This is a genomic window from Streptomyces sp. NPDC014764, assembly GCF_043082785.1.
Lineage (GTDB): Bacteria > Actinomycetota > Actinomycetes > Streptomycetales > Streptomycetaceae > Streptomyces > Streptomyces althioticus.
The window spans coordinates 622,860-678,908 of the sequence record NZ_JBIBXY010000003.1; the positions used below are offsets into that span (position 1 = coordinate 622,860).

The following is a 56,049-nucleotide window of genomic DNA, read 5'->3' on the forward strand; positions in this document are numbered from 1 at the left end:
ACGCGGGCGGCGGCCCGGGCGCCGGCGCGGTAGGCGGCGATGGCCCCGGCCCGCGCCGCCCGCACGTCGCCCGCGCTGTCGAGGGCGCGGGGCGCCACCACGGGTGAGAGGTCGGCGGGTCCGCCGGTCCCGCCGCCGCCCGGGAGCCGTCCGGCGCGCGCCTCGATGGCCGCGCGGCGCGCCGCGTCCGGGTCGGGGTCGGCGGTGAACCCGGGCGGCCAGGCCGGTCCGCGCCCGCCGCCGGCTCCGGCGCCCGGGCCGAGCGCTTCGAGCGCCGCGCCGGGCTCCGGCCGGTCGTCGTCGGCGGGCGGCACGGGGTCGTAGCCGCACAGCGCCTCCTCGGCCGCGCCGACCGCGAGCCCGGTGAGCATCACGCGGCCGTCGTCGCAGACCAGCACCGTGCGCGCGGTGATGTTGCGGTGCACCCAGCCGTGGGAGTGCAGCACCCGCAGGGCGGTGAGCACGTCGGAGGCGACCTCGGCCGCCCGGTACGGGGACAGCGGCTTCTCGGCGAGCAGCGCGGCCAGCGGGCGGGCGGCGACGTACTCGCTGACGATCCACAGCGAACCGCCCTCCGCGAACACGTCGAAGACCTGGTCCAGGCGCGGATGGTCGGGCAGGGCCGCCGCGGCCTGCGCGGCCTCGACCGCGCGGCGCACGACCGGGTCGGCGGGGCGGCGCACCGCGCCCTGGCCGCCGCCGGGGACGCCCCTGCCGCGCCGCGCGCCGTCCCGGGCGGTGAAGCCCTCCGGCAGCCCTTCGGCGTCCAGCACCTCGGCCTCGACGACCTCCGGCAGCGGCACCTGCCGGACCAGGACCTCCTGGCCGCTGTACGTGTCGAAGGCGCGGCTCTCGGTCAGCTCGTACTCGTCGGAGGGGGGAAGGGGCAGGCGGTAGCGGTCGGCGAGAACCCGTCCCGCATAGTCGTCCACGTTGCCTCCCCCGGCACTACGGTCGGTCAGTTCCGTTCTCCGGACGGCCCGTTCCCGCTCCGTACGGTCCGCAACCACTCACGATACGTGCCGGAGGCGACCCGCAGAGAGGGGATGCCACATCTGGCGTCCCGATCGGCGGGCCGGGCGGATCAGGACTTCGGGCGGAACGTCTCCGTCAGCGTCCGCCACGTGTTCGTGCGCTGCTCGCCGTCCCACGCGTCGGCCCTGGCCGTGTACATCAGCCCGTACCCCAGGCCGTCGTTGACGACGGTGCCCCGGTCCACGGACCGGTAGGTGACACCGCCGTCGACGTAGGTGAACTCCCAGTCGGCCGTCTTCCAGCCGCGGTACTCCACCGACGCGATCCGTATGCGCTCGTACTGGGGACGCACCATGAAGCGTTCCTGGTTCTTCCAGTCGGCGACCGGGTCGTCCTTGGGCGTGGTGGTCCAGCCGATGAGCAGCTTCTGGCCGTTCGGCCCCGTGAAGCGGTCGCCGGCCGCGTCCGACGACTTGAACTTCCACCCGGCGGGCAGACCGATCGAGTACCCCTGCTTCCCCCGGTGCGTCGTGGCCGCCTCCGCCCTGCCCGCTCCGCCGTTCCCGGCGTCCGAGGAGCTGCCCGGCGCGGCGCCGCCGCCCGTCCCGGTGGAATCCGGGGAGGCCGCCGCGCTTCCGCCCGTGCCGGTGGACGCGGTGGCGGAGCCGTCGGCGCGGGGGCCGTCCTCGTCGTCCTTCCTGGTCTCGGCACTGGGGGTGCTCTCCGCCGCGGTCCGGTCGCCGCCGGCGCCCCGGGCGCCGCTGCCGCTGTCGTCGTCACCGCCGAGGGTGAGGGCGAGCACGGTGCCGACCACGGCGAGCACCACGACCAGCGCGATGACGACGAGCGTGCGGCGCGGCACCACGTCGGTGATCGACGCGCGCGGCGCGGGCCGCGCGGGCAGGTCCGGCGGTGTCATCACGGGCCAGCCCGAACTGCGGCCGCCCGTGGCCGCGTTGGCGTCGGGCGTCCTCCCCGGCGTCCCGGCGGCGGGGCTCGCGGCGGTCGCGGTCCGCGCCGCGGCCGGCTTCGCGTCGGGAGTACGGGCCGCCGAGGCGGGCGCGGAGCCGGACGCGGAGGTGCCGGACCTGGTGCGGGCGGCGCCGGCCGCGCCGGCCGCCACGGCGGCCTTCCGCACGGAGCGCAGCGCGCCGCGCAGCTTCTCCGCGGCCTCCTCGGCCCGCTTGGCTCCGCCGTCCCGCGTGCCGGGCTGCTCGGGCAGCGGCACGACGCGGGTGGTGTCGGCCTGCCGTCCGTCGGCGTCCTTGGTGGCGGGGGCGCTGATGACGGCGGTCAGCATGGCGCGCGCGGCGCGGTCGTCGAGCCGCTGGGCGGGGTCCTTGTTGAGCAGCCCGTGGATGACGTCCCGCAGGGGGCCCGCGTTCTTGGGCTCCTCCAGCGGCTCGGTCATCACAGCGGTGAGCGTCGCGATCGCGGAGCCCTTGTCGTACGGCGGGGTGCCCTCGACCGCCGCGTACAGCAGGCCGCCGAGCGACCACAGGTCGGCCGCGGGACCGGGCTTGTGCCCGCGGGCGCGCTCCGGGGAGATGTAGGAGGGGGCGCCGACGAGCATGCCGGTCGAGGTGATGGAGGGGTCGCCCTCGACCTGGGCGATGCCGAAGTCGGTGAGGACGACGCGGCCGTCGTCGGCGATCAGCACGTTGGACGGCTTCACGTCGCGGTGCAGGATGCCTTCCCGGTGCGCGGAGCGCAGCACGTCGAGCACGGCGAGCCCGACCTCGGCGGCGCGGCGCGGCTCCAGCAGGCCGTCCTCCCGGATGACCTCGGCGAGCGACTTGCCCTCGACGAGCTCCATGACGATCCAGGGACGGTCGTCCTCCTGGACCACGTCGAAGACGGTCACGGCGCTGGTGTTGCGGATCCGCGCGATCGCCTTGGCCTCGCGCAGGGTCCGGGTGATCAGCCGCCGCTTCTCCTCCTCGTCGATGTTCGACGGGAAGCGGAGCTCCTTGACGGCGACCGTACGGCCGAGGGTCTCGTCCTCGGCCCGCCACACCGTCCCCATGCCGCCGCGGCCGAGCACGTCTCCCAGCCGGTACCGCCCGGCGAGGAGACGTGCGCTCTTGTCCTGACGGGATGTCCCCGCCCGCTCCGCCTCCGACATGCGTCCCCTCATGCAACCCGCCCTGACAGAGCCTTCATTGTCCCTCACCCGACAAGTGCCCTACGCCCAGGGTGCCCCTGTCCGCCCACCGGACACGGAGGGCGGAGAGGTGGGGGAACGAAGCGTTCCCCCACTCTGCCGGACGGGTCCCGACAAAGACGGGATCCGAAGCGTGCCGATTCGGTCACGACCGGGCCGTCCTGACGCGCCGTCGCCCAGGTCGGCGGGGGTGCGGGGCACGATGGCCACGCTCACCACCGGCCCCGAACCAGCCGCACAAATGGCCGAGTCACGCCGCTGGGCACGCCGCGGGAAAGTCCCCGCGAGCCGTGAGCCGGGTCCGCTGCCCGCCTAGAGGGGCACGATGTCCGGCGCCCCCAGACGGGCCGCGTCCGCGGTCAGGTCGTCCGGCTGGCGCTGCGACTCCCGCTCGGCCTCCACCCGCTTCTCGTAGTGCTGCACCTCGCGGTCGATCTGACCGCTGTCCCAGCCCAGCACGGACGCCATCAGCTCGGCGGCCTCCCGCGCGCTGCGTGTGCCCCGGTCGAACGTCTCGATGGATATGCGGGTGCGCCGGGTGAGCACGTCCTCCAGATGGCGCGCGCCCTCGTGCGAGGCGGCGTAGACGACCTCGGCGCGCAGATAGTCGTCGGCGGCCTGCAGGGGCTCGCCCAGGGACGGGTCGGAGGCGACGAGGTCCAGCACCTCCTCGGCGAGCGACCCGTACCGCTGGAGCAGGTGCTCCACCCGGACCGGGTGCAGGCCGGTGCGGGCGGCCGTGCGGGCCCGGCCGTTCCACAGGGCGTGGTAGCCCTCCGCGCCCACCAGCGGGGTCTCCTCGGTGACGCAGTCCGCCACGCGCAGGTCGAGCCCGTGCACCGCGGCGTCCACGGCGTCCTTGGCCATCACCCGGTACGTCGTGTACTTGCCGCCCGCGACCACGACCAGGCCGGGGACCGGGTGGGCGACCGTGTGCTCGCGGGAGAGCTTGCTCGTGGCGTCCGACTCGCCGGCGAGCAGCGGGCGCAGCCCCGCGTACACCCCTTCGACGTCGTCGCGGGTGAGCGGCACCGCGAGGACGGAGTTGACGTGCTTCAGCAGGTAGTCGATGTCGGCGCTGGACGCGGCCGGGTGCGCCTTGTCGAGGTCCCAGTCGGTGTCGGTGGTGCCGACGATCCAGTGCCGGCCCCAGGGGATGACGAACAGGACGGACTTCTCGGTGCGCAGGATCAGCCCGGTGGTGGAGTGGATGCGGTCCTTGGGCACGACCAGGTGGATGCCCTTGGAGGCGCGCACGTGGAACTGGCCGCGCTCGCCGACCATCGCCTGGGTGTCGTCGGTCCACACCCCGGTGGCGTTGACCACCTGCTTGGCGCGGATCTCGTACTCGCCGCCGCCCTCCACGTCCTGCACGCGGGCGCCGACGACCCGCTCGCCCTCGCGCAGGAACCCGGTGACGCGGGCGCCGTTCGCCGTCCGGGCGCCGTACGCCGCCGCCGTGCGCACCAGGGTGAGCACGAAGCGGGCGTCGTCCATCTGGGCGTCGTAGTACTGCAGGGCGCCGACCAGCGCGTCCTTCTTCAAGCAGGGCGCGACCCGCAGGGCGTGACGGCGGCTCAGATGGCGGTGCACGGGGAGGCCCCGTCCGTGGCCGTGGGTCATCGCCATGGTGTCGTAGAGGGCGACGCCCGCGCCGGCGTAGAGCCGCTCCCAGCCCTTGTGCTGCAGCGGGTAGAGGAACGGCACCGGACGCACCAGGTGCGGGGCGAGCTTCTCCAGGAGCAGGCCGCGCTCCTTCAGCGCCTCGCGGACGAGGGTGAAGTCCAGCATCTCGAGATAGCGCAGGCCGCCGTGGATCAGCTTGCTGGAGCGGCTGGAGGTGCCCGACGCCCAGTCACGCGCCTCGACCAGTCCCGTGGACAGGCCGCGCGTCACCGCGTCGAGCGCCGTGCCCGCGCCGACCACGCCGCCGCCCACCACCAGTACGTCCAGCTCGCGCTCCGCCATGGACGCCAGTGATTCGGCGCGCTGCGCCGGCCCCAGTGTCGCTGTCCTCACCGCTGCCTCCCGCTCATCGGTCGCATCGGCCACACCCGTCGGGCGAAGCCCGGTCTCCCACCCTCATGCCCAAATTCTGACCGGGTCGCCCGACTTCAGCCACACGCCGCCTCGGGCTGTGGACAACCGCGGGTCACAGGCTGTGGACAACCCCGCCGGACGACGCACCCGGCCGGTCGCCGCACGACGCACGGCACCGGCCGCGGGTCGACCCACCGGCCCAGTCCCCGCACGACTCACCGAAAACCAGCCGATCAATCCCGCATATCGGTCATATTTACTCCTAGTCTGACATTGCGCTCGCCTGTCCAGTCCTCAGCGCTTGCGCACCTGTCGCACTCCGGCTATTGGGAAGGACGGTCCACGCCATGCCCGCAGATCTCGCCGTCATCGGACTCGGCCCGTTCGGACTGCCCCTGGCCCAGGCCGCCGTGGCCGCCGGCATCCCCACCGTCGGGTACCGGACCGGCCCCGAGCCCGGCTCCCTCAGCCCCGCCGAGCAGCGGCGCATGCTCGCGCAGGGCTTCCGGGTCACCACCAGCGCGGCCGAGCTCGGCCGGGTGCGGACCGCCGTGATCTGCGCCCCGACCGCGCCCGCCGCCGACGGCGGCCTCGACCTCGGCCAGGTCGAGGCGGCCGCCCGCACCCTCGCCGCGCAGCTCCGCCCGCACACCACCGTGATCCTGGAGTCCCCCGTGCCGCCCGGCACCACGGAGGGCCCGCTGCTGCGACTGCTGGAGTCCGGCTCCGGCCTGCGGGCGGGCCGCGACTTCCACCTCGCCCACTGCCCCAGCCGCGTCGACCCCGGCAACCGGGACCACACCCCCGCCAACACCCCGAAGGTCATCGGCGGCCTCACCCCCGCCTGCACCGAGTCGGCGGCGGCCTTCTACGGGCGCATCACCGACAAGGTGGTCCGCGCCCGCGGCCCCCGCGAGGCCGAGACGGTGCAGCTCCTGGAGACGAACTTCCGGCACGTCAACATCGCCCTGGTCAACGAGATGGCCGCCCTCTGCCACGACCTGGGGATCGACCTCTGGGACGTGCTGCGCTGCGCGGAGACCAAGCCCTTCGGCTTCCTCGCCTTCCGCCCCGGGCCCGGCGTCGGCGGCCACACCGTCCCCCAGGACCTCACCGCGCACGCCGGCCGCACCCTGCGCATGGCCGAACTGGCCCAGGAGGTCAACGGCCGCATGCCCCGCTACGTCGTGCAGCGCGCCGCCGCCCTGCTCAACGAGCACGGCAAGTCGGCGCGCGGCGCGCGCGTACTGCTCCTCGGGGTCACCTACAAGGCCGACCTCGCCGACCTCCAGGGCAGCCCCGCGCAGGAGATCGCGGTACGCCTGATGGAACTGGGCGCCTCGGTCAGCTACCACGACCCGCACGTCCCGTCCTGGAACGTCCTGGACCGCCCCGTCCCCCGCGCCGACTCCCTCTACGAGGCCGCCGCCGACGCCGACCTCACGATCCTCCTCCAGCAGCACCGCACGTACGACCTCCAGGGCCTCTCGGTCAAGGCCCAGCTCCTCCTGGACACCCGCGGCGCGACCCCCACCGGGGCGGCGCACCGGTTGTGAGAGGGGGGCGCGCGGCGGACCACCGTGTCACGGGGCTGCTGGTGGGCGGGACGGCGCGCGGGTACGGTACAAACAGGTGGAGCCCACCGCAGCGGCTACTGCGGCAGGCTCCTGGATGATTCACGGGTGTCCGCCCCTAGTCTTCGTGGGGGCGGCCGCTCACCATCCGAAAAGCCGCAAGATCCACCTCCTCCGGCACTTCACCGTCCACAGACGGATCCGGTCCCAGCGGGTAGGCCTGCGGTGGCGTCCCATGGGCGCCGTCGAGGACACCAGCGGTCTCGACCAGGCGCATCGGCGCGAACAGGGTCCCGGCGCAACCGCGCGCCCCCGACCACCACGCGCGCCCGCCGTACACGCGAAAGGAGCCGGTCACCCGTTCAGGTGACCGGCCCCTTCGTGTGCCGTACGAGAGCCTCGCTGTGGTCAGCGGCGGTGCTGCGAGTCCGCCACCGTCACCTCGACGCGCTGGAACTCCTTCAGCTCGCTGTAGCCCGTGGTGGCCATGGCGCGGCGGAGGGCGCCGAAGAGGTTCATGGAACCGTCGGGGGTGTGGGACGGGCCGGTGAGGATCTCCTCCAGCGTGCCCACCGTGCCGAGGTCGACCTTCTTGCCGCGCGGCAGCTCCTCGTTGACGGCCTCCATGCCCCAGTGGTGGCCGCGGCCCGGCGCGTCGGTGGCGCGGGCCAGCGGGGAGCCCATCATCACGGAGTCCGCGCCGCAGGCGATCGCCTTGGGCAGGTCGCCGGACCAGCCCACGCCGCCGTCGGCGATGACGTGCACGTACCGCCCGCCGGACTCGTCCATGTAGTCGCGGCGGGCCGCGGCCACGTCGGCGACGGCGGTGGCCATCGGCACCTGGATGCCCAGCACGTTGCGCGTGGTGTGCGCGGCGCCGCCGCCGAAGCCGACGAGGACGCCCGCCGCGCCGGTGCGCATCAGGTGCAGGGCGGCCGTGTAGGTGGCGCAGCCGCCGACGATCACCGGGACGTCGAGCTCGTAGATGAACTGCTTCAGGTTGAGCGGTTCGTGCGAGCCGGAGACGTGCTCCGCGGAGACCGTGGTGCCGCGGATGACGAAGATGTCCACGCCCGCGTCGACGACGGCCTTGGAGAACTGGACGGTGCGCTGCGGGGAGAGCGCGGCGGCGGTGACCACGCCCGAGTCACGCACCTCCTTGATGCGCTGCCCGATCAGCTCCTCCTTGATCGGAGCGGCGTAGATCTCCTGGAGGCGGCGGGTGGCGGCCTCGTCGGGCAGGCCGACGATCTCGTCGAGCAGCGGCTGCGGATCCTCGTGGCGGGTCCACAGGCCCTCGAGGTTCAGCACGCCGAGGCCGCCGAGCTCGCCGATGCGGATCGCGGTGGCCGGCGAGACGACCGAGTCCATGGGAGCGGCCAGGAACGGCAGCTCGAAGCGGTAGGCGTCGATCTGCCAGGCGATCGAGACCTCCTTCGGGTCCCGCGTACGGCGGCTGGGGACGACCGCGATGTCGTCGAAGGCGTACGCCCGGCGGCCGCGCTTGCCGCGCCCGATCTCGATCTCAGTCACGTCTGTGGCCTTTCCCTGTTGCGTTGCAGCGCCTTCCAGTATCCCCGACGGCCGCGGCGCCCACCGCCCCGGACGTACGGCGAGGGCGGCCCCGGTGGTCCGGTGCCGCCCTCGGGAAGCCCGCCGCTACTGGCGGCTGTAGTTCGGCGCCTCGACCGTCATCTGGATGTCGTGCGGGTGGCTCTCCTTGAGGCCCGCCGAGGTGATCCGGACGAAGCGGCCGTTGGCCTGGAGCTCGGGGACGGTGCGGCCGCCGACGTAGAACATCGACTGGCGCAGACCGCCGACGAGCTGGTGGACGACGGACGACAGCGGGCCGCGGTAGGGCACCTGGCCCTCGATGCCCTCGGGCACCAGCTGCTCGTCGGAGGCGACGCCCTCCTGGAAGTAGCGGTCCTTGGAGAAGGACTTGCGGTCGCCACGGGTCTGCATGGCGCCGAGCGACCCCATGCCGCGGTACGACTTGAACTGCTTGCCGTTGATGAACAGCAGCTCGCCCGGCGACTCCTCGCAGCCCGCGAGCAGCGAGCCGAGCATCACCGTGTCGGCGCCCGCGACGAGCGCCTTGGCGATGTCGCCGGAGTACTGCAGACCGCCGTCGCCGATGACCGGCACGCCGGCCTCCTTGGCGGCCAGCGCGGCCTCGTAGATCGCGGTGACCTGCGGGACGCCGACGCCGGCGACGACGCGCGTGGTGCAGATGGAGCCGGGGCCGACACCGACCTTGATGCCGTCGCAGCCCGCGTCGACGAGCGCCTTGGCTCCGTCCCGGGTGGCGATGTTGCCGCCGATCACGTCGACGCCGGAGGAGTTCGACTTGATCTTGGCGACCATGTCGCCGACCAGCCGGGAGTGACCGTGCGCGGTGTCGACGACGATGAAGTCGACGCCCGCCTCGATCAGCGCCTGGGCGCGCTCGAACGCGTCACCGGCGACACCGACCGCGGCGCCGACCAGCAGACGGCCTTCGCCGTCCTTGGCGGCGTTGGGGTACTTCTCGGCCTTGACGAAGTCCTTGACCGTGATGAGGCCCTTGAGGATTCCGGCGTCGTCGACCAGCGGAAGCTTCTCGATCTTGTGGCGGCGCAGCAGCTCCACCGCGTCCGGGCCGGAGATGCCGACCTTGCCGGTCACCAGCGGCATCGGCGTCATGATCTCGCGCACCTGACGGGACCGGTCGGTCTCGAAGGCCATGTCACGGTTGGTGACGATGCCCAGCAGCTTCTTGTTGCCGTCGGTCACCGGGACGCCGCTGATGCGGAACTTCGCGCACAGCGCGTCGGCCTCGGCGAGCGTGGCGTCCGGGTGGATGGTGATGGGGTCGGTGACCATGCCCGACTCGGACCGCTTCACCAGGTCGACCTGGTTGGCCTGGTCCTCGATGGACAGGTTGCGGTGCAGCACGCCGACGCCGCCCTGGCGGGCCATCGCGATGGCCATGCGGGACTCGGTCACCTTGTCCATGGCGGCGGACAGCAGCGGGATGTTGACCCGCACGTTCTTCGAGACGTACGAGGCGGTGTCGATCTGGTCGGGCGCCATGTCCGACGCGCCCGGCAGCAGCAGCACGTCGTCGTAGGTCAGCCCGAGTGTCGCGAATTTTCCGGGCACTCCGTCGACGTTGGCAGTCATGACACCTTCCCCAAATGGCCTTGATCGGTGCGGATGTCCATGCTAACGGGAAGCGTGGGTGTCTCATTCCACGGTTCCGCACGGTCCCCGGTTTCGTATGTTCCTACGGGAACGACAGATCGTCCGTTCATATGCAACTGATGCGCCGACGCGCACACGAAGAGGCGGTGCGGGGACGGGCGTTACTGCTCCGCCAGGGCCCGCAGCCGGCTCAGCGCGCGGTGCTGCGCCACCCGGACCGCGCCGGGTGACATTCCCAACATCTGACCGGTCTCCTCCGCGGTGAGTCCCACGGCGATACGCAGGAGGATCAGCTCGCGCTGGTTCTCCGGCAGGCTGGCCAGCAGTTTCTTGGCCCACTCGGCGTCGCTGCTGAGCAGGGCGCGCTCCTCCGGGCCGAGCGAGTCGTCGGGCCGCTCCGGCATCTCGTCGGACGGCACGGCGGTCGAACCGGGGTGCCGCATGGCGGCGCGCTGGAGGTCGGCGACCTTGTGGGAGGCGATGGCGAAGATGAACGCCTCGAAGGGCCGGCCGGTGTCCTTGTAGCGGGGCAGGGCGAGCAGCACCGCCACGCAGACTTCCTGGGCGAGATCCTCGACGAAGTGCCGGGCGTCGCCCGGCAGGCGGGAGAGACGGGTGCGGCAGTAGCGCAGGGCGAGAGGGTGGACGTGGGCGAGCAGGTCGTGCGTGGCCTGCTCGTCTCCGTCGACCGCGCGGTGGACGAGCGCACCGATCGCCCCCTGGGCCGTGCCCGCCTCGTCGTCGCGCATCGGTCCATGGTGCCCTGCGGACACGGGGTCCGTGGCACCGTGTCCTTGGTTGTGCACCGAAGCGTTATGAGCAGGTGCGCCGGAAGTCATCCCTTGCGCCCTCCCCTTCCGCTCGACCGACTCGTCCCCGAGGAACTCCACACCTCAAGGATGCGGCATCCGCCGCGAAACGAGCAGTGGGTCCCTCCCGGCCGCGGCGAACACCACGCTCAGCGTGTGTGCCGGCCCACGTGAGCAGCCCTGGGCGGGCCCGCCGGTACGGGGTCCGCGCCCGGGATGCGCCGGTGCCGGCACGGCTCGCGTCCGTGCGGAACGTCACGAGGGCCGCAGCCGTCCGGGAGGGACACGGATGTCCGTGCCGAACCCGTACGCACGGCCGGCGCCCCGCACGGTCCGCGCGGCGCCTCGGCCACGACGGGGGCCGGGTCCCGCTCGGTGGCGGGCTCCAGGCGCCGCGCCCACCGGGACGACAGCTCGCCGGATCCGGGCCCGGACGGACATCCGGACCCCGCGCCGGTACGGCGCCCCGCACCCCGGCCGGCCCGGTCCTGAGGACGGGACGGCCTACCGCACCAGACCCCACCGGAACCCGAGCGCCACCGCGTGGGCCCGGTCCGAGGCGCCGAGCTTCTTGAAGAGACGGCGCGCGTGTGTCTTCACCGTGTCCTCGGAGAGGAACAGCTCACGGCCGATCTCCGCGTTGGAGCGGCCGTGGCTCATCCCCTCCAGCACCTGGATCTCACGCGCGGTGAGCGTGGGCGCCGCGCCCATCTCTGCCGAGCGCAGCCGGCGCGGGGCGAGCCGCCAGGTCGGGTCGGCGAGCGCCTGCGTGACCGTGGCGCGCAGCTCCGCGCGGGAGGCGTCCTTGTGCAGATAGCCGCGGGCCCCGGCGGCCACCGCGAGGGCGACACCGTCGAGGTCCTCGGCGACCGTGAGCATGATGATGCGTGCTCCGGGGTCGGCGGAGAGCAGCCGCCGTACTGTCTCGACGCCGCCCAGACCGGGCATGCGCACATCCATCAGGATCAGGTCCGAGCGGTCGGCACCCCAGCGGCGGAGGACTTCCTCGCCGTTGGCCGCCGTCGTCACGCGCTCGACGCCGGGCACGGTCGCGACCGCGCGGCGGAGCGCCTCTCGGGCAAGCGGGGAGTCGTCGCAGACGAGGACGGAAGTCATGGCCGCCCTCCGCAGCTGATGCGCGTCACCTTGAGCCTCCAGGCTGGTACGAAATCGTCACCTTGCGGTCGACCGTCTCGGACGCCCGCCCGAGCGCTTGTTCCTTCAACCGCCTCGCACTCTCAACGACGGTCACTCGAAAGAGTTACGGGGCCGTCTCCCATCTTCGGCACTCTACGTGAGGAGGCGCTCACGGTGGAGACATGCGCGACGTACCCCCGAACTTTCACCACAACCCGTGCCCCATTTAGCCCCTTTTCTTCCCCTTTGATGGTGTCCGGAGCTAGATTCGCAATGAGTCATATTTTCATCTCCTTTGATCGTAGTTGTACGGTCGTGGACACCGGATCCGCCCAGTAACGGCTACAAGGGGTCACGCAATGGCAGATTTCTCCCGCCTTCCCGGACCGAACGCGGACCTGTGGGACTGGCAGCTCCTGGCTGCCTGCCGCGGGGTGGACAGCTCGCTCTTCTTCCACCCGGAGGGCGAACGGGGTGCCGCACGCAGCGCACGCGAGAACTCGGCCAAGGAGGTCTGCATGAGGTGCCCGGTACGCGCCGAGTGCGCCGCGCACGCGCTCGCGGTGCGCGAGCCGTACGGCGTGTGGGGCGGCCTGACCGAGGACGAGCGCGAAGAACTGATGGGGCGGGCCCGCAACCGGCTGGTGTCGGCGTCGGGCGCCGGCGGACACGCCACCGCCTCGAACACCTGAAGGAACGTTTCTTCGGCTAAGGAACAACAGGCGCGTTCGCGTGCCCTTGCTCTGCCGGCCGCTCGCGGCGGCGCGATGCCGTCAGGCGGCTGCTCGCCGGCGGCCCGATGCCGTCAGGCGGCCGAGACGGCTTCCCTCACCTGGCGGCGGTCGTCGCCAGCTTCTCCAGCGTCGCGGTGACCGCGGGGACCTGGGCGAGGTCCGGCAGGGTGAGCGCGACGATCTCCCGCCGCACAGCGGGCTCCAGGTTCACGGTGCGCACGCCGCGCGGCCGCAGCGACTCCAGCGCGAGCTGCGGCAGGACCGCGACCCCGAGTCCCGCGCCGACCAGGCCGGCGACCGCCGGGTAGTCGTCGGTCGCGAAGTCGATGCGCGGGGTGAAACCCGCCGTCTCGCACACCTCGACGAGCTGTCCCCGGCAGCGCGGGCAGCCCGCGATCCACGGCTCCTCCGCGAGCTCCCCGATGGCGACCGACCCCGCGCGGGCCAGCCGGTGCCGTTCCGGCACGAGCCCGACCAGCCGGTCCGACAGCAGCGGCCGCACCACCAGGTCCTCCCACTCCTCCGCACCGGCCGCGCCCTCGTAGCGGAAGGCGAGGGCCACGTCGCAGTCGCCCTCGCGCAGCATCCGCACGGAGCGTGGCGGTTCGGCCTCCTCAAGGGAGACCCGGGTGCCGGGGTGGGCGCTGCGCAGCGCGGCGAGAGCGGTCGGCACGAGCGTGGAGCTGCCGCTGGGGAACGACACCAGCCGCACGCGTCCGGCGCGCAGGCCTGCGATGGCCGCGACCTCCTCCTCGGCGGCGGTGAGCCCGGCGAGGATGCCCGCCGCGTGCCGCACCAGCGCCTCGCCGGCCTGGGTCAGCCGCATCTCGCGGCCCGTGCGGATGAGAAGCGGCGTGCCGACGGACCCCTCCAGGGCCTTCATCTGCTGGCTGACGGCGGGCTGGGTGCACCCCAGCTCGCGGGCGGCGGCGGAGAAGGAACCGGTGGAGGCCACGGCGCGCAGCACGCGGAGGTGGCGGGCTTCGATCACACCGCCAGGATACGCGTAACGATAAGCCCGCCTTTGATCAAGCGGGAATTAATACGTCGACGCTTTGATGTGTATGCCTTACCGTGCACCGCATGAAGCTTCTGTCTGTGAACCTGGGTCGTCCGAAGCCCGTCCCCTACACGGGCCAGCGCGACGGCCTGACCGGTATCGACAAGCGTCCGGTGGACGGACCGGTGCTGGTGTCGGCGCCCGGCCCGAAGGGGATCGGCGGAAGCGGTCTGGCCGGGGACGCGGTGTGCGAGACGCGGCACCACGGCGGGGACGACCAGGCGGTGTACGCGGTGGCCCGCGAGGACCTCGACGAGTGGGAGCGCGCGCTGGGGCGCACGCTGCCCGACGGTTCTTTCGGCGAGAACCTCACCACCGAGGGCGTCGACGTGTCCGGCGCGCTGATCGGCGAGCGCTGGGCCGTGGGACCGGAGGTGGTCCTGGAAGTCACGTCGGGGCGCATTCCGTGCCGGACCTTCCAGGGCCATCTGGGTGAGCAGGGCTGGGTGAAGCGGTTCACGGAGCGGGGGGCGCCGGGAGCTTACCTGCGGGTGATCACGCCCGGGGAGGTGCGCGCGGGCGACACCGTGCGGATCGTGCACCGGCCGGACCACGAGGTGACGGTGGCCCTGCAGTTCCGCGCGGTGACGACGGAGCGCGAGCTGCTCCCCCGGCTGCTGGCGGCGGGGGACGCGCTGCACCCGGAGGCACTGAAGCAGGCGCGGGAGCATGTGGAGAAGTCCGGGGTGACGGTGGAGGTCTGACCGTACGTCGGGGCGTGTCCTGGAGGACCCGTGCCCGCCGGACCGCAGAGCGGACGCCTCCGCTCCGGGTCACTACTCTTGGGCCATGACAACGGCTCTGATTACGGGATCGACGGCGGGAATCGGTGCCGCGTTCGCGCGGCGGCTGGCGGCCGACGGCCACGACCTGGTGCTCGTGGCCCGGGACACGGCCCGTCTGCGGGAGCAGGCGACCGAGCTGCACGACCGCCACGGCATCGAGGCGGAGGTGCTGACCGCCGACCTGGCCGAGGACAAGGGGATCGAGGCGGTGGAGCGCCGGCTCGCCGACCGCCGCAACCCCGTCGACCTGTTGGTCAACAACGCCGGGTTCGGGCACAAGGGCCGCTACCTCGAGGTCCCCATGTCCGACGAGCTGACGATGCTCAAGGTCCACTGCGAGGCCGTGCTGCGGCTGACGTCGTCGGCGGTGGAGGCGATGCGGGAGCGCGGGCGCGGCGGGGTCGTGAACGTCGCCTCGACCGCGGCGTTCGTGCCGCGCGGGACGTACGGGGCGTCGAAGGCGTGGGTCGTGCAGTTCACGCAGGGCGCGGCGCAGGACCTGGCCGGTCACGGCGTACGCCTGATGGCACTGTGCCCCGGCTTCGTGCGCACCGAGTTCCACCAGCGGGCCGGCATGGGCACGGACAACATCCCGCGGTGGATGTGGCTGGACGCGGACAAGGTCGCCGCGACGGCGCTGGCGGACCTGGCCCGGGGCAAGTCGCTCTCCGTCCCGGACCCGCGGTACAAGGTGCTGATGGGCGCGTCGAAGCTGGTCCCGCGCGGGCTGCTGGGCGGGATCTCGTCGAAGACGGGCCGCAAGTACGGGCCTCGCTGACGCGGACGGGGTGGCCGTATGGCCTCTCCTCCCGGCGGGCCGCTTGCCCCGACCCGGGCACTCCGCCCGGCGCGCGGTCACGGCAGGACGCGGGCTGCTCACCGGAGGCGGATGGAGGGGACCGGACACCCGGACCGAGACCCCCGGCGCCGGGTGGGAGCTGCCCGGCATGTGCTCGCCCGGTGAGGAACTCACCAGCCTTCTGAAGCATCCGCTGCCGACAGGCTCGCCCGCCGCCCCGGCCTTGCACCGCCGTGGGGGCGTCGCGCCTGGTGGGCGGCTGTCCCAGGTGCCGGACGCCGGAAGCGCGGAGGACGGCGGGCGTGGGCTCCTCCTCGTCGCCGCTGTGGCCGAGGGAAGGGGAACGACTCCGGCACCCGGCGCGCCCGGCAAGACGGTGTGGGCCATGGCGCCTGCCGCACCGACCGGTCTGCCGCCGCGGAACAGCCGGGAGGCGACCGCGTTCAGGCGGCGCAGGATCCACTGCCGGTCGGGGGGGCCTGATCTCCACTGTGCTCCTGGACACCGCGAGCCCGCCCAACGCGCGGGCGACGGCGGCAGTCTGACGTGCGTTCACGGGCCGGCAGATGCCGGTCGCCCGGGTGACCGGCACCTGCCGGCGCCCTCGGGGAACGACTCCAGGGGCCGTTCGGCGCCCCGCCGCCGAGCCAGGCGCCCCGGAGGAACGCTTCGGCCGTGGCACCGAGGTTCAGCTCCTCCAGTTGGGTCGTCCTTCCCCCTCTGCGCAGCCGGCCCTCGGCGAGTGACACGGTCCGCGCGGGCGGGTTCCACACCCGCTCCCCGTGCAGCACCCGGTTCATCGGCCACTCCTCTGGCTCGCTGCCCTGTCCTCCCCGGTACGGCAGGCCCGCCCTCACACACCGCTCCCACCGTTCCGGCCGGCGGCCCGGCTCGCCCGCCGGCCGGAACGGTGGGACTCTGGTGGAAGTGTCGGCGGACGCCCAGGCGTCGTTGACCGCCCTTCCGAACGGAACCCGGAAGGGTGTCGTCCATACGAGGCTGACCAGGAGGTTCCGTGCACGACAAGCCGCTCAGCAAGTTCACCGGCCGGCTGGTGCGTCGTCGGCCGGGTGTCTCACGTCCCGCACCGGAACGGGTCGGGCCGGACACGTACGGTCTGGACGAGGACAAGACCCTTCGTTTCGCCGCGGACCGGCTCGGCCCCGAGGAGGAACAGCGGCTGGCGGAGGAGGTGGCGGAGATCCTTCCCCTCGGATGGTCCCTCTCTCCGCGAGCCAAGGAACGGCTGTACACGGTGAGCAGTCATCTCGGCGGTGAGCCGCAGCTGCTTGACTGGCTGGACCGTCACCCCGGCCTTCCCCGCCTGACCGCGCGGCTGACCGCCATGACCGGCAACCTCGACCGGTACAGCGACGACCCGTCGGTGGTGGAGGCCGTGCGTGCGGCGCGGGCCGGGGGAGCGCTTCCCGCGGAGCTGGAGGAACTGCTGCCGCCGCAGACGGACGAGGAGACGCTCAGCGACCTCGCCTACCGCATCGACAGCCTTCTCTTCGAGCGGCGGACCGGGGACGCGGCACGGCTGGCCCTGACCGCCGCGGACTGGCTGCGGACCGCGGCCCGGCAGGCGCCGTCCAGGTCCCCGATGCTGGACGAGATGGCGGAGTTCATGGCGCACCTCCACGAGGACGTCCGCCAGGCCGGCGCGGCGGTCTGACCACCGCGCCGGGCTCGCTACTGCTCCCGGTGTTCCCTCAGGAGGCGCTGGATCTCGACCAGCGTGTCCTTGTCGGGGCCCCGGCCACCGGCAGTCAGGGCGTCCAGGCGTTCGGCGGTGCTGAGGTCGTAGGCGCGTTCCTCCTCCTGGCCCGGCACAGCGGCGTACGACTCCTTGTCGGTGAAACCGATGACGACGTCGACGGCCTTGGCGATGATCCACGTCAGGAGGAAGGAGAACGCCGCGACGGCGAGGATGGCGACCACCTGACGCCACAGCAGGGAGAGGCCTCCGCCGTAGAAGAGGCCCTCCTTGCCGCTGACGTTCGCCGTGGCGAACAGACCGACCATGATCAGGCCGATCAGGCCGCCCGCGCCGTGCACGCCCACGACATCGAGCGTGTCGTCCACGTTCAGGCGGTATTTCAGGGTGACGGCGTACGCGCAGAACGCGCCCGCGACGAGGCCGGTGACCAGCGCGCCGGTGGGGTCGATCTCGCCGCAGGCCGGGGTGATGGCCACCATGCCGGCCACCGCGGCCGAGCCGACGCCCATCATCGTGACCTTGCTGGTGCGCCAGTACTCCACGAGCGGCCAGGTGACCATGGCGCCTGCGGCTCCGAGCTGGGTGTTGATGAAGGCCGTGGCGGCGGTGCCGGTGTCACGGACGGCCGAGCCGGCGTTGAAGGCCAGCCAGCCGAACCACAGCAGGGCGACACCGATCATGACCAGGGGGATGTTGTTGGGCCTGGGCTCCTTGCGCCGGAAGTCGGCCGGGCCCCGGACGACGAGGGCCACGGCGAGTCCGGCGATCCCCGAGTTGAGTTCCACCGGCAGCCCTCCGGCGAAGTCCAGCGCGCCCAGGTGGTTCGTGACCCATCCGTTCTCCACGTCGAAGACCCAGTGCGCGACCGGCACGTAGACGATCAGGAGCCACAGGGCGGAGAAGACCAGCCACCCCCGCATCGTGGCCCGTCCGGCGATGGAGCCGCTGATCAGCGCTACCGTCACGATGGCGAAGCCCATCTGGAACGTGGTGTAGACGTAGGTCGGGATCGATCCGGTCAGGGTGTTCGGCTCGATGCCCCGCAGGAAGGCGTGGTCCAGGTTGCCGATGAGGCCGGCACCGCCGACGTCCGGCCCGAAGGCGAGCGAGTACCCGATCATGTACCAGAGGATGCTCACGAAGCAGAGCGAGGCGAAGCTCATCTTGAGCATGACCAGGATGTGCTTCGTACGGACCATGCCGCCGTAGAAGAAGGCCAGAGCGGGGGTCATCAGCAGCACCATCGCTGCCGCGGCCAGCATCCAGGCGGTGTCGCCGGAGTCGTAGGCGGGGGGCATGGGGGCGGGTGCGGTGATCACGGCTGCACGGTCTCCTGGTCGGGTCGGGTGCGCTACTGCTTGCGCAGGTCGGGGGCCGGGTGGCCGGTGAGGAGCCGTCGCACCGCGTCCCACGCCTCGCGGACGGCGGCGGTGAAGCGGGGCTGGTCACAGCCGAGGATCCGCACCCAGGCCCCGCAGTCGTCGGGCAGGACGCTCGCCCCGTGCAGCACGTCCCGGCTCGTCAGTGCACGGTGCAGGGTGTCGGCGATCTCGGCCGCCGGGCGCCGGCCGCTCACCACGAACAGCGAGGCGACGTGGTCGTGCCCGGCGAAGACGGCCGGTCCCGTGACCCCGCCGTGCCGTTCCGGCTGCAGCCGGAGGGTGTCCACGGCGAGCAGGGTCCCGTCCGGCCGCCGGATCTCCAGGTCGGTGGTGAGCAGCGTGTAGAGGTGCCGTTCACCCCGGGCGAGGCGCCCCGCCGTGATCGTCTCGCCGTACACGACCGTGGCGCCCTCGTGGACGGTCAGGACCGTGCCCTGGTGGAAGCGGGCCCCGGCGAACGGGATCAGCGGGTCGGGCACGTACTCGACGTAGGCCCCGTCGTCCGCCGTCAGGTGCACGCGCTGGGTCGCGTAGTCGTGCTCCATCCGGTAGACCTTGGTGGCCGCCTGGGTCGTGAACAGCGCCTCGGTACCCGGGCCGCACCGCAGGTCTACGCGGTAGCGGTCCGCCTGGGCGATGCCGCCGCCGGTGGCCATCACGTAGGTGCACGCCATACCGGGCATCTCCGGATCGACGTACAGCGGGCGCATGATCTCCAGCGGTGACTTCTGGTACCGCTCGACCAGTTCCGTCCGGTCCCCTCGGAGGGCGAAGCCCAGGTCCAGGATGCCGACCTTGGCCGGTGAGCCCGGGCCGAGCGTCTCCGGCACCGTGGAGAACGCCGTCAGCTCCGGCGGCAGCCGGACGGCCTCGTAGTGCTCCGGCGCCAGCCGGTCGCGGACGGCCGGCACGTCAGACCATCACCTTCCGGCGGGACTCCAAGAACGCGGCGACCTCGTCCACGCCCTTGCCGGTCAGACAGTCGGTCAGCGCCACCGGTCCGTCGCCACGGACCAGGTGGGCGTCGGACTCCATCACGCCGAGATCGGTCCGCACGTACCGGGCGATGTCGATCTTGTTGATGACCAGCAGGTCGGACGTGGTGATGCCAGGGCCCCGCTTGCGGGGCATCTTCTCCCCCTCGGCGGTGTCGAGGACGAAGATGAAGACGTCCACCAGGGCGGGGCTGAAGGTGAGGGTCAGGTTGTCGCCGCCGCTCTCGTAGAAGAGGACGTCGACATCCGGGTGCTTCTCCAGCATCTCGGCGCCCGCCGCCAGGTTCATCGTCGGATCGTCGCGCACGGCGGTGTGCGGACAGGCGCCCGTCTCCACGCCGACCACGCGGTCTCCCGGCAGCACCCCGTCGAGGGTGCGGCGGATGTGCTGCGCGTCCTCCTGGGTGTAGATGTCGTTGGTGATCACCGCGGGGCGGTGCCCCTGCTCGATCAGGACCGGGACGAGCGCCTCGATCAGGGCGGTCTTGCCCGATCCGACCGGGCCGCCCACTCCTACGCGCAGAACGTTGTCTTGCATGCTCTCTCAACTCTTCCTCTAGGGTGCGGGTCGCCACCGCCGGACACGGACGCCGGTCAGCTGGCGAACAGGCGGGCCTCGGCCCGCTCGTGGCGCGCGGACATCACGTCCGCGGTGAAGGTCGTCGACCCGAGGTCGTCCAGCCCTCGGGCCAGGGCACGACAGGTGGTCTCCGCGACGACCGGAGCCGTTCGCCGCAGCAGGACCTGGGCCAGACGGTGGTCGGTCAGCCGCAGCCTCAGCGCGGCACCGGCGAAGCTCGCACAGAACGCGAACAGGTCGGCGGCCACCGCCTGCCGTACCGGCACCCCGGCCGTCGCGTACACGACTCCGGCCGCGACGGCCTGCATGCCCGGTGCCCGACGGGCCGTCACCTCCCGGTGATAGCGGGCGACACCGTCGGTGCCGAAGACCTCGGTGGCGAGGTCCAGCAGCTGCCGCCCGGTCCGGGCGGCAGCCTGTCGCATCTCGCGGCTGAGCTTCGTGGCGTGCAGGCGCCGGTCCACGGCGGCCACCGCCTCCCAGTCCCCCGCGGCGGCTGCTCGATGGGCCAGGGCCAGGGCGGTGGCATCGGACGGTCCGACACCGTGCCTGAGGAGGTCGTGGAGCAGCCGGGGCAGCGAGTCCCGGTCGACGGCCCCTTCCTGCGCGAATCCCTCCAGGCCGTGGGACAGGGTGTAGAAGCCGCTGGGGAAGGCCGAATCGGTCAGCTGGAGGCTGACCAGGAGGTGGTCCAGGTCCGCAGCCGGCGCCCCGGTGCTCCGCGTCTGCCCGCCCGACTGGCCGGTCGCGGCGTCCGTGTCGCGGTACATCTGCTCACACCAGGAAGAACAGCTGGTTGAGGGGGAGCTTCCGGGCGGGGTCGATGGTCACGACCTCACCGTCCACCGTGACCTTGTACGTCTCCGGGTCGACCTCGATCCGCGGCACGGCGTCGTTGCGGACCATGTTGTGCTTGCCGATGGTGCGGGTCTTGCGCACCGGAAGCACCGTCCGCTCCAGGCCGAGCTTCCCGGGCACACCGGCCGCGATGCCGGCCTGCGACATGAAGGTGACGTGCGTCGCCTGCATGGCGCGTCCGTAGTGGCCGAACGACGGCCGGTAGTAGACGGGTTGCGGCGTGGGCAGCGAGGCGTTGGGGTCGCCCATCTGGGCCCAGGAGATGATGCCGCCCTTGATGACCATTTTCGGCTTGGCGCCGAAGGAGTGCATCGGCCACAGGACGATGTCGGCGAGCTTGCCCGGCTCGATCGTGCCCACGTAGTCCGAGACACCGCTGGCGATGGCGGGGTTGACGGTGACCTTGGCCAGGTAGCGCAGGACGCGCTGGTTGTCGTTGCGCTCGGAGTCCTCGGGCAGCGGCCCGAACGCCTCCTTGCACACGTGCGCGATCTGGAAGGCGCGCGTGACGGACTCGCCGATGCGGCCCATGGCCTGGGAGTCGGACGAGATCATGCTGATGATGCCGCGGTCGTGCAGGACCGTCTCGGCCGCGATGGTCTCCGCCCGCACCCGGCTGTCCGCGAAGGCCACGTCCTCGGGGATGTCGTGACTGAGGTGGTGGCACACCATCACCATGTCCAGCAGCTCGTCCACGGAGTTCTTGGTGTACGGCAGCGTGGGGTTGGTGGAGGACGGCAGGATGTTGGGCTCGCCGGTGACCCGCAGGATGTCGGGGGCGTGGCCGCCGCCCGCGCCCTCGCTGTGGAAGGTGTGGATCGTACGGCCGTCGATCGCGGAACGGGTGTCCTCGAAGAAGCCGCCCTCGTTGAGCGTGTCGGTGTGGATCGCGACCTGGACGTCGTGCCGGTCGGCGACGGCAAGGGAGTTGTCGATGACGGCGGGCGTGGATCCCCAGTCCTCGTGGACCTTGAGGGCGGCGGCTCCGGCCTCGAGCTGCTCGTCCAGGGCCCCGGGCAGGCTGCAGTTGCCCTTGCCCATGATGCCGAGGTTGACCGGCAGGTCCTCGGCGGCCTGAAGCATGCGGGCGAGGTTGAAGGGTCCGGGGGTGCAGGTCGTGCCGTTGGTGCCGTCGGTCGGCCCGGTGCCGCCGCCGAACAGGGTGGTGATGCCGTTACTGAGGGCCTGTTCGCACTGCTGGGGGGTGATGAGGTGGACGTGGGAGTCCATGGCCCCGGCGGTCGCGATGAGGTGCTCGCCGGCGATCACCTCCGTACCGGCGCCGATGACGAGACGGGGATCGACGGCGTCCTGGGTCTGCGGGTTGCCGGCCTTGCCGATGCCCGCGATGAAACCGTCCTTGACGCCGATGTCGCACTTGACCACGCCGACCACCGGGTCCATGACCACGACGTTGGTGATGACCAGGTCGAGGGCGCCCTGGGCGGCCGTGGCCTGCGGGTCGGAGGCCATGCCGTCACGCATGGTCTTGCCGCCGCCGTAGACCACCTCGTCGCCGTAGGAGCCCTCGCGGAAGTCCTTCTCGACCTCCACGACGAGGTTGGTGTCGGCCAGCCGGAACCGGTCACCCACCGTGGGGCCGAACAGGTCTGCGTACTGCTTGCGGGAGAGGGTCGGCATGTCAGTGGGATCCCTTCTTCGTCTTCTTCCCGGCACCGGACGTGCCCGGTTCCGCCTTGCCTGCCTTACCTGCTTTGCCCGCCTTGCCCCCGGGCCCGTCCCCCGGCTCCTCCCGGCCCGCTCCCCGGAAACCACGACGCATCGCCTGGCTGACGGCCTCTACCCGGGCGGGGTGCGACCTGACGCTGCCGTTGAGGAGGCCGCTGAAGCCGTGGAGGCGCCCGGTGCCGGCGTAGGTGCACAGCTCCACCTCGTGGGTGCCGCCGGGCTCGAAGCGGACGGCGGTGCCGGCCGCGATGTTGAGATGCATGCCGAGCGTGGCGTCACGGTCGAACTCCAGGGCCGAGTTCGCTTCGAAGAAGTGGTAGTCCGAACCGACCTGGACCGCCCGGTCGCCCGTGTTGCGGACGGTGACCTTGGCGGTCCGCCGGCCTGCGTTGATCTCGATCGGGCCGTCGCCGTACTGGTAGCGCGGAGGAAGGGTCATCGAAGGCTCCTGTGGGAGGGGAGGAGGTGCGGTACGGCACCCCGGAGTGCGGGGGCATCCGCACGGTGGTGCGTGTGCGGGAGGCCGTCCGGGGCGCGGTGGCCTTGCGGCGAAGTCACCTCGCCGTCCGGCCGCTGCGGGTCGTGGGCGTGGGTGTGCGTGCCGTGGGGACCGTGCGGGCCGTCGGGGTGGGCGGGACCGTGGTCGTGGTCATGGCCGCCAGGACCGTGGCTGTGCACGAGTCCGTGGCCGTGGGCGGACGAGAGCCCTCGGGACATGCCGTCGTCACCGAGCGCATCGTGCCGGTCCCACGCCGCGCGCACCCGGGCGTCGAGGACGCCCGCAACGGCAGGCGCGGGGAGCAGCGGGCCGCCCTGTTCGCAGTGTGCGAGGTCGGGGATCTCCGGTGTCACCCATGCGGCGGGGAGCAGCACGACATGCCTCTCACCGAGGGCGCGGCAGCGTCGCACGCCCTCGGCCGGGTCCGGGTCGCCGCCGATCAGGGCGACCTCGACCGTGCGGTGCCGGCCGTACTGTCGTACGAGACGCGCGATCCGGAAGAGGTCGGCGTCGGCGAACGGGTCGCCCGACGGGGCGGTGACCAGCAGGGCCTTGCCCCCGGCCACCCGAGCGGCCGCAGCGCGGAGCCAGCCGACCAGGTGGTCCGCGGTGCCGAAGGGCTCGGCCAGGACGGTCCCGGCACGGTCCGCGGGTGAGAGGGCCAGCAGGGTGCGGGCGGCGTCGGCGACCAGGTCCGGGTCCCTGCCCAGGGTCATCGGCACCACGCAGACGGGTTCCCCCCGGGCGCGCGCCGAGCTGACGCGCCGGAACAGTTCGCGTCCGCCGGGCACACAGGGCACCCGGGGATCCAGCAGGCCGCGCAGGGCACGTCCGCCGTCGCTCTCGTGGCCGCCCACCGCAACCACCTCACCCGGGAACATGGCTCAGCCGCCCACCGGGTCGTGGCAGGAGACGAGCTTGTTGCCGTCGTCGAACGTCGCCTCCACCTGGAGCAGGGGCAGCATCTCCCGCACGCCCGGCATGGTGCTGTCCTCGTCGACCACGGTGCGGCCCAGCTCCATGCAGTCGGCCACGGTCCTGCCGTCCCGGGCCGCCTCCAGGATGGCCTCGGTGATGAGCGCCACCGACTCGCTGTAGTTGAGCTTCAGTCCGCGCTCGCGGCGTTTGCGGGCCAGGTCGGCCACGACGTACACGAGCAGCTTGTCGATCTCTCGGGGGGCCAGGTTCATGGGGGAAATGCCTTCCTCGGTGTCGTGGGTGCGGGCCCGGCTGTCGGCGGACGGTCGGCCTCAGGAGTCGTCGGCCAGGAGGGTGATGCGCGGCAGGAGGGGCACGGCCGCCAGCAGCGCCCAGGTGGTGATGTTGAACGGCCAGGTGAAGGTGTGGCTGCCGAAGGTCTCGAACAGGACGGACAATGAGGCCGTCAGGGCTGTGCTGGCGGCGGCCGCCAGTACCGTGAAGCCGTAGTTCCACGCGGTGGGGCGCAGCAGGAGCACACCGAACGCCAGGCTCGTCAGGACGGCGTTGTAGCCGTAGATCCCCTCACCGATCAACGCGGCCGGCGCGCCGAGCGCCCATGCCGTGAGGAGCCCGACGACGCTGCCCACCACGGCGAACAGGCCGACCTTCCATCCGGCCAGGAAGAGGCCGGCGAGCATGATCAGTCCGACGTACCAGGTCCCCGCGAAGAAGATCTGGGAAACATTGGCGAAGAAGCCCTGCCACAGGTCGGTCCAGTCGACGACAGGGCTCCTCGGGGTCGCCGGGGTGACAGCCGTCTCCGGGGTGCCGTGCCAGACGCGTTCGAACGAGGGGGCTCCCAGGACCATCACGAGGGCGACAAGGCAGAAGGGCCCGGTGAACGCCCTGAGCCCGACGGGGTTGAGCAGGTGGTTGAGTGTCGCCGTGACCAGCGTGCACATGACGGCAGCAGCCACGGCCATGACGTACGTCGACGGGTGGTTGCCGAGGTAGACCACCATCGCGATGGCACCGAGCACACCGCAGTAGGTCATCAGTCCCTGGCTCAGGGTGTCGCGCGGTACGGCCAGGAGGAGCGCGGTGAGGGTCGACACCACCGCGCCGATGGTGGCGAACAGCCCCATCTCCCAACTCTCCACCCACAGGGCGGCCAGGATGACCAGCGAGGTCAAGAGGCTGGCCTGGAAGTCGACCTGGCCCACGCCTCGCAGCGCGCCGAGAGCGGTCTCGCCGAGTGAGGGCCGCGAGGGCGCGGCGACGGCCGCGGTCTGCTGGGAAGCCACACGTGCTCCTTCGCCGGGACGGAGTGACCGAGAGTGACGAGTCCAGCGCCACAGCGTCATCCCGGAATACTAATGTGACGATATGCACCTTATTTGCGATACACATCTCCACCGGCATCCGGATCACACGCCCGGCGCACAGCTGCCCGTAGTCCTGGTCGTGGCGGCGGGCGGGGCGGTGGGTGCGCTCCTGCGCTACGGCGCTGCCCGGCTGTGGCGCAACGGCAGCGACGCCCACGCCGTCTGGCGGGCCGGAGAGGCCGCCTTCCCCTGGACGACCCTGCTGGTCAACGCCGTCGGCTGCTTCCTCATGGGAGTGCTGACGGTCGCGCTGAAGGAGCGGTTCACCCGCGCCCCCCGGCTGCTGAACCCCTTCCTGGGGACGGGCGTACTCGGTGGCTTCACCACCTTCTCCTCCTACACGGACGACACCCGGAGGCTGCTGGAGAACGACCAGGCGAGCACCGCGCTCGGTTACCTCGTCCTGACCGTGGCGGCGGCGCTGGCCGGTGTGGTGCTCGGCGTGGCCCTGGCACGCGCCGTCCTGAGGCGTCCGGGACGCACGGCGAACGCACCGGGGAGGGCCGCCTGATGAGTGAGTGGCTCCTGGTGCTCGCCGGCGGCGCACTCGGTGCTCCGACCCGCTTCCTGATCGGTGAGGGGGCGCGCAGGGACCTGCCGTCCGCGTTCCACTGGGGCACCTTCCTCGCCAACATGACGGCGTCCCTGATCCTGGGCTTCCTGGTCGAGGCCGGCACCGAAGGCACGCTCGGCGCCACCGGGCAGGCGCTGCTCTCGGTGGGGTTCTGCGGCGCCCTGTCCACCTGGTCCACCTTCTCCAGCGAGCTGCTGTCCATGACCAATGCCCGCCGGGCCGCCCAGGCCGCCGGCTACCTCCTCGTGACGGTCGCCCTCGGACTCGCCCTGTCGTTCACGGGCGCGGCCGTCGCCCGGGCCCTGTGGTGACCGGCGGCACCGCCCGGGAGCCACTCCGCCGGCGCGTCCCGCTGCTCCGGCCGCCCGCCCTCGACCGATGGCGTGCCGCCCGGTCGGCCCTGACCTTCGGGCTCTGCTTCGGCGTCGTCACCGCGGTCGCCGGCGCCCACAACGGGGTCCTCGCGGCACTGGGCTGCTACGTCGACGCCTACGGCGCCCGCGACCCCTACCCCCGGCGGGGCCCGGTCCTGGCCCTGCTCTGCGCGGGTCTCGTCCTGGCGTTCGCGGCGGGGTCACTGGCAGCAGGAGACGTGTGGGCGATGACCGCGGTGCTCACCGTCATCGCGGCCGCGGCCACGCTGGTCGTGCGGACCCTCCACCTGAGCGGGCCGGGCAGCTACTTCGTCGTCCTGGTGTCCGCCCTGGCCGTCTTTCTTCCCCCGCGAGACCTCCTGGAGACGGCCACCGGGGCAGGCTACGTGGCGATCGGGGCGTCCGCCTCGTGGCTCTCCGCCATGTCGGGCAGGCTGGTACGGCCGTACGGCCCCGAGGAGCGCTCGGTCGTCGCCGCCTTCCGGTCGGTCGCGGCGTTCGCGGACGCGACCCGCCGGGCCGCGGACACGCACCCGCCGGGCGACACCACCTCCACGGGGCGCAGCGCCTGCACCGCTGTGCACGCGACCTGGTCGGCGCTCCACGACGCTCGCGGCCGGAGCGTGACGCCGGCGCCCCGGCGCAGGGAGCTGCACACCCTGATGATCCGGCTGGAAGCCGTGCTCGACGCGGTGCAGAGCACCGCGGAACGGGGCGCCGGACCGGTTCCGGCCGCGTGGGGTCCCCGGCTCCGGGAGGCGGCCGCGACGGTGCAGGCGGGCGGGCACCCCGACCTACGGCCCGCCCAGGACGCCGCGCAGGCGCTCTGGCCGCTGCCGCTGCCGCCGCACCGGAGCCTGGGTGCCGAACTGCGCCACGCGCTGTCCTCCGCCTCCCCCGCCCCGACGATCGCCCTGCGGGTCGGGCTCGCCGTGGGGGTGGGCACCGTCCTGGGCTGGGCGCTCCCCCTCATGCACCCCGCGTGGGTGGCGGTGGGAGCGGCCGCGGCGCTCCAGGGCGGGCCCGGGCAGCAGCCCGCGCAGCGCGTCGGCTCCCGGCTCGTCGGGACGGTGACCGGAGTGGCGATCACCGTGCTGGTCGCCCAGGTCTATCAGCCCGGCGTGTGGGCAACCGTGGTCCTGGCCACCACCGTGCACGGGATCTCGCGTGGCCTGCCGCCCAGTTCTCTCCTCGCACGCACCCTGCTGAACACCCCGGTCGCGCTGCTGCTCGTCAACGTGGCCCTGACCGGAGGACCGGGCCTGGAATCGCTCGCCGCCTACCGGCTGCTCGACCTCACCCTCGGCATGTGTCTCGGCATGGCGGCCGCGTGGCTGGTGCGCGGTGTACCGCTGCGCCGGGTGTGCGCCGCCGTGGCGGCGGCCGTAACGGCGACGGGCCACGCGCTGGGGGAACGCCTGGCCACGGGCCGGGCCGGCGTCGCGTCCGGAGGCGCCGCCTGGCGGCACATGACGGACCTGTGGACCATGCACGCCTCGGTGCCGGCCGAGGAGTTCCGCTCCACCGGCACCGCCGACGTGCTGTGGCCCACCGTGCTCGCCGTACGCCGCCTGCTCGCCCGGAATCTGCTCGGGGGGCCCACGGTGCCGGCGCCGGACGACGGAGCGCGGGTCTCCGGTCACCTTTCCTCCCTGGCCGGCGCCGCGGGTGCCGGCCTGCCAGGCTCCCCCGCCTGCCGTGCCGAACTTCCCTCTCCGGGCCGGACACCGCGGCCCGCCCATGACCCGGAGCTCCACCCGAGGCTGGCGGCGCTTCGGTCCGCCCTGGACCACCCCGCCTCCCCGCCAGGGGCCGGGCCGCCGGACGGGGAACTCTGAGCCCGGCCCCGGCCGCCCGCCCGCACCTGGCCGGGAACACACCTCCCGCGTCCGCACCGGGTCGCGTCCGGAGCGGTGTCACCGGTCCGGACGCCGACGGGCCGGACCGTCCCGTGCGTCCCGCCGGGTTCAGAACACTCCCGCGAGCGGCTCCTGCTGCCGCCTGCCGCGGCGTGCCACCGCCGACAGAAGCGTGAGCACGCTTCCCACCAGGGCCCATGCCGACAGCACCAGCAGCGGGCCGAGCACGGCGTTCCCCTCGAAGTAGGCGATGGACCGTGCCGACCAGGTCCCCGCCCCCGGCGGCAGCGCCGGGCCGATCGCCTCCCAGAACGGCGGAAGCATCGGCGGGGGGAGGGCGCCGCCCGCGCTCGGGTTGCCCGCGACCACCACGAGCAGGATCGCCAGCCCGATGCCGATGACGTCGAGGAACCCCTGGAGGGCGAGGGTAGCGGCGCCGACCGCGAAGGTGATCAGGGCACCCAGCCCCCAGAGGGCGAGGACGCTCCCGGGAAGCGCACCCAGGACCGGACCGATGATCACCGCGCCTCCCAGACCTCCGACGAGCGAGACCAGGGCCATGCAGCCGAGCCGGATCACCGCGCCGTGCAGGCCGGCGGGGCGGGCGCCGGCGATGATCGCGATCATCGCAGCGCACAGGTAGCCTCCGACGCACCAGCCCACGCTCGCGTAGAAGGACGACAGTCCGTCGAAGTCCCGTCGCGAGGCCGGGGCCGCGTCGACGGTGCGCACCGTGCGCCCCTCCGCCCGTTCCAGGCCGGTCACGAGGCGCTGCAGGTCCGTGGCGAGGACGGCGCCGCCACCGGAGGCGACCAGCAGCGTGTCCTCACCGTCCGGCCCCGTGATCAGTGCGCCGTCGATCTTCCGGTCCATGATCTGGTCGCGGGCGCTCACCTCGTCGGCCACCGCGCGGGGGTCCAGCGGGGAGCCGGGCAGTCGCTCCAGCCGGGCCGTCTGCTGTGCGGCAGCGGTCGGCGGCGCGACGACACCGAACGGGACGTCACGCATCTCGGGGCGGTGCAGCGCCCCCACGTAGGAGGCGATGAACAGCAACTGGAGGACGGCGACGCCGGACACGACCAGGACGGTCCACGGCGTGACCGCCCTCTTGACTGCTCCTCGGAGTGACTCAGGGGCCGGGCGCGTGCCCTTGGTCGGCGTCATTCCTCAACGGTCGGCGGCATTCGCGGCACCCGCAGGCGGAACGGGGCCGAACGGATGGCGCGCCGCGTGAGGCCCCGAGGTGCCGGGCGCGGCCGGGGAGCGGCACGGCGAAGGCCCGGTCCCCCGGCGCACGCCGGGGGACCGGGCCTTTCCGCTACGAGCGGGGCGTCACTCAGTGGGCGTGGCCGTGGCCACCGGCGGCGGCCGGCTCTTCCTCTTCCTTCTTCTCGACGACCAGGGTCTCGGTCGTCAGGAGGAGGGAGGCGATGGAGGCGGCGTTCTCCAGGGCGGAGCGGGTCACCTTGACCGGGTCGATGACGCCGGCCTTTACCAGGTCGCCGTACTCGCCGGTGGCGGCGTTGTAACCGCTGCCCTTCTCCAGCTCGGCGACCTTGGAGACGATGACGTAGCCCTCGAGGCCGGCGTTCTCGGCGATCCAGCGCAGCGGCTCGACGGCGGCCTTGCGGACCACGGAGACACCGGTGGCCTCGTCGCCGGTCTTGCCGAGGTTGCCCTCGAGGACCTTGACGGCGTGGACCAGCGCGGAGCCACCACCTGAGACGATGCCCTCCTCGACCGCGGCGCGGGTCGCGGAGATGGCGTCCTCCAGACGGTGCTTCTTCTCCTTCAGCTCCACCTCGGTGGCGGCGCCGACCTTGATCACGCACACGCCGCCGGCCAGCTTCGCGAGGCGCTCCTGGAGCTTCTCGCGGTCCCAGTCGGAGTCCGTGGCCTCGATCTCGGCCTTGATCTGGCCGACGCGGCCGTGCACGTCGTCCTTCTTGCCGGCACCGTCGACGATGGTGGTGTCGTCCTTGGTGACGGTGACGCGGCGGGCGGAGCCAAGCACGTCCAGGCCGACCTGGTCGAGCTTGAGGCCGACCTCCTCGGAGACGACCGTGGCGCCGGTGAGGACGGCCATGTCCTGCAGCATCGCCTTGCGGCGGTCACCGAAGCCGGGCGCCTTGACGGCGACCGCGTTGAAGGTGCCGCGGATCTTGTTGACCACCAGGGTCGACAGGGCCTCGCCCTCGACGTCCTCGGCGATGATCAGCAGCGGCTTGGAGGCGTTGGCCTGGATGATCTTCTCCAGCAGCGGCAGGAGGTCCGCGATGGCGGAGATCTTGCCCTGCGTGATCAGGATCTGCGGCTCGTCGAGGACGGCCTCCATGCGCTCCTGGTCCGTCACGAAGTACGGCGACAGGTAGCCCTTGTCGAAGGCCATGCCCTCGGTGAAGTCCAGCTCCAGACCGAAGGTGTTGGACTCCTCGACGGTGATGACACCGTCCTTGCCGACCTTGTCCATCGCCTCGGCGATGAGCTCGCCGACCTGCTGGTCCTGGGCGGACAGCGCGGCGACCGCGGCGATGTCGGACTTCTCGTCGATCGGGCGCGCGGTCGCGAGGAGGTCCTCGGACACGGCGGCGACGGCGGCGTCGATGCCCTTCTTCAGGGCGGCCGGGGAGGCACCGGCGGCGACGTTCTTCAGGCCCTCGCGGACCAGCGCCTGGGCCAGCACGGTGGCGGTGGTGGTGCCGTCACCCGCGATGTCGTTGGTCTTGGTCGCCACCTCCTTCACCAGCTGCGCGCCGAGGTTCTCGTACGGGTCCTCGATCTCCACCTCGCGGGCGATCGTGACACCGTCGTTGGTGATGGTGGGGGCGCCGAACTTCTTGTCGATGACGACGTTGCGGCCCTTGGGGCCGATCGTCACCTTGACCGTGTCGGCAAGCTTGTTGACGCCGCGCTCGAGGGCGCGACGGGCGTCCTCGTCGAACTTCAGGATCTTCGCCATGGCAGCGGGAGCCCTCTCGGAAATCTAGATGAAATCACTGCGCCCCTGGGCCGCCCGGCTCCTTGTCGGATGCTGGGGCCAGGGGCGCAGTGTTCGAGCAGAAGTACTTGCTACGAGGTCGGGTTCTCCGGGGCAGGCCCCGGGGTCCCCTTACTTCTCGACGATCGCGAGGACGTCGCGGGCCGAGAGGACGAGGTACTCCTCGCCGTTGTACTTGACCTCGGTGCCGCCGTACTTGCTGTACAGAACGACGTCGCCGACCTTCACGTCGAGCTCGACGCGCTTGCCGTCCTCGAAGCGGCCCGGACCGATGGCGAGGACGACGCCCTCCTGGGGCTTCTCCTTCGCGGTGTCCGGAATGACCAGGCCCGAAGCCGTGGTCTGCTCGGCGTCGAGCGGCTGGACCACGATGCGGTCCTCGAGCGGCTTGATGGCAACCTTGGAGCTGGCGGTCGTCACGATCCGACCTCCCCCTTCGGAGATCTCACGGGGTTAACTGTCTGAGGTGGCGACCAGGTCGATCCGTCGTCGCGGGTGCCGGACCTGCCCGTCGCTTTTTGGCACTCTCCAGGGGGGAGTGCCAGACCCGAGACTATGACCGTGATTAGCACTCGGTCAAGCGGAGTGCCAATTGCCGTGCGGCGCGTCGGGCGGCGGGGGTGCTTTCAGGCGCGGGTCGCGTGGTGCCGGTGCAGGTGTGACCGCCCCCAAGGGCTGCGCCCCCGGGCCCCCGTCGGCCCTTCGGGCCTCGCGCTCAAGCGCCGGACGGGCCGGGAAGGCGGTCCTCCAGCCTGCCCACCCTCAGGTCCCGCTCGTCCAGTTCCGCGAGGAGCCTCGTCGTGCGTTCCGCCAGGGTCAGGGGCGGGGCCTCTCCCGACGGTACGGAGATGATGTCGCCGGGACGCAGGTGGCGGGGGCCGTGGGTGTAGGTGAGGTGGCCGTCGGGCTCCAGGGTCACGCGCCACAGGACCACCGCGGCGATGCCGCACTCGGCGGCGGCGCGCAGGGTGGCGGTGTCGTGCCGGCCGTAGGGCGGGCGGAAGAGGCGGGGGCGGATCCCGAAGCGGGCGGCGAGTTTGCGCTGCTGGCCGCAGATCTGGGCGCGCTGGGCGGCGAGTGGCAGGCCGGGCAGGGCCGGGTGGTCGAGGGTGTGGTTCTGGAGGTTCGCGCCGACCGCGCGGAGGCGGGCGAAGTGGCCGTAGCCGGGGCCCATCACGCTGTCGGTGAGGAACATGCTGACCGGAAGCCTGCGCTCCCGTACGAGGTCGATGAAGCGGGGGTCGCGTTCGGCGCCGTCGTCGTAGGTGAGGAAGACGACCGGGTCGTCGGTGGTGACGTGGTCGACGACCGGTGGGAGCGGCGCCGGGGCGACGGCAGTGGCCGGCCCGCCGGCGCGGGAGGAGAGGTGTCCCGCGCCGGTCGGGGCGGCACATCCGGTGGCCGCGGCGAGCAGCAGGGCGAGGGCCGCCGGGAGGGGCCCCGGAATCGCCCCGCGCCGCCGCCTCACAGGTAGTCCTCCAGCCTGGCCACGGCGTATCCCTCGGCCGTGACCTTGTCGAGGAAGCGGCGGATCATGTCCCGCATGGTGCCGTCCCAGTCCTCGCGGCCCCGGAAGTGGGACAGCACGATGTCGCCGGGGTGGATCTTCCGGTCCCACTCGCGGTACTCCCAGTGATCGGCGAAGACCTCCTCGTTCCACAGGGGGACGTGGGTGATGCCGCAGCTCTTCGCGGCGCGCAGGGTCGCCTTGTCGTAGTTCCCGTAGGGCGGGCGGAAGAGGGTCGGGCGGGTGCCGTAGCGCTTCTCGACGACGTCCTGCATGCCGCAGATCTCGCGCTTCTGCCTGGCGTGCGAGAGGGCCGGCAGGTACGGGTGGCGGAGCGTGTGGTTGTGCAGGGCCACGCCCCGTTTTTGCATGTCCTTGAAGTAGCCGTAGTCCTCCTCGACGAGGTAGTCGCTGAGGAAGGCGCTGTACGGCACCTTCAGCTCGGTCATCATCCGCAGGAACTCGGGGTCCTTCTCGGCGCCGTCGTCGATGGTGAGGAAGACGACCTTCTCCTTCACCGGGACGGTGGTGAAGACCGGCGGGAGACCCAGCCGTTCGTGGCCCTCGACCTCGAAGCCGTCGCGGGTGGTGATGCGCGGCTTCTTCGCCGGGGGCGGCGGGGCGGCCAGGGGGACCTTCTTCAGGCCCCAGCGTTTCGCCGCGGCGGCGCGGGCGGCCTGCGCGGCGCGCAGCTTCTCGGCGTAGGAGTCGAGGGCGCGGGCCGGGGGCGCCTGGAGGGGCCGGCCGCCGGCCGGTTCGACCGTGTCGCTGCCCTTGCCGCAGCCCGAGGCGAGAGCGGCGAGCGCGAGGGCGGCGAGACCGGTCCGCATCCCGAGCCGCCGCATCCGCTTCTTATCGTTTTGTCCTACTACTCGCATGGGGTCGGATCCTCGCAGCCGCACGGCCCGCGTCCGGCCCGACACCTCGGCCGGCAGCACACGGTCCACCGACTGGCCCACAATGACCCGGTGAACGACCTCGCCCCGCTCCTCACCCCCGAAGGCCGCGCCCTCCTCGACGAGGTGCGCGACACCGACCCGGCGCACGAACTCGCCGTCGCGACGCGGCTGCGCCGCGACCACCCCGCCGAGTTGGTCTCGGCGGCGCTCGGCCAGGCGCGGCTGCGACAGCGGGCGGTGGCGAAGTTCGGGGCGGAGGACGCGGCGCGGATGTTCTTCACGCCGAACGGGGTGGAGCAGTCGACCCGGCGCAGCGTCGCCGCGTACCGGGCGGAGCGGCTGCGGGCGGCGGGCGTACGGTCGGTCGCCGACCTGTGCTGCGGGATCGGCGGCGACGCGATCGCGCTGGCCCGCGCCGGCATCCGCGTCCTGGCCGTCGACCGGGACCCGCAGACGGCCGCGGCCGCCCGCGCCAACGCGGAGGCGCTCGGTCTCGCCGGCCTGATCGAGGTGCGCGAGGCGGATGTGACGGAGGTCGACCCGGCCGGCTACGACGCGGTGTTCGTGGACCCGGCCCGGCGCTCGTCGAGGCGTGGCCGGATCTTCGACCCGGAGGCGTACTCGCCTCCCCTGTCGTGGGCGGTGCGGGCGGCGCTGCAGGCACCCCTGGCAGCCGCGCTGAAGGTCGCCCCGGGCATCCCGCATGAGGCGGTCCCTGCCGAGGCCGAGGCGGAGTGGATCTCCGACGGCGGGGACGTGAAGGAGGCGGTCCTGTGGTTCGGCACCGCCCCGGGCACGGTCCGCGCGACCCTGCTCCCCGGTTCGCGCACCCTCGTCTCCCGCGGCCTCCCCGACCCCGGGGTCCGCCCCGTCGGCCGCTACCTGTACGAGCCCGACGGCTCCGTCATCCGCTCCCACCTGGTCGCCGAGGTCGCCGAGCCCCTCGACGGCGGCCTGATCGACCCGACCATCGCCTACGTGACGTCCGACGCGCTGCGTGAGACGCCGTTCGCCACGGCCTACGAGATCACCGACGTGCTCCCCTTCAACGTCAAGAAGCTGAAAGCCCTGCTCCGGGAGCGCGAGGTGGGCGTCCTGACGGTCAAGAAGCGAGGGTCGGCGGTCGAACCGGAGGAACTCCGCCGCAAGGCCCTCCCGAAACCGCACGGCACGGCATCGGTCACGGTCTTCCTGACCCGGGTCGCCGGCGCCCCGACGATGCTGCTGGGGCACCCGGTGCGCTGAACGCGCGCGGTGCGCGCGCCCCTGAGACGGGAAGCCCGGGCACTCGGCCGACCCACGTCTCGGGCGACCCGGGACCCCAGCGCACCGGCCGGCGCGCGCCCACACCACGCCGCGAACGCCGGGCACGCCGCCCCGTCACCGTCCGACGGCCGGGCACTCGCTCCGCGTGACGCCGCGAGCGCCGGGCCGCCGCGACAGCGGGGACAGTCGTCCCCGGTGCCTCGCCCGCGGGACGCGGCGCGGCACGGCATCCTTCGGGCGGATGCCGTGCCGCGGGGCCCGGGCGGTGACGGTCCGGTGGCGACGGCCGAAGCGTGGGCCGCGGACAGCGCGAACACCCCCTGCACGCCGACCAGGGCACCACGCCCGCCGTGCGCAGTGCCACCCCCTGCACACCGACCAGGGCACCACGCCCGCCGTGCCCTTCGCGACCCGTCCCCCGGCGGCACCGCACCCACCCGCGGCACGAGCACAGAACCGTCCGCCCCCTCACGGAGCCGGGCGTCAGCCCTGCGCCCCCTCCGCCCGCCTCCGCAGCATCTCCCGTTCCCGGGAGTTGCCCGCCAGGTCCGCCGCCCGGGTGAACTCCTCCCGTGCCTCCTTCGTCCGGCCGAGGCGGAACAGGAGGTCGCCCCGGACGGAGGGGAGCAGGTGGTAGTCGCGGAGGGCCGGTTCCGCGGACAGCGCGTCCACCAGTGGCAGTGCCGCCTCCGGGCCCTCCGCCATGGAGACGGCGACCGCTCGGTTGAGTTCGACCACCGGGGACGGAGTGCGGGCGGCGAGCATGCCGTAGAGGGCGGCGATGCGGTGCCAGTCCGTCTCCTCGTAGCGGTACGCGCGTGCGTGGCAGGCGGCGATGGCCGCCTGGAGGACGTACGGGCCCGGTGGCCCGGAGGCGACCGCGTCGGCGCGGGCGAGGGCGGTGGCGCCGCGGGCGATGAGCATGCGGTTCCAGCGGGCGCGGCTCTGGTCCGCGAGCAGCACCGGCTCGCCGTCGGGGCCGGTGCGGGCGGCGGTCCGGGACGCCTGGAACTCCAGCAGGGCCGTCAGCCCGTGCACCTCGGGCTCCTTCGGCATCAGCCCGGACAGCACCCGGGCCAGCCGCAGCGCGTCCTCGCACAGCGCGGGCCGCAGCCAGTCGTCGCCCGCGGTGGCCGCGTACCCCTCGTTGAAGATCAGGTAGATGACGTCGAGGACCGAGCCGAGGCGGGCCTCGCGGTCGGGTCCGTAGGGCACCTCGAAGGCGACGTTCTTCGTGGCCAGGGTGCGCTTGGCGCGGACGATCCGCTGGGCCACGGTCGTCTCGGGCACGAGGAACGCGCGGGCGATCTCGGCCGTGGTCAGGCCGCCGAGCAGCCGCAGGGTGAGGGCGGTGCGCGCCTCGGCGGACAGCTCCGGGTGGCAGGCGGTGAAGACGAGCCGCAGCAGGTCGTCGTCGATGTCGTCCGGGTCGGACGGCTCCTCGGGCGGGGCCGTCGCCGTCACCCGGTCCCGGCCGATCTCGGCCAGCTTGCGGGCGTAGGTCTCGCGCCGGCGCACCAGGTCGACGGCGCGGTGGCGGGCGGTGGCCGTGAGCCAGGCGCCCGGGTTGTCGGGCACCCCGTCCCGCGGCCACCGCTCCAGGGCCGCGACCAGGGCGTCCTGCGCGAGTTCCTCCGCGATGCCGACGTCCCTGACGATGCGGGCCACCGCGGCGACCACCCGCGGGAACTCCATGCGGAAGACGGCCTCGACGGCCCCGTCCGGTCCGGCGGTGGGCTGTGGTGTCACAGCCCACCATCAGACACCCGTACGGCCGCATGGCCAAGCGGTGGACCGGGCCGCCCCGTCAGCCCTCCTCGATCTCCCGGACCTCGCAGGTCACCGTCCAGTGCGGCTCGTGCACCTTCAGGAACCGCTTGGTCCACTCGATCGCCTCGGCCCTGTCCTTGGCCTGGAGGATGGCGTACCCGCCGATGACCTCCTTGGTCTCGGTGAACGGCCCGTCCGTCACGGACAGCCGGCCGCCCTCGTAGTGGACCCGGGAGCCCTGGGCGGTGGGGGTCAGACCGGCGGTGTCCAGCAGGACGCCGTTCTTGGTCATCTCCTCGATCAGCTCGCCCATGCGCTGCATCAGCTCGGGGCTGGGCCCGCCCTCGGGGGCGTTGTTCTCGTCGATCCGGATGAGGGAGAGATAGCGCGGCATGTCGGCTCCTCGTGGTGTGCGGGCCGGGTCCTTCCCGGCCTCTCACCCCTGCGTCGAACGGCGCGGGCGGAAATCGACACCCGGCGGGGAGAAATTCTCACCTCACTTCAGCGAGGCCCACAGCCGCCCCGCCTCCGGCTCGTCGGGCACCACCCGGTTGGGGTCGGACGGTGCGGGGAGCACCGGCATGGTCACGGTGGTGACCCGGTCGGCGGTCAGTCCTTCCAGACTGCGCGCGAGGGACGCCAGTTCGCCGAGCGAGTCGAGCCCCGTGTCGGTGGTGAGGCCGCCGGTGAGGGCGTCGGCGGCCCGGAACAGCGCGGCCGGGTCCGTCGGCAGGTCCAGCTCGGTGATCTGCCGCACCAATGCTTTCACCAGGTCGTGCTGGAGCGTGATCCGGTTCAGGTCACTGCCGTCACCGACGTCGTAGCGGGTGCGGGCGAGCGCGAGGGCCTGTTCGCCGTCCAGGTGGTGGGTGCCCGCGTCGAGCGTGAGGTGGCTGCGGTCGTCGTCGATGGCCTCGCGGGTGGTGACGGTGACCCCGCCGAGCGCGTCGACCAGCCGGGCGAACCCGGCGAAGTCGATCTCGACGTAGTGGTCCATGCGTACGCCGGTGAGGGCCTCGGCGGTCTTCACCGCGCACACCGGGCCGCCCACCTCGTAGGCCGTGTTGAACATGACCCCGGACGCGGGCCGCGTCGTGTCCCCGTCCTCCGCGGGGCAGGACGACCGGTCGACAAGGGTGTCGCGGGGGATGCTGACGACCGTGGCGGAGGTCCGCCCGGCGTCGAGGTGCACGACCATCGCGGTGTCGGAGCGCGCGCCGCCCTCCGGTCCGCCGCCGAGCTTCTTGTTCTCCGCGCCGCTGCGCGAGTCGGAGCCGAGCACCAGCAGGTTCAGCGGCCCGGCCGGCAGCGGCGACGCGTCCCCGTACGGCGACGGGACGGGTGTGGCCGTGCTCCGGGCGGGGCGGTCGTCGCCCAGGGCCTGGTCGATGTCGACGCCGCGGATGTTCCCGTCCAGCCGCAGATACGTCCAGGCCGCCGCGCCCGCGCCGAGCACCAGCAGCCCCGCCAGCACACCCCCGACGGCCCGCAGTGTCCGTCTTCCGCGCCGGCCGGGTCGTATGTCCGCGACCCCGGCGCCCCCTCCGGCACTGTCCCCGCTTGTCCCCTGATGTCCCGTCACAAGCAGGAACGTACGTCCGAATTATGACGGACGGCGTTCCCCGGACGTTTTTCTCGCGAAATTCTCAGATTCGCAACTACCTGCCGCCGGGCGGCTCAGCGCGCCGTCGGCGCGGCCGTGCTGCTCCGCACCACCAGGCTGGTGGCCAGCTCCACACGGGTCGCCGCGGCGGAGTCGTCACCCTTGCCGAGGTCGAGCACCAGCTTCGCCGCCGCCTCCGCCATCTCCGTCAGCGGCTGCCGTACGGTCGTCAGCGGCGGGCCCACCCAGCGGGCCACCGGCAGGTCGTCGAAGCCGACCACGCTCAGGTCCTCCGGGATCCGCAGGCCCAGTTCGCGTGCGGCCTCGTACAGCCCGAGCGCCTGGAGGTCGTTGCCGGCGAACACGGCGGTGGGCCGGTCCTCGCGGCGCAACAGGGCGAGCCCCTGCTGGTAGCCGGCGTCGTGGTGGAAGTCGCCGGAGACGATCAGCTCGGGGTCGACCGGCAGCCCGGCGGTCTCCAGGGCGGCCCGGTAGCCGTCTACGCGGGCGCGGCTGCACATCATCCGCGAGGGGCCGCTGATCGCGCCGATCCGGGTGTGGCCCAGTTCGATCAGGTGGCGGGTCGCGGCGAGCCCGCCCTGCCAGTTGGTCGCGCCGATGGACGGCACATCGGTGCCCGGGTCGCCGGCCGGGTCCATCACCACGAACGGGATGGACCGGCTGGTCAGCAGCGCGCGCCCGGACTCGTCGAGGCCGGACAGCACGAGGATCACGCCGTGCGGGCGGCGGGCGGCGACCTGGTCGGCCCAGGTCCGGCCGGGCGTGAGCCGCCCCGCGCTCTCGGACAGCACCACGCTCAGCCCCGCGTCCCGGGCGACGTTCTCCACGCCCCGGATGACTTCCATCGCCCAGGCGCTCTCCAGCTCGTGGAAGACCAGGTCGATCAGCGGCGACCGACTGGCCTCGGCGCGGCGGCGCCGGTATCCGTGGGTGCGCAGCAGCTCCTCGACCCGGGACCGGGTGCCGGGGGCAACGTCGGCGCGGCCGTTGAGCACCTTCGAAACAGTCGGCGCGGAGACACCCGCCTCGCGGGCGATCTCGGCGAGCGTCGCGGTCTGCGTGCTGCGCCCGTTGGTCCGGGTGTCAGCGGGCTGCGGGGAAGTCATGGCGGCGATCGTATCTCCGCGAGCCGCGCGGGCGAAGACCTGCGACGGGCCGGAACATTCGAATCGTATGACGAAACATTCGCGTCACAGAGTCATCGTGGCACACCCGACGCAGCGCCCCCTCCTCGGCTCAGACGCTCCCCAGCGACTCGAACCGCCACCGGTGCACCGCCCGTGCGACCAGCGTGTTCTCCGGCTCGGGGAGCTCGGGGAGGTCGGCGTCGAAGGGGGCGTTCCACCAGGTGATGACGAGGACGCGGTCCTGCGGGGCGCGGAAGACCTCGCGGCGCACCGGGCGGCGGGGCAGTTCGCGGGCACGCTCCTCGGCCCAGGCGAGCAGGTCCGGGCCGCGGCCGGGGACGGCGCGGGCCTCCCACATCAGCGCGACGGTCATGTGTAGAGGTTCTCCCGTGCTGTCTCGTGGACGTGGTCGTGGGAGTGGGCGGTGCCCGGCACGTGCGGGTCGGTCACCGGGAGCGAGGAGTCCGCGGAGAGGTCCCAGTCGGACGCCGCGCGGTTGCGGGCGACCATCTCCGCGCCGAGGGCGGCCACCATCGCGCCGTTGTCCGTGCACAGCTTGGGGCGCGGCACCCGCAGCCGGATGCCGGCGGCCTCGCAGCGCTCCTGGGCGAGAGCGCGGAGCCGGGAGTTGGCGGCCACGCCGCCGCCGATCATCAGGTGGTCGACGCCCTCGTCCTTGCAGGCCCGCACGGCCTTGCGGGTGAGCACGTCCACGACGGCCTCCTGGAAGGACGCCGACACGTCCCGCACCGGCACCTCCTCGCCCGCCGCCCGCTTGGCCTCGATCCAGCGCGCCACGGCCGTCTTCAGCCCGGAGAACGAGAAGTCGTACGCCGGGTCGCGGGGGCCGGTCAGGCCGCGCGGGAACGCGATCGCGTCCGGGTCGCCCTCGCGGGCGTACCGGTCGATGACGGGGCCGCCGGGGAAGCCGAGGTTCAGCACCCGGGCGATCTTGTCGAAGGCCTCGCCCGCCGCGTCGTCGATGGTCGCGCCGAGCGGGCGCACGTCGGAGGTGATGTCGGCGGACAGCAGCAGCGAGGAGTGGCCGCCGGACACCAGCAGCGCCATCGTCGGCTCGGGCAGCGGCCCGTGCTCCAGCTGGTCGACGCAGATGTGGGAGGCGAGGTGGTTGACGCCGTACAGCGGCTTGCCGAGGGCGTAGGCGTACGCCTTCGCCGCCGAGACGCCGACCAGCAGCGCGCCGGCGAGGCCCGGGCCGGCGGTGACGGCGATGCCGTCGAGGTCCCGCGCGCTCACCCCGGCCTCCTTCAGCGCCCGCTCGATGGTGGGGACCATCGCCTCGAGGTGGGCGCGGCTCGCCACCTCGGGGACGACGCCGCCGAAGCGGGCGTGCTCGTCGACGCTCGAGGCGACGGCGTCCGCGAGCAGGGTGGTGCCGCGGACGATGCCGACGCCGGTCTCGTCGCAGGAGGTCTCGATCCCCAGTACCAGGGGTTCGTCAGCCATGGATCTCGGTTCCTTGTACGCCGTTCACGGAATGGTCCGGGGTCACGGAGGAGGACGGGTCGGTCAAGCGCATGACCAGCGCGTCCACGTTGCCCGGCTGGTAGTAGCCGCGCCTGACTCCGATGACCTCGAAGCCGAAGCGCTCGTAGAGCTTCTGGGCGCGGACGTTGTCGACGCGGCACTCCAGCATGACCTCGGCGCACTCGAACGCCGTGGCCGCGTGCAGCAGCTCGGTCAGCAGCCGCGAGCCGAGCCCGGTGCCCCAGTGGCCGCGGGTGACCGCGATGGTCTGCACGTCGGCCGCCGGGGCGGCGCCGTCGTCGCCCTCCGCGCCGGAGGTGGTGAGGCCGGCGTAGCCGACGATCCGGCCGCCCTCCTCGGCGACGACGTAGTGCCGGGTCGCGCCCGGCCCGCGGGAGTGGGCCAGCTCGGACCAGAACATGCCGCGCGACCACGCGTCCTCGGGGAAGAGGTCGCGCTCCAGCTCCAGCACGGGGTCGATGTCCCACCAGCGCATCTCACGCAGGACGACCGTCTCGGTTCCCGTCACTTGGGGGTGACCACCTTGTAGTTCTTGGGGACCTGGGCATCGGGCCGCCGCAGGTACAGCGGCCTGGGGGCGGGCAGTTCCTCGCCCGCCTTCAGCCTCTCCACGGCCAGCCGGGCGAGGGCGGCGGCACTCACGTGCTCCGGCTCGTGCGCCTGGGGGAAGGTGTCCGGGTAGAGCAGCGCGCCCGCGCCGACCGCGGGCAGTCCCGCGACCTCGCCGGCGATGTCGGCGGGCCGGTCGACGGCCGGTTCGGTGAGGCGGGTGCGGGAGTCGGCGTACCGCGCCCAGTAGACCTCCTTGCGGCGGGCGTCGGTCGCCACGACGAAGGGGCCGTCCAGGTCGGCCGCGTAGGCCAGGCCGTCGAGCGTGCACACACCGTGCACGGGCACGCCGAGGGCGAGCCCGAAGGTGTCGGCGGTCATCAGGCCGACCCGCAGCCCGGTGTAGGGGCCGGGGCCGGTGCCGGCCACGATCCCGGTGACGGCGTCGAGCCGCAGACCGGCCTCGGCGAGCACCCGGTCGACGGCCGGGAGCAGCAGTTCACCGTGGCGCCGGGCGTCCACCTGGCTCGACGAGGCGATGACGTCGTCGCCGTCGTGCAGCGCGACGGTGACGGCGGGGGTGGCGGTATCCAGAGCGAGCAAGAGCACGCAAACAGCCTACGGCTCCCGCGCCCCGGCCACGGCCGCACGGGCCGGACGGTCACGGACTGCTACGGTCGCGTCACATCCGTACAGCGCGGGGCAAAGCGGGACAGGGGTGACGGCGATGGCGGGGACCAGTTCGATGATCGTGGCGGGGCTGACCGCGGCAGCCCTCGCGACGGTCGGCTACCTGGGCAACCGGGCCGCGGACACGGTCCCGCCCGACCTGCGCCGGCAGGCGTCCGGCAGCCCGGCGCCCGCGCCGAAGGCGCCCCGCAGCGACCACCCGGCCGCCCTGCCGCCGCGCTCGGGTCTGGGACAGCGGGTGGTGTACTCGCTGCGCCGCGACCGGGTGTGGCTGGTGGACAGGGGTGACAAGGTGCGCCGCACGTTCGGCGTCAGCCCCAGCACGGTCGACCCGGCCCCTGGCGCCTACCGGGTGACGTCCCGCTCGGGGAAGGTCACCGGCTCGGACGGCGTCCCGGTCGAGCACGTGGTGCGTTTCGCGAGCGTGGACGGCACGGTGATCGGGTTCAGCGCGGCGGTCGACGGGTCGGCTCCCGTCCTCGACCCGCAGGAACGCACGGGCGGGATCCGGGAGACGCGCGCGGACGGCACGGCCATGTGGAAGTTCGCGACGATCGGCCGCACGGTCGTCGTGGTGCCGTAGACCCTCAAGCGGCCTCGCGCCGCTCGCGTACGGTCTTCTCCTGCCGCGGCGGCTCGGGGGCGGGCGGCGGGGTGGAGACGGCGGCGGCCGCGGCGCAGGCGGCGAGCAGGTCACGCATGGGCACCGGTCGCGGCGTGGACTCACGCCTGCTCGGGACGGCCGGCATGGACGCCTCCTGTACGTCGGGGGCGGGACGCGGTTAGGTATACCTAACCGCGAGCTGGATACCATGTGACCACGCGGGACGCCGCGGACGCAACACCTTGCCGACACCTTGTCGGAACGCTCAGGCGGACAGGGCCTCCAGCTCCGCCCCCGCCCAGCGCGCGCCCAGCCCCAGCACCCTCACGTGCCGCACCTCGTCCGTGGTGTCGCCGACCGCCCGGTGGATGCTGACGTGCAGCCGGTCCTCGGTCAGCTCCTCGACCTTGCCCTCGCCCCACTCGACGACGACCACCGACTCCGGCAGCGAGACGTCGAGGTCCAGGTCCTCCATCTCGTCGAGCCCGCCGGACAGCCGGTAGGCGTCGACGTGCACCAGCGGCGGACCGTCGCCCAACGAGGGGTGCACCCGGGCGATGACGAACGTCGGCGAGGTCACCGCGCCCCGCACGCCGAGCCCTTCGCCGAGCCCGCGCGCCAGGGTCGTCTTGCCGGCCCCCAGCTCACCGGAGAGCAGCACGAGGTCGCCCGCGCGCAGTAGTTCGGCGAGACGCCGGCCGAGGTCGCGCATCTGCTCGGGGGAGGTGACGGTCAGTTCAGCCGGGATGTGCGCTGCTTCCATAGCCACCCACGGTAGCCCCTGCGGGCACCGCGCCCGCGCGGACGAGCAGGTCGGCGAGGCGGTCGGTCACCTGCTCGGGGTGCTCCAGCATCACCAGGTGTCCTGCGTCCGGCACGAGCACCAGCTCGGCCCCGGGCAGCAGGTCGGCGATGGCCTCGCTGTGCTCACTGGGGGTCACGAGATCCCCCACCCCGGCCAGCACCAGAACCGGAAGCCCCGCGAAACGAGCCAGCGCCTCCGCCTTGTCGTGACCGTCGAAGGCCGGGTAGTACTCGGCGACGACATCGATCGGCGTGGACTCGATCATCCGCTCGGCGAACCGCGCGACGGCGGGATCGACATCTCTCGAAGCGAACGAGTACCGCTTGATGACCCCGGCGAACAGGTCCGCCGTGGCCCGCCGCCCCTTCTCCACCAGCTCGGCCCGCTGCCCCAGCGCCTTCAGCACCGCGGGCAGCACCCGCCGCACGGCGTTGACCCCGGCCACCGGCAGCCCGAAGTTGACCTCGCCCAGTCCTCCCGACGACGTCCCCACCAGGGCGACCCCGGCACACCGCTCCCGGATCAGCTCGGGGAACCGGTCGGCGAGCGCCATCACGGTCATCCCGCCCATGGAATGCCCGACGAGCACCAGCGGCCCCTCGGGAGCGGCGGCGTCGATGACGGCCTTCAGGTCCCGTCCGAGCTGCTCGATGCTCACGGGCTCCCCACGCTCCACCTGGGCGGCGCCCCGCGCCGAACGCCCGTGACTGCGCTGGTCCCAGTGCACGGTCCGCACGACACCACGCAGGGCGGCCCGCTGGAAATGCCAGGAGTCCTGGTTGAGGCAGTACCCGTGGCTGAACACCACCGTCACGGGCGCGGGCGCCCGCCGCCCGAACAACCGCCGCTTGCGCCCGTCCTGCCCCTCGGACTCGACCTCGTCGACCTCGTAGTACAACTCGGTCCCGTCGTCGGCGTACGCCCTGCCGGGCGTCCCCCGCAGCGACCCGTAGGGCCCCGCCGAATCAAGAACCAGCCGGGCCTTGCGGCGCATGCCCCGGCCGACGGTCATCCGCTCCACGGCCACGCCGGCGGCAGCGCCGGTCGCCAGCACGCCTATCGCGAGGCCCGCGACACCGGTCGCCCGGCGCCACCCCCCGGCGGACGCGGCCGTCACGGCCTGCGCACTGCTCTCGCTCACGTACCGCTCCTCTTCCCCGCACCCCACGCAGGGCGCTTACCCGTTCACGTACACACGCGGGACACGGCTGCCGATGCGGGTCACGATCTCGTACGCGATGGTCCCGGACGCCTGCGCCCAGTCCTCCGCGGTGGGCTCGCCACGGTCACCGGGCCCGAACAGTACGGCCTCGGCCCCCTCCCCGGGCTCGTCACCCCCCAGATCGACGACGAACTGATCCATGGCGACCCGCCCCGCGACGGTCCGCCACTTCCCCTCCACCAGCACGGGGCCCCCGCCGGAGGCATGCCGCGGAATCCCGTCGGCGTACCCGAGGGGCACGAGCCCCAAGGTCGTGGCCCCCGCGGTCACGTAGTGATGCCCGTAGCTGACCCCGTGCCCGCCCGGCACGCTCTTCACCAGCGCCAGCGACGCCGTGAGGGTCATCGCAGGGCGCAGCCCCAGCTCCACCGGCGTGCCGATCCCGGGGCTGGGCGAGACGCCGTACATCGCGATGCCGGGCCGCACCAGGTCGAAGTGGCTCTCGGGCAGCGTCAGCGTCGCGGGCGAGTTGGCGATGTGCCGCACCTCGGGCTCGACCCCTTGCGCCTCGGCGTACGCCACCATCTCCCGGAAGGTGAGCAACTGCGCGGCGATGGACGGGTGCCCCGGCTCGTCGGCGCAGGCGAAGTGCGACCACAGCCCGGTGACCTTCAGCAGCCCCTCGGCCTCCGCACGCAGCGCGCCCGCGACCAGCTCGGCCCAGTCGGCGGGCTGGCACCCGCCCCGCCCGAGCCCGGTGTCCGCCTTCAGCTGCACCCGCGCGGGCCGGCCGGCCGCCCTCGCCGCCGCGACGACCTCGTCCAGCGCCCAGTACCCGCTCACCGAGACGTCGACGTCGGCCTCGACGGCCTCCCGCCAAGGCCCTCCCGGCGTCCACAGCCAGCACATCACCCGGACGTCGTCCGGCACGCCCGACCCCGGCGCCCTCAGCGCGAGTGCCTCCTGCGGGGTGGCGGTACCCAGCCAGGTCGCCCCGGCCTCGACGGCCGCACGCGCGCAAGGGACCGCGCCGTGCCCGTATCCGTCGGCCTTGACGACGGCCATCACGGCGGCGCGGGGGGCGCGGTCGCGGAGGGTGCGTACGTTGGCCCGCACGGCGGCCAGATCGATCACAGCGCGGGCGCGGAGCTGCGCGCCGTACGGGTCAGCTGTCTCTTTCATCCCGGACAGTGTCTCAGAGCGAGGGCGCGAGTCCTCTGCACCGGGGGTACGGCCCCTTTGCACTCCGTGCGCTTCCACGCCCGGGTCAGGGCCGCTTGCCGACCGACGTCGGCCCAGGTCACGGATTCTGTGGGCCGCACCCGGGACGCCGACGACGGCACCGGCGTGCGCGTGGGCCGGGGTGTCGGCGCCACGAGGTGCCGCCGCTCGCCCTGGACGGCACGAATGCCCGCGGTTTGCAGCGCATGTGCCGGCCACCGGTGTCGGGGTAGCCGCCGACGGCGGGGAGGGGACGGGGTGGGGTTGGGCGCCCGCAGCGGCTGGCGCGTCCACGCCCTGGGCCTCTCGAGAAGCACTCTCGCGCCAGACCGAGGACGACCACCCCCACCGCGGCCCCGCACCACCACCCCACCGTGGGCGCTACACCAACCCCCACCGGGGCGGACGTTGCGCCGCAGGCGTCAAACCCAAGCCCCACCGAACCGCGACCCTGCACCACGGCCGCCGCACTCGCGCACCCACCGAACCGCAACCCTCCACCACAGCCGCCGCACTCGCGCCCCCACCGAACCGCAACCCTCCACCACAGCCGTCACACTCGCGCCCCCACCGAACCGCAATCCAGCACAGCAGAGGTGGCGTCACTCCCGCGCCCCCACCGAACCGCAATCCAGCACAGCAGGCGTGGCGTCACTCCCGCGCCCCCACCGAACCGCAACCCTCCACCACAGCCGTCACACCCCGACCCCCACCACACTCCGCCAAGCCTCCGGAATCCGCCCCGCCACATCCTCCGCCGCCACCGGCGCCCCCTCCGCAGCGAACCGCCCCGCCAACCCGTGCAGGTACGCCGCCACACTCCCCGCGTCCACCGCCGACAACCCCGCCGCCAGCAGCGACCCCCCGAGCCCCGACAGGACGTCCCCGCTCCCCGCCGTGGCCAGCCACGGCGTCCCCGTCGAGTTGACCCGCACCGCACCCCCGCCCCCCGCCTCCGCCACCACCGTCGTCGACCCCTTCAGCAGCACGGCCGCCTCATACCGCGCCGCCAGCTCCCGCACAGCCGCCAGCCGCCCCGACTCCACTTCCTCCCGCTCGACCCCCAGCAACGCGGCCGCCTCCCCCGCATGCGGGGTCATCAACGTGGGCACCCCCCTCGACCCCCTCCCCCGCACCGCGCCCACCTCCGCCAACCGCAACCCGTCCGCGTCGATCAGCACCGGCACATCCGCCGCCAGCACCTCCTCCACCGTCGCCGCGTCGTCCCCGGCCCCCGGCCCGACGACCCACGCCTGCACCCGCCCAGCCCGCGCGGGCCCCCGGTCGGACACCAGCGTCTCGGGATACCGAGCCAGCACCGCACCGCCCGCCGGCCCCGCGTACCGCACAGCCCCGGCGCCACCCCGCAGAGCACCGCCCACCGCCAGCACGGCCGCCCCCGGATACCGGGCGGACCCGGCCGCGACCCCGACAACCCCCCGCCGGTACTTGTCGCTCTCCGCCCCCGGCACCGGCAGCAACCGCGCCACGTCCGCATGCTGCAGCGCTTCCACCTGAGGCGAGCCGGCCGACGCCATCTCCAGCCCGATGTCGACGAACCGCACCACCCCCGCATGCTCCCGGGCCGGATCGATCAACAACCCCGGCTTGTACGCCCCGAACGTCACCGTGACATCGGCCCGCACGGCGACCCCGCGCACCTCCCCCGTATCCGCGTCGACCCCGCTCGGCAGATCGACGGCGACAACAGCCCCGCGCCCCCGACGAGCCGCCTCCGCCAACGGAACCGCGCTCTCCCGCAGTCCGCCCTTCCCTCCGATCCCCACGATCCCGTCCACGACGAGATCGGCCTGCTCGACGAGCCCCACCGCTCCCCCGGCGTCGGCGTCGGCGTCAACGTCCGCGTAGGCGTCGGACACCACGGAACCCCCCGCCCGCCGCAACGCGGCCAGCCCACCCGCATGAGCCCGCCCCGGTGCCAGCAGCACGGCCCGCACCCCGGCCCCCCGCCGGGCGAGCCGCGCACCTGCGTACAGCGCATCACCCCCGTTGTCGCCGCTCCCCACCAGCAGCACCACCCGGCTGCCGTACACGCGCCCCAGCACATCGGCGCACGCCGCGGCGAGCCCCGCGGCGGCGCGCTGCATCAGTGCCCCCTCCGGCAGCCGCGCCATCAGTTCCCGCTCCGCCGCCCTGACCGTCTCCACGCTGTAAGCAGTCCGCATACCTCCGAGTTTCCCGCACCCCCCACCCCCTTGCTCCCCCGTCGCCGCGCCCCTTGACTGCACCTCCCCCCCTTGCCACACTCCCGGCCCCTCCCCGCGTGAATCGATTCACTCGAACCGGTTCGACAACCGACACGAGAAGGACACCCCCCATGCGACGCAGAGCCGCGTTACTCGCCTCAGCAGCGACCACCGCCCTCCTGACGGCGGTGGCCACCCTCACCGCCCCCACCGCATCCGCGGGGACACCGGCCCCCGCCCGCGCAGCGGCATGCGGCGACGGCACCTACCACGCCGAAGCCGTCCGGAACGGCTCCACCTGGACCGCCCGCCGGGGCAGCAGCACGGTGTACACGGGCACCGACATGCGCGCGGCCGTCCAGGCGGCGATCGGCGCCCTGACGGCGAACCGCACCACCAAGGAACGCGTCGTCGTCCGGGGCTCCGGCTCCGTCTCCGCCGGCTCCCGCATCTCGCTCCCCAGCTACACGGTCCTGGACGTCTGCGGCACGATCGACGTCACCGGCACCGGCTCGGGCGACCAGGCGCCGGTCTACTCGCGCGGCACCCGCGACATCGAGGTGCAGCACCTGAACGTCACCGGCGCCCCGCTCTACGGCATCTTCCTGCGCAACGTGCAGAACGTGGTCCTGGGCCAGATCGACATGCGCCTCTCCCGCGGCCTCGGCGTCCGCATCGACAACCGGGGCGACACCAGCCAGTGGACGCGCAACGTCCGTATCGACGACGTGTACGTGTCCGGCGCGTCGAGCCACGCCGTGGAGACGTACGGCGTGGACGGCCTGACCGTCGGCACGGTGACCGCCCGCAACGTGGGCGAGTCCGGTCTCCTCCTCAACCAGACCATCAACGCGACGGTGACGAAGGTGGATGCGGAGAACGCCGGCACCGGCACCGGCTACGCGGCCTTCCGCATGGCCAACCGCAACGGCCGGATCGGCAGCAGCTACGCGACGAACATCCGCGTCGGCGAGGTGATCGCGCGCGGCGGCGGACGCGGCGTGTTCTGCGTCTCGGAGAGCGGCGGGGCGACGATCGACCGGATCACGCTCTCGTACACCGGGAACAACGCGATCCTGATCGAGAACTGCTACAACGTGAACCTCGCGGCGCAGAGTGGCACGGTGACCGGCGGCGGCGAGATCCGTCTGGCGGCCCGCTCGGAGTTCCCTAACAACAGGGACATCACGGTCCAGAACCTCACGGTGACGAACTCGGCGATCCGCGAGAGCCCTTGCGGAGAGAACACCAGCTTCCGCAACAACCGCCTGGTGAACAGCACACAGTCGATCTGCTGACCGGTTCGACGGGCGCGCCCCGCGCGAAGCGGTGCCCCACACCACCGGAAGCGGGCATCCGCGCGTCACGGGTACCCCGCACGAAGCGGCGCCCCGCACCACCGGAAGCGGGCATCCGCGCGTCGGCCATCACCCTCGGCGGCACCTCGGTGCGGTCGGGGAGCGGCTCCTGGAAGCTGCCATGGCCGACCGCGCATGCGGGTCGTCGTGGCTCACGTGCGGTCGTGGAGGGTGACGTGGTAGCCGTCGGGGTCGGCGAAGGTGAAGGTCCGGCCGAAGGGGCCGTCGATCGGTGCGGAGACGATCGTGTGACCGTCGGCGACGAGCGCGTCGTGGATCGCCTGGACCTCGGTGGCGTGGAGCCAGATCGCGGCGCCGATGCCGGGCCGAGCGGCGGATGCCAGATCCGTGCCGGGAACGACGTCTCGCAGGGCGAACACGATGGGCTTCGTGTCAAAGACGACGGCGTGCGGGGGTCCGGCCGGCGAGCGGACGAGGCCCAGGTACTGCTCGTAGAACGCCTGCGAGGCGTCGCGGTCGCGCACCTGCAGCGAGATGAAGTCGGGGCCGGTGACGGGCATGGTGAACTCCTCATTCGGTGTCAGTTTTCTGACACGCAGACTCTATGTCAGAATACTGACATGAGTCAAAGAGGGGACGGCGTCGACCTGGAGACGTCACTGGGATACCTGCTGAAAGAGGCCTCTAGCGCCCTGCGCACAGCCATGGAAGAGGTGTTGCGCCCTCTCGGGATGAACATCACGCACTACTCCTGCCTCGAGCTGCTCGCCCAACGGCCCGGCCTGTCGAACTCCGAACTCGCACGGGGCGCGTTCGTGACACGGCAGACGATGAACGTGCTGCTCCAGACCCTGGAACGAGACGGTTACGTGACCAGACCCGCACAGGCGCCCGCCGGGAAGGCCCTTCCCGCACGACTCACGCCGCGCGGCCGGCAGGACCTCGAAGCGGCCAGCAAAGCCGTCCGTTCCGTCGAGGCCAGGATGCTGGCCGGCCTGACCCCCGCCGAGCAGTCGGACGCACTCCGCATCCTGCGGACGATGACCCGCTCCCTGCGGGACGACCAAGACTGAAGGGGCCACCCCATGTCGGGGTGACGCCTGCACCGGTCAGCCCTGCGGGGCCACCCCGCCGAGCCGGCCGTGCTGCACACGGCGGGCCCGCCGAGATCATTTAACGTTGTTAGGATGGCTGGGCCGTGATGCGCCGCCGGCCCCGGCGGCGCATGCCGAGGACATGCTGGAAGCGAGGCGCCCACCATGCCGGCCAGCACAAGGCGGGCCCGCGAACGCGCGATGACCCGTGGACGCATCATCGAGGCGGCGTTGCACATCCTCGAGAACGACGGCGTCACGGCGCTGACGATCCGGCGCATAGCCGATGCCGTCGAATACTCCGCGCCCGTGGTCTATCAGCACTTCGCCAACAAGGACGCGCTCGTGCTGGAGCTCGTCGCCCACGGCCACCGACTGATGACCGCCGAGCTGCGGCAGGCCGCCGAGGAGCCCGACATCGACCGGCGCTTCCTGTTGCTCGCGTCCGAGAGCGTCCGCTTCGCCGGCGAGCATCCGCACCTCTACCAGGTGATGAACGACAACACCGTCGACGCGGATGAGCGCCTGCACGCGGCCGCCCCCATGATCGACCTCCTGAGGGAACTCCTCACCAGCTGGTCGGACGCCCACGACGTGGTCCTGGCCGATTTCGACGAGGCCTGCGACATCGTCTGGGGGACCCTGTCCGGCATAGCGTCGCTCGGCCGCATCGGCACCGTCGGCAACGAGCGCGCCCAGCAGCTCGCCCGGAAGGCGACGCAGACACTGCTTCGCGGCTGGCGGGCCGACTCTCCCGTGAACGGCTAGACACCGACACGACAGGGAGTCCGGCACGGTATCCGCGAGACCGGACCGGACCTGCTCACCGACCCGCCCGAGGACATCAGCTGCCGGGCGGGGTCCAGTCCGCGGGCAGGCCGGATTCGCTGAGGATCTCGCCCCTGTTGTAGTAGTCGTTGCTCGACTGGATGAGATTGCCGCGCAACCGCAGCACCGTCACGAGCGGGACTGCGAAGGGGCGAGGCGCACCCACGATGTGGCCGCTGAACACCCCCTCGACCACGACCCCGTCACCCCCGCGGAACCCACCGGTCGCCTCGAACGCGAGATTCTCGATGAGCTGCCGGGACCCGGTCTCCCACTCCTCGACCCCCTTGGAACCGCGGAACACCAGGTCCAGGGCACGGTCGGTGTAGACCGCGTCCTTGGTGTACAGACGGGCCAGATCCCGGGTGTCGCCCGTCGTCCAGGCGGCGGCCCAGCGCCGCCCGATCGCCGGCACCCGCTCCTCCCGGTGTTTCGGCGCGCCGACGAGCTGCTGCTGCGCCCCGGCCTGCCCGGCACGCGGTCCGGCCGCCGCCTCGGAAGAGGCCGCAGAGCCGGCTCCGGCGGTTCCGGCTATCAGAGCCGCCGCGGCCACTCCGACAGCGAGGCCGGGAACGAGATGACGCGTACGCATGTGAGTCTCCTTGACCTGGAACGGCGCAGGACCGGCCCACAGAGCCGATCTAACGACGTTAGATTTCCTAACGCCGTTAGACTATGGAGGTCCGACGCCACCGTCAAGGCACTCAGGAACTGGACGCGGCCAGGACCTCGGCGTGACCACCACCGGCCGCCGTCGGCAACCGACGCGGGGCAGGGACAGGCGTGCAGGGCGCAGCGGTGGCCGTCCTCACCCGGAAGGGCCGCCTCCCGGGCTGCGTGTCCTGTGGGCATGACGGCGTCTTCCGCCGCCGGGGCGGGGTGCGCGCGGACGGCGCCGAGGAGTTGCCGGCGACGGCCCGCGGCCGCCGCGAACCGGTGAGCGGAACGATCACGCGACAGGGAACCGAGCCGGACGCCGACGACCCCGACGGCGACGACACGGAAAACCGCAGCACAAAGGGCCCCCCGCCGCTCGTCCGACATCCACGAGCCGCGGGAGGCCCCGCTGCCATGCTTGGCCGGCCGGGAGATCACCCGGCCGATCCGTCAGCCTCGTGTTCACGCCCTCCAGGAGGGACGGAGCGACAGTGCTCCGAGCCCCGCTGAAGGAGCTGAGACCCTCAGTTGGTGGCGAGCATCCCCGCCCGCAGCCGCTTCAGCGTCCGCGACAGCAGTCGCGACACGTGCATCTGGGAGCACCCCAGCCGCTCGCCGATCTCCGCCTGGGTCAGCTCCTCCACGAACCTCCAGTGGACGATCTTCCGCTCGCGCTCGTCCAGCTCCGCGATCATCGGGGCGAGGGCGTGGAAGTCCTCGACCAGCCCCAGCGCCGCGTCCTCGGTGCCGATGAAGTCCGCGAGGACGCTTTCGCCGTCCGGCTCGCTGCCGATGGCGGCGTCCAGGGACGCGGAGTTGTAGCCGTTGGCGGCCAGCCGGGCCTCGTTGACCTCGGCCTCGGTGAGGCTCATCAGCGTGGCCAGCTCGGCGGTCGTGGGCGTGCGGCCCAGCCGGCTGCGCAGTTCCTCGGTGGCGCGGGCGAGCTGCACCCGGGCCTCCTGGAGCCGGCGCGGCACGTGCACGGACCACGAGGTGTCACGGAAGAAGCGCTTGATCTCACCGACGATGTAGGGGATCGCGAAGGAGGTGAACTCGACCTCGCGGGACAGCTCGAACCGGTCGATGGCCTTGATCAGACCGATCATGCCGACCTGGACGATGTCCTCCATCTCCTCCGGCCCGCGGCTGCGGAACCGGCCGGCCGCGTAGCGGACCAAGGACATGTTCATCTCGATCAGCGTGTTGCGCGCGTACTGGTACTCGTGAGTACCTTCCTCCAGCTCCGTCAGCCGCCGGAAGAACTGCCGGGACAGTTCACGCGCGTCCTGCGGCGCGACCTGGCCGGGATTCGCGACCTCCGGCAGCTCGGTCACGCTCTGCGCCTGGTCCGTCCGTGCCATTGTCGACGTCACAGTAAAGCCCTCCCTCATTGATGCCCCCGCTCCGATACCGGCTCCCTGCCTGTACCCCCACTTCTCCGATGCACGCACCTTCACCGACGAATTTTTTTCAGGAGGCGTACGAGGGCGAAAACGACGGTCAGGACGGCGGCGATCAGAAGGAGCACATCGCCCCAGACGGGAAGGTCGACGGCCACCCCGGGCCACGCGAGATCCACGGCGCCTCACCCCTCCGCGACCACGACCGCCGAGGCCACCCCGGCGTCGTGGCTGAGCGAGACGTGCCAGGAGCGCACCCCCAGCTCCTCCGCGCGCGCGGCGACGGTCCCCTTCACCCGCAGCCGCGGCTGCCCGCTGTCCTCGCACCACACCTCGGCGTCGGTCCAGTACAGCCCCGCGGGAGCCCCGAGTGCCTTGGCCAGGGCCTCCTTGGCGGCGAACCGCGCCGCCAGGGAGGCGATGCCGCGCCGCTCCCCGCTGGGCAGCAGCAGCTCGCTCTCCACGAAGAGCCGCCGCGCCAGCCCTGGCGTGCGTTCCAGCGACGCGGCAAACCGCTCGATCTCGGCGACGTCGATCCCGACTCCGATGATGCTCATGCGGGCACCCTAAATCGCCGTCCCCCGGCGCCCTGAGTCACTGCGCGCCTCACTCCACCGTCACGGACTTGGCGAGGTTCCTCGGCTGGTCCACCTCGTTGCCGCGGGCGGTGGCCAGCTCGCAGGCGAACACCTGCAACGGCACGGTCGCGACCAGGGGCTGGAGCAGCGTGGGCGTGACCGGGACGCGGATCAGATGGTCGGCGTACGGGACGACCGCGTCGTCCCCTTCCTCCGCGACCACGATGGTCCGGGCGCCGCGCGCGCGGATCTCCTGGATGTTCGACACGATCTTGTCGTGCAGCACGGACCGCCCACGCGGCGACGGCACCACCACGACCACCGGCAGATCGTCCTCGATCAACGCGATCGGCCCGTGCTTCAGCTCACCTGCCGCGAAGCCCTCCGCGTGCATGTACGCGAGCTCCTTCAGCTTCAGCGCGCCCTCCAGCGCCACCGGATGGCCGACGTGCCGTCCCAGGAACAGGACGGTGTTCTTCTCCGCCAGCGAGCGGGCGAGCTCCCGCACGGGCTCCATGGTCTCCAGGACGCGCTCGACGGCCCCGGGCATCGACCCGAGGTCGCGCACCACGGCGCGGATCTCGTCGGCGTACTTGGTGCCGCGCACCTGCCCCAGGTACAAGGCGACCAGATAGCACGCGACCAGCTGCGTCAGAAAGGCCTTCGTCGACGCGACCGCGACCTCCGGACCGGCGTGCGTGTACAGCACGGCGTCCGACTCCCGCGGGATGGTCGACCCGTTGGTGTTGCAGATGGCCAGCACCTTGGCGCCCTGCTCCCGCGCGTGCCGCAGCGCCATCAGCGTGTCCATGGTCTCGCCGGACTGGGAGATGGCGACGACGAGCGTCTGCTGGTCCAGGATCGGGTCGCGGTAGCGGAACTCGCTCGCCAGCTCCACCTCGCACGGCACGCGCGTCCAGTGCTCGATGGCGTACTTCGCGATGAGCCCGGCGTGGAAGGCGGTGCCGCAGGCGACGATGACGACCTTGTCGACCTCGCGCAGCACGTTCGCCGGGATGCGCACCTCGTCCAGCGTCAGCGAGCCCGACCCGTCGATGCGGCCCAGCAGGGTGTCGGCGACCGCCTTCGGCTGCTCGGCGATCTCCTTGAGCATGAAGTAGTCGTAGCCGCCCTTCTCGGCGGCGGACGCGTCCCAGTCGACGTGGTACTCGCGGACGTCGGCCGGCGTCCCGTCGAAGTCGGTCACCGTCACGGCGTCCCGGCGCAGCTCGACCACCTGGTCCTGGCCCAGCTCGATCGCCTCACGCGTGTGCGCGATGAACGCGGCGACATCCGAGGCGAGGAACGACTCGCCCTTCCCTACGCCTACGACCAGCGGGGAGTTGCGGCGCGCGCCGACGACCACGTCGGGCTCGTCGGCGTGCACGGCGACGAGGGTGAACGCGCCCTCCAGCCGTCGGCACACCAGCCGCATCGCCTCGGCGAGGTCGGCGCAGGCGGAGTACTCCTCGGCGAGCAGGTGGGCGACGACCTCGGTGTCGGTCTCGGAGGCCAGTTCGTGCCCGCGTTCGGTCAACTCCTCGCGCAGGGCGGCGAAGTTCTCGATGATGCCGTTGTGGACGACGGCGACCCGGCCCGCGTTGTCCATGTGCGGGTGGGCGTTGGCGTCGGTCGGCCCGCCGTGGGTGGCCCACCGGGTGTGCCCGATCGCGGTCGTCCCGGCCGGAAGGGGCCGTTCGCTCAGCTCCTTCTCCAGGTTGACCAGCTTCCCGGCCCTCTTCGCCGTGGCCAGTCCGCCGTCGGCCTGCACGGCGACGCCCGCCGAGTCGTAGCCCCGGTACTCCAGTCGCTTCAGTCCGGCCGTCACGACGTCAAGCGCCGACTGCGGCCCCACGTAACCCACGATTCCGCACATGCCGGGCAGCCTACGGTCCGTCAGCCACCGAAAACGGCCTCCGCGTGCCCGAAATCGGAAATTCCCACCGGTGCGCGAGGCACCGGTGGGAGACGTTCCGCGTCAGCCGAGCTTGCCGAGCTGAGCGGCGACGACGTCGGCCGGGACCTCGAAGTCCTTGCCGGTGGCCATGGACGCCAGGTTCACCGCGCTGAAGGTGACCACGGTCGAGCCCTTGCGCACGACGACGATCTTGGCGGGCGCCTTGACGCCCTCGTCGG

General features: G+C 72.6%; 55 protein-coding genes (2 of these 55 running past the window's edge). 13 read left to right on the forward strand and 42 right to left on the reverse strand.

Going from position 1 to position 56,049, the window contains the following annotated elements:
- The 3 genes from ACF1AG_RS11560 to ACF1AG_RS11570 all read right to left on the reverse strand — a co-directional run.
- Positions 1-932, reverse strand: partial view of a protein kinase gene (locus ACF1AG_RS11560; protein WP_391809656.1) — the 5' end (the start) only. The gene continues 1,516 nt to the left of window position 1, outside the view; 932 of the gene's 2,448 nt are visible here — the first part of the coding sequence; the start codon lies at positions 930-932; the stop codon falls past the left edge of the window.
- Positions 933-1,084: 152 nt separating this feature from the next.
- Complete coding sequence (locus tag ACF1AG_RS11565; protein WP_391809687.1) at positions 1,085-3,100, reverse strand: serine/threonine-protein kinase; 2,016 nt, start codon at positions 3,098-3,100, stop codon at positions 1,085-1,087.
- A gap of 351 nt (positions 3,101-3,451) precedes the next feature.
- On the reverse strand, positions 3,452-5,158 hold the full coding sequence (locus ACF1AG_RS11570) for a glycerol-3-phosphate dehydrogenase/oxidase (protein WP_359604885.1): 1,707 nt from the start codon (positions 5,156-5,158) through the stop codon (positions 3,452-3,454).
- A gap of 368 nt (positions 5,159-5,526) precedes the next feature.
- Here ACF1AG_RS11570 and ACF1AG_RS11575 point away from each other — a divergent pair, with 368 nt between their 5' ends.
- Positions 5,527-6,735, forward strand: a complete 1,209-nt coding sequence (locus tag ACF1AG_RS11575; protein ID WP_191882669.1) for a nucleotide sugar dehydrogenase — start codon at positions 5,527-5,529, stop codon at positions 6,733-6,735.
- Positions 6,736-7,161: 426 nt separating this feature from the next.
- On the opposite strand, the gene ACF1AG_RS11580 is transcribed toward ACF1AG_RS11575, so the two are convergent.
- From ACF1AG_RS11580 to ACF1AG_RS11595, 4 genes are all read right to left on the reverse strand, one after another.
- Positions 7,162-8,286 (reverse strand): GuaB3 family IMP dehydrogenase-related protein, encoded by a 1,125-nt coding sequence (locus tag ACF1AG_RS11580; protein ID WP_359604889.1) that lies wholly within the window; start codon positions 8,284-8,286, stop codon positions 7,162-7,164.
- A gap of 126 nt (positions 8,287-8,412) precedes the next feature.
- Positions 8,413-9,918 carry an IMP dehydrogenase gene (gene guaB, locus ACF1AG_RS11585; RefSeq protein ID WP_359604891.1) on the reverse strand — a complete coding sequence of 502 codons (1,506 nt, stop codon included), beginning with the start codon at positions 9,916-9,918 and terminating at the stop codon, positions 8,413-8,415.
- A gap of 182 nt (positions 9,919-10,100) precedes the next feature.
- The gene (locus ACF1AG_RS11590; protein WP_006130726.1) at positions 10,101-10,688 is read right to left on the reverse strand and encodes a sigma-70 family RNA polymerase sigma factor; all 588 of its coding nucleotides are present in this window, start codon (positions 10,686-10,688) and stop codon (positions 10,101-10,103) included.
- Between the two features lie 564 nt (positions 10,689-11,252).
- The gene (locus ACF1AG_RS11595; protein WP_003948568.1) at positions 11,253-11,864 is read right to left on the reverse strand and encodes a response regulator transcription factor; all 612 of its coding nucleotides are present in this window, start codon (positions 11,862-11,864) and stop codon (positions 11,253-11,255) included.
- A gap of 380 nt (positions 11,865-12,244) precedes the next feature.
- Here ACF1AG_RS11595 and ACF1AG_RS11600 point away from each other — a divergent pair, with 380 nt between their 5' ends.
- Positions 12,245-12,577, forward strand: coding sequence for a WhiB family transcriptional regulator (locus ACF1AG_RS11600; protein ID WP_006130727.1), 333 nt, complete (start codon positions 12,245-12,247; stop codon positions 12,575-12,577).
- A 136-nt stretch (positions 12,578-12,713) separates the two neighbouring features.
- On the opposite strand, the gene ACF1AG_RS11605 is transcribed toward ACF1AG_RS11600, so the two are convergent.
- Positions 12,714-13,610: a LysR family transcriptional regulator gene (locus ACF1AG_RS11605; protein WP_387795017.1), complete on the reverse strand. Its 897-nt coding sequence runs from the start codon at positions 13,608-13,610 to the stop codon at positions 12,714-12,716.
- Between the two features lie 92 nt (positions 13,611-13,702).
- On the opposite strand from ACF1AG_RS11605, the gene ACF1AG_RS11610 reads away from it, so the two are divergent.
- The 3 genes from ACF1AG_RS11610 (at position 13,703) to ACF1AG_RS11620 (ending at position 16,938) form a co-directional block, all read left to right on the forward strand.
- Positions 13,703-14,383, forward strand: coding sequence for an MOSC domain-containing protein (locus tag ACF1AG_RS11610; protein ID WP_391809657.1), 681 nt, complete (start codon positions 13,703-13,705; stop codon positions 14,381-14,383).
- 85 nt (positions 14,384-14,468) lie between these two features.
- Positions 14,469-15,242, forward strand: a complete 774-nt coding sequence (locus ACF1AG_RS11615) for an SDR family NAD(P)-dependent oxidoreductase (RefSeq protein WP_391809658.1) — start codon at positions 14,469-14,471, stop codon at positions 15,240-15,242.
- Positions 15,243-16,278: 1,036 nt separating this feature from the next.
- Positions 16,279-16,938: a hypothetical protein gene (locus ACF1AG_RS11620; RefSeq protein ID WP_391809659.1), complete on the forward strand. Its 660-nt coding sequence runs from the start codon at positions 16,279-16,281 to the stop codon at positions 16,936-16,938.
- A gap of 17 nt (positions 16,939-16,955) precedes the next feature.
- On the opposite strand, the gene ACF1AG_RS11625 is transcribed toward ACF1AG_RS11620, so the two are convergent.
- The 9 genes from ACF1AG_RS11625 to ACF1AG_RS11665 are packed head-to-tail and all read right to left on the reverse strand — an operon-like array spanning position 16,956 to position 25,211.
- Positions 16,956-18,302, reverse strand: coding sequence for an ammonium transporter (locus tag ACF1AG_RS11625; RefSeq protein WP_391809660.1), 1,347 nt, complete (start codon positions 18,300-18,302; stop codon positions 16,956-16,958).
- Between the two features lie 32 nt (positions 18,303-18,334).
- Positions 18,335-19,276, reverse strand: a complete 942-nt coding sequence (locus ACF1AG_RS11630; RefSeq protein WP_391809661.1) for an urease accessory protein UreD — start codon at positions 19,274-19,276, stop codon at positions 18,335-18,337.
- 1 nt (position 19,277) lies between these two features.
- On the reverse strand, positions 19,278-19,898 hold the full coding sequence (ureG, locus tag ACF1AG_RS11635) for an urease accessory protein UreG (protein WP_391809662.1): 621 nt from the start codon (positions 19,896-19,898) through the stop codon (positions 19,278-19,280).
- A gap of 56 nt (positions 19,899-19,954) precedes the next feature.
- Complete coding sequence (locus ACF1AG_RS11640) at positions 19,955-20,710, reverse strand: urease accessory protein UreF (RefSeq protein ID WP_391809663.1); 756 nt, start codon at positions 20,708-20,710, stop codon at positions 19,955-19,957.
- Positions 20,711-20,714: 4 nt separating this feature from the next.
- Positions 20,715-22,439 (reverse strand): urease subunit alpha, encoded by a 1,725-nt coding sequence (gene ureC / locus ACF1AG_RS11645; protein ID WP_391809664.1) that lies wholly within the window; start codon positions 22,437-22,439, stop codon positions 20,715-20,717.
- 1 nt (position 22,440) lies between these two features.
- Positions 22,441-22,926, reverse strand: a complete 486-nt coding sequence (locus tag ACF1AG_RS11650; RefSeq protein ID WP_391809665.1) for an urease subunit beta — start codon at positions 22,924-22,926, stop codon at positions 22,441-22,443.
- Complete coding sequence (locus tag ACF1AG_RS11655; protein WP_391809666.1) at positions 22,923-23,867, reverse strand: cobalamin biosynthesis protein CbiX; 945 nt, start codon at positions 23,865-23,867, stop codon at positions 22,923-22,925. Before ACF1AG_RS11655 ends, ACF1AG_RS11650 begins: the two co-directional genes overlap by 4 nt.
- 3 nt (positions 23,868-23,870) lie before the next feature.
- A complete protein-coding gene (locus ACF1AG_RS11660; RefSeq protein WP_190098424.1) occupies positions 23,871-24,176 on the reverse strand; it encodes an urease subunit gamma in 306 nt (101 codons plus the stop codon).
- Positions 24,177-24,236: 60 nt separating this feature from the next.
- The gene (locus tag ACF1AG_RS11665; protein WP_391809667.1) at positions 24,237-25,211 is read right to left on the reverse strand and encodes an urea transporter; all 975 of its coding nucleotides are present in this window, start codon (positions 25,209-25,211) and stop codon (positions 24,237-24,239) included.
- 82 nt (positions 25,212-25,293) lie between these two features.
- On the opposite strand from ACF1AG_RS11665, the gene ACF1AG_RS11670 reads away from it, so the two are divergent.
- From ACF1AG_RS11670 to ACF1AG_RS11680, 3 genes are read left to right on the forward strand one after another with little or no spacing between them, the layout of a single operon-like run.
- On the forward strand, positions 25,294-25,803 hold the full coding sequence (locus ACF1AG_RS11670; protein ID WP_391809668.1) for a fluoride efflux transporter FluC: 510 nt from the start codon (positions 25,294-25,296) through the stop codon (positions 25,801-25,803).
- On the forward strand, positions 25,803-26,177 hold the full coding sequence (locus ACF1AG_RS11675; protein ID WP_391809669.1) for a fluoride efflux transporter FluC: 375 nt from the start codon (positions 25,803-25,805) through the stop codon (positions 26,175-26,177). The genes ACF1AG_RS11670 and ACF1AG_RS11675 overlap by 1 nt, the downstream gene beginning before the upstream one ends.
- Positions 26,174-28,078 carry an FUSC family protein gene (locus ACF1AG_RS11680; RefSeq protein ID WP_391809670.1) on the forward strand — a complete coding sequence of 635 codons (1,905 nt, stop codon included), beginning with the start codon at positions 26,174-26,176 and terminating at the stop codon, positions 28,076-28,078. Before ACF1AG_RS11675 ends, ACF1AG_RS11680 begins: the two co-directional genes overlap by 4 nt.
- A gap of 129 nt (positions 28,079-28,207) precedes the next feature.
- Here ACF1AG_RS11680 and ACF1AG_RS11685 read toward each other — a convergent pair whose 3' ends face one another.
- The 5 genes from ACF1AG_RS11685 to ACF1AG_RS11705 all read right to left on the reverse strand — a co-directional run bounded on the left by ACF1AG_RS11685 (position 28,208) and on the right by ACF1AG_RS11705 (position 33,434).
- On the reverse strand, positions 28,208-29,263 hold the full coding sequence (locus ACF1AG_RS11685) for a DUF3533 domain-containing protein (protein ID WP_391809671.1): 1,056 nt from the start codon (positions 29,261-29,263) through the stop codon (positions 28,208-28,210).
- Positions 29,264-29,435: 172 nt separating this feature from the next.
- Positions 29,436-31,058: a chaperonin GroEL gene (gene groL, locus ACF1AG_RS11690; RefSeq protein WP_359744183.1), complete on the reverse strand. Its 1,623-nt coding sequence runs from the start codon at positions 31,056-31,058 to the stop codon at positions 29,436-29,438.
- A gap of 150 nt (positions 31,059-31,208) precedes the next feature.
- Positions 31,209-31,517 (reverse strand): co-chaperone GroES, encoded by a 309-nt coding sequence (groES, locus tag ACF1AG_RS11695; RefSeq protein WP_006130737.1) that lies wholly within the window; start codon positions 31,515-31,517, stop codon positions 31,209-31,211.
- 295 nt (positions 31,518-31,812) lie between these two features.
- Positions 31,813-32,565, reverse strand: a complete 753-nt coding sequence (locus ACF1AG_RS11700) for a polysaccharide deacetylase family protein (protein WP_387795026.1) — start codon at positions 32,563-32,565, stop codon at positions 31,813-31,815.
- Positions 32,562-33,434 (reverse strand): polysaccharide deacetylase family protein, encoded by an 873-nt coding sequence (locus ACF1AG_RS11705; protein ID WP_359606775.1) that lies wholly within the window; start codon positions 33,432-33,434, stop codon positions 32,562-32,564. The genes ACF1AG_RS11700 and ACF1AG_RS11705 overlap by 4 nt, the downstream gene beginning before the upstream one ends.
- Before the next feature lie 138 nt (positions 33,435-33,572).
- On the opposite strand from ACF1AG_RS11705, the gene ACF1AG_RS11710 reads away from it, so the two are divergent.
- Entirely contained in the window at positions 33,573-34,748 is a 1,176-nt protein-coding gene (locus tag ACF1AG_RS11710; RefSeq protein WP_391809672.1) for a methyltransferase domain-containing protein, read from the forward strand.
- A gap of 504 nt (positions 34,749-35,252) precedes the next feature.
- Here ACF1AG_RS11710 and ACF1AG_RS11715 read toward each other — a convergent pair.
- The 8 genes from ACF1AG_RS11715 to tsaB form a co-directional block, all read right to left on the reverse strand.
- Positions 35,253-36,518, reverse strand: coding sequence for an RNA polymerase sigma factor (locus tag ACF1AG_RS11715; RefSeq protein WP_391809673.1), 1,266 nt, complete (start codon positions 36,516-36,518; stop codon positions 35,253-35,255).
- A gap of 58 nt (positions 36,519-36,576) precedes the next feature.
- On the reverse strand, positions 36,577-36,933 hold the full coding sequence (locus tag ACF1AG_RS11720) for a YciI family protein (RefSeq protein WP_359601134.1): 357 nt from the start codon (positions 36,931-36,933) through the stop codon (positions 36,577-36,579).
- Positions 36,934-37,035: 102 nt separating this feature from the next.
- The gene (locus tag ACF1AG_RS11725) at positions 37,036-38,013 is read right to left on the reverse strand and encodes an LCP family protein (protein ID WP_391809674.1); all 978 of its coding nucleotides are present in this window, start codon (positions 38,011-38,013) and stop codon (positions 37,036-37,038) included.
- A 203-nt stretch (positions 38,014-38,216) separates the two neighbouring features.
- The gene (locus ACF1AG_RS11730) at positions 38,217-39,269 is read right to left on the reverse strand and encodes a LacI family DNA-binding transcriptional regulator (RefSeq protein ID WP_359601136.1); all 1,053 of its coding nucleotides are present in this window, start codon (positions 39,267-39,269) and stop codon (positions 38,217-38,219) included.
- A gap of 130 nt (positions 39,270-39,399) precedes the next feature.
- Complete coding sequence (locus ACF1AG_RS11735) at positions 39,400-39,663, reverse strand: hypothetical protein (RefSeq protein WP_359601137.1); 264 nt, start codon at positions 39,661-39,663, stop codon at positions 39,400-39,402.
- Complete coding sequence (gene tsaD, locus ACF1AG_RS11740) at positions 39,660-40,757, reverse strand: tRNA (adenosine(37)-N6)-threonylcarbamoyltransferase complex transferase subunit TsaD (protein ID WP_359601138.1); 1,098 nt, start codon at positions 40,755-40,757, stop codon at positions 39,660-39,662. The genes ACF1AG_RS11735 and tsaD overlap by 4 nt, the downstream gene beginning before the upstream one ends.
- On the reverse strand, positions 40,750-41,307 hold the full coding sequence (gene rimI, locus ACF1AG_RS11745) for a ribosomal protein S18-alanine N-acetyltransferase (protein ID WP_359601139.1): 558 nt from the start codon (positions 41,305-41,307) through the stop codon (positions 40,750-40,752). Before rimI ends, tsaD begins: the two co-directional genes overlap by 8 nt.
- The gene (gene tsaB, locus ACF1AG_RS11750; RefSeq protein WP_359601140.1) at positions 41,304-41,957 is read right to left on the reverse strand and encodes a tRNA (adenosine(37)-N6)-threonylcarbamoyltransferase complex dimerization subunit type 1 TsaB; all 654 of its coding nucleotides are present in this window, start codon (positions 41,955-41,957) and stop codon (positions 41,304-41,306) included. Before tsaB ends, rimI begins: the two co-directional genes overlap by 4 nt.
- A 118-nt stretch (positions 41,958-42,075) precedes the next feature.
- On the opposite strand from tsaB, the gene ACF1AG_RS11755 reads away from it, so the two are divergent.
- Positions 42,076-42,621, forward strand: a complete 546-nt coding sequence (locus tag ACF1AG_RS11755; RefSeq protein ID WP_391809675.1) for a hypothetical protein — start codon at positions 42,076-42,078, stop codon at positions 42,619-42,621.
- A 4-nt stretch (positions 42,622-42,625) separates the two neighbouring features.
- Here the strand turns inward: ACF1AG_RS11755 and ACF1AG_RS11760 are convergent, their stop codons facing one another.
- From ACF1AG_RS11760 to ACF1AG_RS11780, 5 genes are all read right to left on the reverse strand, one after another.
- Positions 42,626-42,787: a hypothetical protein gene (locus tag ACF1AG_RS11760; RefSeq protein ID WP_167338168.1), complete on the reverse strand. Its 162-nt coding sequence runs from the start codon at positions 42,785-42,787 to the stop codon at positions 42,626-42,628.
- Positions 42,788-42,907: 120 nt separating this feature from the next.
- On the reverse strand, positions 42,908-43,405 hold the full coding sequence (gene tsaE, locus ACF1AG_RS11765; protein ID WP_359601142.1) for a tRNA (adenosine(37)-N6)-threonylcarbamoyltransferase complex ATPase subunit type 1 TsaE: 498 nt from the start codon (positions 43,403-43,405) through the stop codon (positions 42,908-42,910).
- Complete coding sequence (locus ACF1AG_RS11770) at positions 43,380-44,588, reverse strand: alpha/beta fold hydrolase (RefSeq protein WP_387795030.1); 1,209 nt, start codon at positions 44,586-44,588, stop codon at positions 43,380-43,382. Before ACF1AG_RS11770 ends, tsaE begins: the two co-directional genes overlap by 26 nt.
- Positions 44,589-44,624: 36 nt before the next feature.
- Positions 44,625-45,791 (reverse strand): alanine racemase, encoded by a 1,167-nt coding sequence (gene alr / locus ACF1AG_RS11775; protein ID WP_359744198.1) that lies wholly within the window; start codon positions 45,789-45,791, stop codon positions 44,625-44,627.
- Positions 45,792-46,525: 734 nt separating this feature from the next.
- Positions 46,526-48,016 carry an NAD(P)H-hydrate dehydratase gene (locus tag ACF1AG_RS11780; RefSeq protein ID WP_391809676.1) on the reverse strand — a complete coding sequence of 497 codons (1,491 nt, stop codon included), beginning with the start codon at positions 48,014-48,016 and terminating at the stop codon, positions 46,526-46,528.
- Between the two features lie 152 nt (positions 48,017-48,168).
- Between ACF1AG_RS11780 and ACF1AG_RS11785 the strand changes: the two genes are divergently transcribed.
- Complete coding sequence (locus ACF1AG_RS11785) at positions 48,169-49,335, forward strand: hypothetical protein (RefSeq protein ID WP_359606859.1); 1,167 nt, start codon at positions 48,169-48,171, stop codon at positions 49,333-49,335.
- A gap of 212 nt (positions 49,336-49,547) precedes the next feature.
- Here the strand turns inward: ACF1AG_RS11785 and ACF1AG_RS11790 are convergent, their stop codons facing one another.
- Positions 49,548-49,916 carry a VOC family protein gene (locus tag ACF1AG_RS11790; protein WP_359606857.1) on the reverse strand — a complete coding sequence of 123 codons (369 nt, stop codon included), beginning with the start codon at positions 49,914-49,916 and terminating at the stop codon, positions 49,548-49,550.
- Positions 49,917-49,976: 60 nt separating this feature from the next.
- On the opposite strand from ACF1AG_RS11790, the gene ACF1AG_RS11795 reads away from it, so the two are divergent.
- Entirely contained in the window at positions 49,977-50,429 is a 453-nt protein-coding gene (locus tag ACF1AG_RS11795) for a MarR family transcriptional regulator (protein ID WP_359606855.1), read from the forward strand.
- 186 nt (positions 50,430-50,615) lie between these two features.
- Positions 50,616-51,218, forward strand: a complete 603-nt coding sequence (locus tag ACF1AG_RS11800; protein WP_359606853.1) for a TetR/AcrR family transcriptional regulator — start codon at positions 50,616-50,618, stop codon at positions 51,216-51,218.
- A gap of 76 nt (positions 51,219-51,294) precedes the next feature.
- Here ACF1AG_RS11800 and ACF1AG_RS11805 read toward each other — a convergent pair whose 3' ends face one another.
- From ACF1AG_RS11805 to ACF1AG_RS11830, 6 genes are all read right to left on the reverse strand, one after another.
- Positions 51,295-51,870: a nuclear transport factor 2 family protein gene (locus ACF1AG_RS11805; protein WP_359606851.1), complete on the reverse strand. Its 576-nt coding sequence runs from the start codon at positions 51,868-51,870 to the stop codon at positions 51,295-51,297.
- Positions 51,871-52,459: 589 nt separating this feature from the next.
- Complete coding sequence (locus ACF1AG_RS11810) at positions 52,460-53,296, reverse strand: RNA polymerase sigma factor SigF (protein ID WP_359606849.1); 837 nt, start codon at positions 53,294-53,296, stop codon at positions 52,460-52,462.
- A 92-nt stretch (positions 53,297-53,388) separates the two neighbouring features.
- Positions 53,389-53,514, reverse strand: a complete 126-nt coding sequence (locus ACF1AG_RS11815) for a hypothetical protein (RefSeq protein WP_391809677.1) — start codon at positions 53,512-53,514, stop codon at positions 53,389-53,391.
- A 6-nt stretch (positions 53,515-53,520) separates the two neighbouring features.
- Entirely contained in the window at positions 53,521-53,892 is a 372-nt protein-coding gene (locus ACF1AG_RS11820; protein WP_086703298.1) for a holo-ACP synthase, read from the reverse strand.
- 49 nt (positions 53,893-53,941) lie between these two features.
- Positions 53,942-55,789 carry a glutamine--fructose-6-phosphate transaminase (isomerizing) gene (gene glmS / locus ACF1AG_RS11825; RefSeq protein WP_387795033.1) on the reverse strand — a complete coding sequence of 616 codons (1,848 nt, stop codon included), beginning with the start codon at positions 55,787-55,789 and terminating at the stop codon, positions 53,942-53,944.
- Positions 55,790-55,891: 102 nt separating this feature from the next.
- Positions 55,892-56,049, reverse strand: partial view of a hypothetical protein gene (locus tag ACF1AG_RS11830; protein ID WP_359606845.1) — the end only. It continues 631 nt past the right edge of the window; the window shows 158 of its 789 coding nt (coding positions 632-789); its start codon lies beyond the right edge, outside the window; its stop codon occupies positions 55,892-55,894.

Coding starts and splice junctions, on each gene's coding strand:
- ACF1AG_RS11565 (WP_391809687.1), bottom strand. CDS start 3,100: ATGTCGGAGGCGGAGCGGGCGGGGACATCCCGTCAGGACAAGAGCGCA.
- ACF1AG_RS11575 (WP_191882669.1), top strand. CDS start 5,527: ATGCCCGCAGATCTCGCCGTCATCGGACTCGGCCCGTTCGGACTGCCC.
- guaB (WP_359604891.1), bottom strand. CDS start 9,918: ATGACTGCCAACGTCGACGGAGTGCCCGGAAAATTCGCGACACTCGGG.
- ACF1AG_RS11590 (WP_006130726.1), bottom strand. CDS start 10,688: ATGCGCGACGACGAGGCGGGCACGGCCCAGGGGGCGATCGGTGCGCTC.
- ACF1AG_RS11595 (WP_003948568.1), bottom strand. CDS start 11,864: ATGACTTCCGTCCTCGTCTGCGACGACTCCCCGCTTGCCCGAGAGGCG.
- ACF1AG_RS11600 (WP_006130727.1), top strand. CDS start 12,245: ATGGCAGATTTCTCCCGCCTTCCCGGACCGAACGCGGACCTGTGGGAC.
- ACF1AG_RS11610 (WP_391809657.1), top strand. CDS start 13,703: ATGAAGCTTCTGTCTGTGAACCTGGGTCGTCCGAAGCCCGTCCCCTAC.
- ACF1AG_RS11615 (WP_391809658.1), top strand. CDS start 14,469: ATGACAACGGCTCTGATTACGGGATCGACGGCGGGAATCGGTGCCGCG.
- ureG (WP_391809662.1), bottom strand. CDS start 19,898: ATGCAAGACAACGTTCTGCGCGTAGGAGTGGGCGGCCCGGTCGGATCG.
- ACF1AG_RS11640 (WP_391809663.1), bottom strand. CDS start 20,710: ATGTACCGCGACACGGACGCCGCGACCGGCCAGTCGGGCGGGCAGACG.
- ureC (WP_391809664.1), bottom strand. CDS start 22,439: ATGCCGACCCTCTCCCGCAAGCAGTACGCAGACCTGTTCGGCCCCACG.
- ACF1AG_RS11650 (WP_391809665.1), bottom strand. CDS start 22,926: ATGACCCTTCCTCCGCGCTACCAGTACGGCGACGGCCCGATCGAGATC.
- ACF1AG_RS11655 (WP_391809666.1), bottom strand. CDS start 23,867: ATGTTCCCGGGTGAGGTGGTTGCGGTGGGCGGCCACGAGAGCGACGGC.
- ACF1AG_RS11660 (WP_190098424.1), bottom strand. CDS start 24,176: ATGAACCTGGCCCCCCGAGAGATCGACAAGCTGCTCGTGTACGTCGTG.
- ACF1AG_RS11670 (WP_391809668.1), top strand. CDS start 25,294: ATGCACCTTATTTGCGATACACATCTCCACCGGCATCCGGATCACACG.
- ACF1AG_RS11675 (WP_391809669.1), top strand. CDS start 25,803: ATGAGTGAGTGGCTCCTGGTGCTCGCCGGCGGCGCACTCGGTGCTCCG.
- ACF1AG_RS11685 (WP_391809671.1), bottom strand. CDS start 29,263: ATGACGCCGACCAAGGGCACGCGCCCGGCCCCTGAGTCACTCCGAGGA.
- groL (WP_359744183.1), bottom strand. CDS start 31,058: ATGGCGAAGATCCTGAAGTTCGACGAGGACGCCCGTCGCGCCCTCGAG.
- ACF1AG_RS11705 (WP_359606775.1), bottom strand. CDS start 33,434: ATGCGGACCGGTCTCGCCGCCCTCGCGCTCGCCGCTCTCGCCTCGGGC.
- ACF1AG_RS11720 (WP_359601134.1), bottom strand. CDS start 36,933: ATGCCGCGCTATCTCTCCCTCATCCGGATCGACGAGAACAACGCCCCC.
- ACF1AG_RS11730 (WP_359601136.1), bottom strand. CDS start 39,269: ATGACTTCCCCGCAGCCCGCTGACACCCGGACCAACGGGCGCAGCACG.
- ACF1AG_RS11735 (WP_359601137.1), bottom strand. CDS start 39,663: ATGACCGTCGCGCTGATGTGGGAGGCCCGCGCCGTCCCCGGCCGCGGC.
- tsaD (WP_359601138.1), bottom strand. CDS start 40,757: ATGGCTGACGAACCCCTGGTACTGGGGATCGAGACCTCCTGCGACGAG.
- ACF1AG_RS11755 (WP_391809675.1), top strand. CDS start 42,076: ATGGCGGGGACCAGTTCGATGATCGTGGCGGGGCTGACCGCGGCAGCC.
- ACF1AG_RS11760 (WP_167338168.1), bottom strand. CDS start 42,787: ATGCCGGCCGTCCCGAGCAGGCGTGAGTCCACGCCGCGACCGGTGCCC.
- tsaE (WP_359601142.1), bottom strand. CDS start 43,405: ATGGAAGCAGCGCACATCCCGGCTGAACTGACCGTCACCTCCCCCGAG.
- alr (WP_359744198.1), bottom strand. CDS start 45,791: ATGAAAGAGACAGCTGACCCGTACGGCGCGCAGCTCCGCGCCCGCGCT.
- ACF1AG_RS11780 (WP_391809676.1), bottom strand. CDS start 48,016: ATGCGGACTGCTTACAGCGTGGAGACGGTCAGGGCGGCGGAGCGGGAA.
- ACF1AG_RS11785 (WP_359606859.1), top strand. CDS start 48,169: ATGCGACGCAGAGCCGCGTTACTCGCCTCAGCAGCGACCACCGCCCTC.
- ACF1AG_RS11790 (WP_359606857.1), bottom strand. CDS start 49,916: ATGCCCGTCACCGGCCCCGACTTCATCTCGCTGCAGGTGCGCGACCGC.
- ACF1AG_RS11795 (WP_359606855.1), top strand. CDS start 49,977: ATGAGTCAAAGAGGGGACGGCGTCGACCTGGAGACGTCACTGGGATAC.
- ACF1AG_RS11800 (WP_359606853.1), top strand. CDS start 50,616: ATGCCGGCCAGCACAAGGCGGGCCCGCGAACGCGCGATGACCCGTGGA.
- ACF1AG_RS11805 (WP_359606851.1), bottom strand. CDS start 51,870: ATGCGTACGCGTCATCTCGTTCCCGGCCTCGCTGTCGGAGTGGCCGCG.
- ACF1AG_RS11810 (WP_359606849.1), bottom strand. CDS start 53,296: ATGGCACGGACGGACCAGGCGCAGAGCGTGACCGAGCTGCCGGAGGTC.
- ACF1AG_RS11820 (WP_086703298.1), bottom strand. CDS start 53,892: ATGAGCATCATCGGAGTCGGGATCGACGTCGCCGAGATCGAGCGGTTT.
- glmS (WP_387795033.1), bottom strand. CDS start 55,789: ATGTGCGGAATCGTGGGTTACGTGGGGCCGCAGTCGGCGCTTGACGTC.